This window comes from Rhizobium sp. 21-4511-3d (assembly GCF_053522545.1).
In genome coordinates this window covers 437,256-492,978 of the sequence record NZ_JBNWCF010000001.1, presented here as the reverse complement: position 1 = coordinate 492,978, position 55,723 = coordinate 437,256, and the positions used below count along the sequence as shown (strand labels likewise).

At 62.2% G+C, this 55,723-nt stretch carries 56 protein-coding genes (2 of these 56 only partly in view); 35 read left to right on the top strand and 21 right to left on the bottom strand.

Annotation, left to right across the window (positions count from 1 at the left end; translation table 11 throughout):
- Window positions 1-448 carry the 3' portion of a hypothetical protein gene (locus tag ACQZ5H_RS02625; protein ID WP_203429158.1) on the top strand. Its footprint begins 62 nt before the window's first position, so only the last 448 of its 510 coding nucleotides appear in the window; its start codon lies off the left edge, out of view; its stop codon occupies window positions 446-448.
- A gap of 238 nt (window positions 449-686) precedes the next feature.
- On the opposite strand, the gene ndk is transcribed toward ACQZ5H_RS02625, so the two are convergent.
- Both ndk and ACQZ5H_RS02615 read right to left on the bottom strand, forming a co-directional pair.
- Complete coding sequence (ndk, locus tag ACQZ5H_RS02620) at window positions 687-1,109, bottom strand: nucleoside-diphosphate kinase (protein ID WP_016553456.1); 423 nt, start codon at window positions 1,107-1,109, stop codon at window positions 687-689.
- 83 nt (window positions 1,110-1,192) lie between these two features.
- Entirely contained in the window at window positions 1,193-1,882 is a 690-nt protein-coding gene (locus ACQZ5H_RS02615) for a glutathione S-transferase family protein (protein WP_449096661.1), read from the bottom strand.
- Window positions 1,883-2,124: 242 nt separating this feature from the next.
- Here ACQZ5H_RS02615 and ACQZ5H_RS02610 point away from each other — a divergent pair, with 242 nt between their 5' ends.
- A complete protein-coding gene (locus ACQZ5H_RS02610) occupies window positions 2,125-3,168 on the top strand; it encodes a GGDEF domain-containing protein (RefSeq protein WP_449096660.1) in 1,044 nt (347 codons plus the stop codon).
- A gap of 4 nt (window positions 3,169-3,172) precedes the next feature.
- On the opposite strand, the gene ACQZ5H_RS02605 is transcribed toward ACQZ5H_RS02610, so the two are convergent.
- Both ACQZ5H_RS02605 and ACQZ5H_RS02600 read right to left on the bottom strand, forming a co-directional pair.
- Window positions 3,173-4,771 carry a methyl-accepting chemotaxis protein gene (locus ACQZ5H_RS02605; RefSeq protein WP_449096659.1) on the bottom strand — a complete coding sequence of 533 codons (1,599 nt, stop codon included), beginning with the start codon at window positions 4,769-4,771 and terminating at the stop codon, window positions 3,173-3,175.
- On the bottom strand, window positions 4,772-5,161 hold the full coding sequence (locus ACQZ5H_RS02600; protein ID WP_449096658.1) for a hypothetical protein: 390 nt from the start codon (window positions 5,159-5,161) through the stop codon (window positions 4,772-4,774).
- Between the two features lie 151 nt (window positions 5,162-5,312).
- On the opposite strand from ACQZ5H_RS02600, the gene ACQZ5H_RS02595 reads away from it, so the two are divergent.
- The 4 genes from ACQZ5H_RS02595 to ACQZ5H_RS02580 all read left to right on the top strand — a co-directional run bounded on the left by ACQZ5H_RS02595 (window position 5,313) and on the right by ACQZ5H_RS02580 (window position 9,440).
- On the top strand, window positions 5,313-7,196 hold the full coding sequence (locus ACQZ5H_RS02595) for an ABC-F family ATP-binding cassette domain-containing protein (protein ID WP_112718811.1): 1,884 nt from the start codon (window positions 5,313-5,315) through the stop codon (window positions 7,194-7,196).
- Between the two features lie 130 nt (window positions 7,197-7,326).
- Entirely contained in the window at window positions 7,327-8,145 is an 819-nt protein-coding gene (locus ACQZ5H_RS02590) for a polysaccharide deacetylase family protein (RefSeq protein ID WP_449096657.1), read from the top strand.
- A 92-nt stretch (window positions 8,146-8,237) separates the two neighbouring features.
- Window positions 8,238-9,164, top strand: coding sequence for a Gfo/Idh/MocA family protein (locus tag ACQZ5H_RS02585; RefSeq protein ID WP_449096656.1), 927 nt, complete (start codon window positions 8,238-8,240; stop codon window positions 9,162-9,164).
- A 57-nt stretch (window positions 9,165-9,221) separates the two neighbouring features.
- A complete protein-coding gene (locus tag ACQZ5H_RS02580; RefSeq protein WP_112718814.1) occupies window positions 9,222-9,440 on the top strand; it encodes a hypothetical protein in 219 nt (72 codons plus the stop codon).
- Window positions 9,441-9,459: 19 nt separating this feature from the next.
- Here ACQZ5H_RS02580 and ACQZ5H_RS02575 read toward each other — a convergent pair whose 3' ends face one another.
- Both ACQZ5H_RS02575 and ACQZ5H_RS02570 read right to left on the bottom strand, forming a co-directional pair.
- Window positions 9,460-9,909: a DNA polymerase III subunit chi gene (locus tag ACQZ5H_RS02575; protein WP_112718815.1), complete on the bottom strand. Its 450-nt coding sequence runs from the start codon at window positions 9,907-9,909 to the stop codon at window positions 9,460-9,462.
- Between the two features lie 20 nt (window positions 9,910-9,929).
- On the bottom strand, window positions 9,930-11,423 hold the full coding sequence (locus tag ACQZ5H_RS02570; protein ID WP_112718816.1) for a leucyl aminopeptidase: 1,494 nt from the start codon (window positions 11,421-11,423) through the stop codon (window positions 9,930-9,932).
- A gap of 186 nt (window positions 11,424-11,609) precedes the next feature.
- Between ACQZ5H_RS02570 and ACQZ5H_RS02565 the strand changes: the two genes are divergently transcribed.
- The 7 genes from ACQZ5H_RS02565 to rsmA all read left to right on the top strand — a co-directional run bounded on the left by ACQZ5H_RS02565 (window position 11,610) and on the right by rsmA (window position 20,058).
- Window positions 11,610-12,359, top strand: a complete 750-nt coding sequence (locus tag ACQZ5H_RS02565; protein ID WP_449097014.1) for a phosphatase PAP2 family protein — start codon at window positions 11,610-11,612, stop codon at window positions 12,357-12,359.
- A 97-nt stretch (window positions 12,360-12,456) separates the two neighbouring features.
- A complete protein-coding gene (locus ACQZ5H_RS02560) occupies window positions 12,457-13,632 on the top strand; it encodes an LptF/LptG family permease (protein ID WP_449096655.1) in 1,176 nt (391 codons plus the stop codon).
- A complete protein-coding gene (lptG, locus tag ACQZ5H_RS02555) occupies window positions 13,629-14,717 on the top strand; it encodes an LPS export ABC transporter permease LptG (protein ID WP_449096654.1) in 1,089 nt (362 codons plus the stop codon). The genes ACQZ5H_RS02560 and lptG overlap by 4 nt, the downstream gene beginning before the upstream one ends.
- Complete coding sequence (locus tag ACQZ5H_RS02550) at window positions 14,717-17,080, top strand: LPS-assembly protein LptD (protein ID WP_449096653.1); 2,364 nt, start codon at window positions 14,717-14,719, stop codon at window positions 17,078-17,080. Before lptG ends, ACQZ5H_RS02550 begins: the two co-directional genes overlap by 1 nt.
- Window positions 17,081-17,261: 181 nt before the next feature.
- On the top strand, window positions 17,262-18,200 hold the full coding sequence (locus ACQZ5H_RS02545) for a SurA N-terminal domain-containing protein (RefSeq protein ID WP_112718821.1): 939 nt from the start codon (window positions 17,262-17,264) through the stop codon (window positions 18,198-18,200).
- A 5-nt stretch (window positions 18,201-18,205) separates the two neighbouring features.
- Window positions 18,206-19,231, top strand: coding sequence for a 4-hydroxythreonine-4-phosphate dehydrogenase PdxA (gene pdxA, locus ACQZ5H_RS02540; protein WP_449096652.1), 1,026 nt, complete (start codon window positions 18,206-18,208; stop codon window positions 19,229-19,231).
- A complete protein-coding gene (gene rsmA, locus ACQZ5H_RS02535) occupies window positions 19,231-20,058 on the top strand; it encodes a 16S rRNA (adenine(1518)-N(6)/adenine(1519)-N(6))-dimethyltransferase RsmA (protein WP_449096651.1) in 828 nt (275 codons plus the stop codon). Before pdxA ends, rsmA begins: the two co-directional genes overlap by 1 nt.
- A 149-nt stretch (window positions 20,059-20,207) precedes the next feature.
- Here rsmA and gmk read toward each other — a convergent pair whose 3' ends face one another.
- From gmk to fabD, 7 genes are all read right to left on the bottom strand, one after another.
- On the bottom strand, window positions 20,208-20,870 hold the full coding sequence (gmk, locus tag ACQZ5H_RS02530) for a guanylate kinase (RefSeq protein ID WP_112719525.1): 663 nt from the start codon (window positions 20,868-20,870) through the stop codon (window positions 20,208-20,210).
- A gap of 3 nt (window positions 20,871-20,873) precedes the next feature.
- A complete protein-coding gene (locus ACQZ5H_RS02525) occupies window positions 20,874-21,761 on the bottom strand; it encodes a YicC/YloC family endoribonuclease (RefSeq protein ID WP_112719526.1) in 888 nt (295 codons plus the stop codon).
- A 14-nt stretch (window positions 21,762-21,775) separates the two neighbouring features.
- Window positions 21,776-22,996, bottom strand: a complete 1,221-nt coding sequence (gene mltG, locus ACQZ5H_RS02520) for an endolytic transglycosylase MltG (RefSeq protein WP_199628839.1) — start codon at window positions 22,994-22,996, stop codon at window positions 21,776-21,778.
- A gap of 129 nt (window positions 22,997-23,125) precedes the next feature.
- Entirely contained in the window at window positions 23,126-24,388 is a 1,263-nt protein-coding gene (gene fabF, locus ACQZ5H_RS02515; RefSeq protein ID WP_112719528.1) for a beta-ketoacyl-ACP synthase II, read from the bottom strand.
- Window positions 24,389-24,480: 92 nt separating this feature from the next.
- Entirely contained in the window at window positions 24,481-24,717 is a 237-nt protein-coding gene (locus tag ACQZ5H_RS02510; protein WP_003502080.1) for an acyl carrier protein, read from the bottom strand.
- Between the two features lie 287 nt (window positions 24,718-25,004).
- The gene (fabG, locus tag ACQZ5H_RS02505; RefSeq protein WP_130282812.1) at window positions 25,005-25,742 is read right to left on the bottom strand and encodes a 3-oxoacyl-[acyl-carrier-protein] reductase; all 738 of its coding nucleotides are present in this window, start codon (window positions 25,740-25,742) and stop codon (window positions 25,005-25,007) included.
- Between the two features lie 30 nt (window positions 25,743-25,772).
- Window positions 25,773-26,717: an ACP S-malonyltransferase gene (gene fabD / locus ACQZ5H_RS02500; RefSeq protein WP_449096650.1), complete on the bottom strand. Its 945-nt coding sequence runs from the start codon at window positions 26,715-26,717 to the stop codon at window positions 25,773-25,775.
- Window positions 26,718-26,921: 204 nt separating this feature from the next.
- Between fabD and ACQZ5H_RS02495 the strand changes: the two genes are divergently transcribed.
- Window positions 26,922-27,965, top strand: coding sequence for an aldo/keto reductase (locus tag ACQZ5H_RS02495; RefSeq protein WP_449096649.1), 1,044 nt, complete (start codon window positions 26,922-26,924; stop codon window positions 27,963-27,965).
- Between the two features lie 13 nt (window positions 27,966-27,978).
- Here ACQZ5H_RS02495 and ACQZ5H_RS02490 read toward each other — a convergent pair whose 3' ends face one another.
- Window positions 27,979-28,155 (bottom strand): hypothetical protein, encoded by a 177-nt coding sequence (locus ACQZ5H_RS02490; protein WP_449096648.1) that lies wholly within the window; start codon window positions 28,153-28,155, stop codon window positions 27,979-27,981.
- A 306-nt stretch (window positions 28,156-28,461) separates the two neighbouring features.
- Here ACQZ5H_RS02490 and rpsF point away from each other — a divergent pair, with 306 nt between their 5' ends.
- The 4 genes from rpsF (at window position 28,462) to rplI (ending at window position 30,915) form a co-directional block, all read left to right on the top strand.
- A complete protein-coding gene (gene rpsF / locus ACQZ5H_RS02485) occupies window positions 28,462-28,920 on the top strand; it encodes a 30S ribosomal protein S6 (RefSeq protein WP_112719533.1) in 459 nt (152 codons plus the stop codon).
- A gap of 12 nt (window positions 28,921-28,932) precedes the next feature.
- Entirely contained in the window at window positions 28,933-29,181 is a 249-nt protein-coding gene (gene rpsR / locus ACQZ5H_RS02480) for a 30S ribosomal protein S18 (protein WP_004680498.1), read from the top strand.
- Window positions 29,182-29,337: 156 nt separating this feature from the next.
- Window positions 29,338-30,321 carry a DUF2232 domain-containing protein gene (locus ACQZ5H_RS02475; RefSeq protein WP_112719534.1) on the top strand — a complete coding sequence of 328 codons (984 nt, stop codon included), beginning with the start codon at window positions 29,338-29,340 and terminating at the stop codon, window positions 30,319-30,321.
- Window positions 30,322-30,336: 15 nt separating this feature from the next.
- Window positions 30,337-30,915, top strand: a complete 579-nt coding sequence (gene rplI, locus ACQZ5H_RS02470) for a 50S ribosomal protein L9 (RefSeq protein ID WP_449096647.1) — start codon at window positions 30,337-30,339, stop codon at window positions 30,913-30,915.
- Between the two features lie 63 nt (window positions 30,916-30,978).
- Here rplI and ACQZ5H_RS02465 read toward each other — a convergent pair whose 3' ends face one another.
- Genes ACQZ5H_RS02465 through ACQZ5H_RS02455 form a run of 3 tightly spaced genes read right to left on the bottom strand, consistent with a single transcriptional unit; the run spans window position 30,979 to window position 34,189 of the window.
- Window positions 30,979-32,046 (bottom strand): HlyD family secretion protein, encoded by a 1,068-nt coding sequence (locus tag ACQZ5H_RS02465; RefSeq protein ID WP_449096646.1) that lies wholly within the window; start codon window positions 32,044-32,046, stop codon window positions 30,979-30,981.
- Window positions 32,047-32,064: 18 nt separating this feature from the next.
- On the bottom strand, window positions 32,065-33,735 hold the full coding sequence (locus ACQZ5H_RS02460; protein WP_449096645.1) for an MFS transporter: 1,671 nt from the start codon (window positions 33,733-33,735) through the stop codon (window positions 32,065-32,067).
- Between the two features lie 10 nt (window positions 33,736-33,745).
- Entirely contained in the window at window positions 33,746-34,189 is a 444-nt protein-coding gene (locus ACQZ5H_RS02455; RefSeq protein ID WP_449096644.1) for a MarR family winged helix-turn-helix transcriptional regulator, read from the bottom strand.
- Between the two features lie 321 nt (window positions 34,190-34,510).
- On the opposite strand from ACQZ5H_RS02455, the gene ACQZ5H_RS02450 reads away from it, so the two are divergent.
- Together ACQZ5H_RS02450 and alr are read left to right on the top strand one after the other, a co-directional pair.
- On the top strand, window positions 34,511-36,004 hold the full coding sequence (locus ACQZ5H_RS02450; RefSeq protein ID WP_112719675.1) for a replicative DNA helicase: 1,494 nt from the start codon (window positions 34,511-34,513) through the stop codon (window positions 36,002-36,004).
- A 98-nt stretch (window positions 36,005-36,102) separates the two neighbouring features.
- Window positions 36,103-37,266 carry an alanine racemase gene (gene alr, locus ACQZ5H_RS02445; protein WP_449096643.1) on the top strand — a complete coding sequence of 388 codons (1,164 nt, stop codon included), beginning with the start codon at window positions 36,103-36,105 and terminating at the stop codon, window positions 37,264-37,266.
- Window positions 37,267-37,269: 3 nt separating this feature from the next.
- Here alr and ACQZ5H_RS02440 read toward each other — a convergent pair whose 3' ends face one another.
- Both ACQZ5H_RS02440 and ACQZ5H_RS02435 read right to left on the bottom strand, forming a co-directional pair.
- Window positions 37,270-37,905, bottom strand: a complete 636-nt coding sequence (locus tag ACQZ5H_RS02440; RefSeq protein WP_449096642.1) for a LysE family translocator — start codon at window positions 37,903-37,905, stop codon at window positions 37,270-37,272.
- Between the two features lie 132 nt (window positions 37,906-38,037).
- Entirely contained in the window at window positions 38,038-38,721 is a 684-nt protein-coding gene (locus tag ACQZ5H_RS02435; protein ID WP_449096641.1) for a PDZ domain-containing protein, read from the bottom strand.
- Between the two features lie 246 nt (window positions 38,722-38,967).
- Here ACQZ5H_RS02435 and radA point away from each other — a divergent pair, with 246 nt between their 5' ends.
- The 6 genes from radA (at window position 38,968) to mazF (ending at window position 44,539) form a co-directional block, all read left to right on the top strand.
- Window positions 38,968-40,371: a DNA repair protein RadA gene (gene radA, locus ACQZ5H_RS02430; protein ID WP_112719543.1), complete on the top strand. Its 1,404-nt coding sequence runs from the start codon at window positions 38,968-38,970 to the stop codon at window positions 40,369-40,371.
- A gap of 94 nt (window positions 40,372-40,465) precedes the next feature.
- Window positions 40,466-41,095: a CvpA family protein gene (locus ACQZ5H_RS02425; RefSeq protein WP_112719544.1), complete on the top strand. Its 630-nt coding sequence runs from the start codon at window positions 40,466-40,468 to the stop codon at window positions 41,093-41,095.
- A gap of 172 nt (window positions 41,096-41,267) precedes the next feature.
- Entirely contained in the window at window positions 41,268-42,758 is a 1,491-nt protein-coding gene (purF, locus tag ACQZ5H_RS02420; RefSeq protein WP_112719545.1) for an amidophosphoribosyltransferase, read from the top strand.
- A 342-nt stretch (window positions 42,759-43,100) separates the two neighbouring features.
- On the top strand, window positions 43,101-43,841 hold the full coding sequence (locus ACQZ5H_RS02415) for an SDR family NAD(P)-dependent oxidoreductase (RefSeq protein WP_199628849.1): 741 nt from the start codon (window positions 43,101-43,103) through the stop codon (window positions 43,839-43,841).
- 63 nt (window positions 43,842-43,904) lie between these two features.
- Window positions 43,905-44,168 carry a type II toxin-antitoxin system antitoxin MazE gene (mazE, locus tag ACQZ5H_RS02410; RefSeq protein WP_112719547.1) on the top strand — a complete coding sequence of 88 codons (264 nt, stop codon included), beginning with the start codon at window positions 43,905-43,907 and terminating at the stop codon, window positions 44,166-44,168.
- Complete coding sequence (mazF, locus tag ACQZ5H_RS02405; RefSeq protein WP_449096640.1) at window positions 44,168-44,539, top strand: type II toxin-antitoxin system toxin MazF; 372 nt, start codon at window positions 44,168-44,170, stop codon at window positions 44,537-44,539. The genes mazE and mazF overlap by 1 nt, the downstream gene beginning before the upstream one ends.
- Here the strand turns inward: mazF and ACQZ5H_RS02400 are convergent.
- Entirely contained in the window at window positions 44,536-45,270 is a 735-nt protein-coding gene (locus ACQZ5H_RS02400) for a glycoside hydrolase family 25 protein (RefSeq protein WP_449096639.1), read from the bottom strand. The two genes, mazF and ACQZ5H_RS02400, sit on opposite strands and share 4 nt — an antisense overlap.
- A gap of 340 nt (window positions 45,271-45,610) precedes the next feature.
- Here ACQZ5H_RS02400 and cysS point away from each other — a divergent pair, with 340 nt between their 5' ends.
- The 7 genes from cysS (at window position 45,611) to rarD (ending at window position 52,469) form a co-directional block, all read left to right on the top strand.
- Window positions 45,611-46,987 carry a cysteine--tRNA ligase gene (gene cysS, locus ACQZ5H_RS02395; RefSeq protein WP_449096638.1) on the top strand — a complete coding sequence of 459 codons (1,377 nt, stop codon included), beginning with the start codon at window positions 45,611-45,613 and terminating at the stop codon, window positions 46,985-46,987.
- 205 nt (window positions 46,988-47,192) lie between these two features.
- Window positions 47,193-47,669 (top strand): GFA family protein, encoded by a 477-nt coding sequence (locus ACQZ5H_RS02390; protein WP_449096637.1) that lies wholly within the window; start codon window positions 47,193-47,195, stop codon window positions 47,667-47,669.
- The gene (locus ACQZ5H_RS02385) at window positions 47,666-48,154 is read left to right on the top strand and encodes a GFA family protein (RefSeq protein WP_449096636.1); all 489 of its coding nucleotides are present in this window, start codon (window positions 47,666-47,668) and stop codon (window positions 48,152-48,154) included. The genes ACQZ5H_RS02390 and ACQZ5H_RS02385 overlap by 4 nt, the downstream gene beginning before the upstream one ends.
- Complete coding sequence (locus ACQZ5H_RS02380; RefSeq protein ID WP_203429183.1) at window positions 48,151-48,627, top strand: GFA family protein; 477 nt, start codon at window positions 48,151-48,153, stop codon at window positions 48,625-48,627. The genes ACQZ5H_RS02385 and ACQZ5H_RS02380 overlap by 4 nt, the downstream gene beginning before the upstream one ends.
- On the top strand, window positions 48,624-49,583 hold the full coding sequence (gene pip / locus ACQZ5H_RS02375; RefSeq protein ID WP_449096635.1) for a prolyl aminopeptidase: 960 nt from the start codon (window positions 48,624-48,626) through the stop codon (window positions 49,581-49,583). The genes ACQZ5H_RS02380 and pip overlap by 4 nt, the downstream gene beginning before the upstream one ends.
- Before the next feature lie 231 nt (window positions 49,584-49,814).
- The gene (cimA, locus tag ACQZ5H_RS02370; protein ID WP_449096634.1) at window positions 49,815-51,428 is read left to right on the top strand and encodes a citramalate synthase; all 1,614 of its coding nucleotides are present in this window, start codon (window positions 49,815-49,817) and stop codon (window positions 51,426-51,428) included.
- A gap of 126 nt (window positions 51,429-51,554) precedes the next feature.
- Window positions 51,555-52,469: an EamA family transporter RarD gene (gene rarD, locus ACQZ5H_RS02365; RefSeq protein WP_449096633.1), complete on the top strand. Its 915-nt coding sequence runs from the start codon at window positions 51,555-51,557 to the stop codon at window positions 52,467-52,469.
- 17 nt (window positions 52,470-52,486) lie between these two features.
- Here the strand turns inward: rarD and ACQZ5H_RS02360 are convergent, their stop codons facing one another.
- Window positions 52,487-53,110, bottom strand: coding sequence for an LOG family protein (locus tag ACQZ5H_RS02360; protein ID WP_449096632.1), 624 nt, complete (start codon window positions 53,108-53,110; stop codon window positions 52,487-52,489).
- A gap of 155 nt (window positions 53,111-53,265) precedes the next feature.
- On the opposite strand from ACQZ5H_RS02360, the gene ACQZ5H_RS02355 reads away from it, so the two are divergent.
- Window positions 53,266-55,338, top strand: coding sequence for a LysM peptidoglycan-binding domain-containing protein (locus tag ACQZ5H_RS02355; protein WP_449096631.1), 2,073 nt, complete (start codon window positions 53,266-53,268; stop codon window positions 55,336-55,338).
- 209 nt (window positions 55,339-55,547) lie between these two features.
- On the top strand, window positions 55,548-55,723 hold the beginning of the coding sequence (locus tag ACQZ5H_RS02350) for an ABCB family ABC transporter ATP-binding protein/permease (RefSeq protein WP_449096630.1). The gene runs 1,699 nt beyond the window's last position; only the first 176 of its 1,875 coding nucleotides appear in the window; the start codon lies at window positions 55,548-55,550; its stop codon lies off the right edge, out of view.

Here is a 55,723-nt window from a genome sequence, read left to right as displayed (position 1 = left end):
CGAAATGGAAAAGATGGTCGAAGTCACCGGCCACATGTTCGTCTTCAACTACCGCGTGGCGACCGCCACCTATCTGGTGACACTGCGCAAGACCTCGCCGATCCCCGATGGCGCCGTGGCGATCGCCGAGTTCGAAAACCCGGCGGGCGGCGATCCGATCACCCTGCAGGAGAAAATCTTCCCCGCCTGGGACAAGATCACCCTGCAGAGCCCGGCGATCCACTGCGTGCGCAAGGACAAGCCCTATAGCGCCAAGATCAAGCTGGTCTCCGCCGACGGCAAGACGCTGCAGGAATTGCAGACCCAATTCGTCTCCGACGTCGACCAGGCGGCGATGCTGCCGAGCAAGCCGCTGGTGGTCGGGCCGTTCTACAATAAGAATCCCGAGGTGTTTAAGGCTGACGGGACGGTGGATTATTCGAATACCGACAAGTGTCCGGCGGTTTGAGCGGTTCGCGCCCGGAGCCCCCTCATCCGCCCTTCGGGCACCTTCTCCCCGCTGGGGAGAAGGGAACAAGCCGCAACCTCTCCGCCCCTTCTCCCCTCGGGGAGAAGGTGGCCCGATAGGGCCGGATGAGGGGGCCGCACACGCCAACGCCTAACAGCGCCCAAACAAAAAGCCGGAGCAAAAGCCCCGGCTTTGAGAGTCATTTCAATCACTTCAGCCCTCAGGCTGAAATTCCGATTCAGCCGACGATTTCTGTGTCGGAGAACCAGTACTTGATTTCCTGGGCAGCGGTTTCAGGAGCGTCAGAGCCGTGAACCGAGTTTTCGCCGATCGAGAGAGCGTGAACCTTACGGATCGTGCCTTCGTCAGCGTTTGCCGGGTTGGTTGCGCCCATGATTTCGCGGTTCTTCAGGATGGCGCCTTCGCCTTCCAGAACCTGAACGATGGTCGGGCCCGAGGTCATGCCTTCAACGAGTTCGCCGAAGAAGGGGCGTTCCTTGTGAACGGCGTAGAAGCCTTCAGCTTCGCGCTTGCTCATCCAGACGCGCTTGGATGCGACGACGCGCAGGCCGGCGTCTTCGAGCATCTTGGTGATAGCGCCCGTGAGGTTGCGCTTCGTTGCATCAGGCTTGATCATCGAAAAGGTGCGTTCAATCGCCATTGGGTCAAATCCTCTGGTTTAGCGGGAAAAGTGGGCGGTCTTTACCCGCCCGCCGCCCCGAAAACAAGGGGGATGAGGCAATTTCACGCCGCTGTCACAGTGCGCCCCCGGCTTTCGTGAAGATCGAGGCAGCGATCGAGCCATGCGACAACCGGATCGTCCGGCGCCAGCATCGAGAGCCCTGCGGTGACCCGGAGCCATTGCAGCGCGCCGAAGACGATGTAGTCGGCGAAGAGCGGGCTCTCGCCGCCGATGAACGGCTGGAACTTCAGCATGTGGCGCATCGGCTCCAGCTTGGCGGCGAAGGCTGCCTCTTCGGCGGCGCGGTTCGCCACCACATCCTCCAGCTTCCGGCCGAGCCGCTGCTCGCGGCTTTCACGGAAATAGGCCTTGTCGCCCTCGTCGAGCGCGCCATGGATATCCATCAGCGCCATGCGCATGATCGCCGTGTGGATCACCATCTGCGAATAGCCCTCGACCATGCGCGACAGCGCCTTGCCGCCCTCGCCGCGGAATAGCGAGGGGCGATCGGGATAGGCTTCTTCCAGATAGAGGGCGATCGCGAAGCTGTCGGTGACGAGGTGGCCGTTATCGTCGAGCACCGGCAGGGTCGGCGAGAAGCCGCCGCCGATCTTGGCGATACCGGCATAGGTCGTCGGGATCTCCTCGAAGGCCAGGCCCTTATGCGCCAGCGCCATCACCGCCTTCCAGCAATGCGGAGAAAAGAAGTGCTGCGGGTTGGCGCCGCAGAGCGAATAGAGCGCAAGCGTCATGGCGATCCTTTCATGAATGACAGGCGCATTTCACGGCAAAGCGGCGCCGCAATCAAATGACGAAATCTGATGGGCGCCATCGGCTTTGGTGAGCGCCGCTTCAAGGTTGCATTAACCGCATTTGCGCCTTTCAGGCCGCGCCAAGGCGGAGATACTGAAAATTCAAGCTATTTTAAAATCTGCAGCGCATAGCGGGAAGATAAGCCGCGGCTAAAGCAGTGCCGAAGGTGCGAGGAACGGTGATGCAGAACACAACCAGGAATGCAGCACAGCGCGAGGGCGCCCGCCCTGCCCCGCAGAACGACGCCCAGAAGATCGCCGAGCATATGGCACGGCTGAACATTGCGGGCCTGCCGCGGAATTACGAGCTGCTGCACGAAGCCGTCTGCGGCCGCAACACGGCGCTCGCCACCGACATCTCCGCGCTCGGCAGTCATCCGGCGCAGGCCCGGCTCGATGAGCTCGGCCTCAAATACCGGCTCGTCAGCCATTGCGGCCTTGCCGCCGAAACGGCCGGCACCGAGGCCAGCAAGCTGCTGCGCGAGGCGGCCGATCGCCTCTCGGACGGGCTGAAGCAGAAATATGCCTTCGCCCGCGCGGCCGAAACGCTGCTGCAGTCGCTTTCCGGCAATTCCGAACAGGGCCTCGACGCCTTCATGAGCGAGATGGAATATCTCGCCTCGTCGCTGGCATCGGTGCTCGCCGCCGAGACCGAGCTCGAGGCCAAGCTCCTTTCCGATGTCGAGCGGATGGAGACCCTGGAGCGCGGCGTCGCCGCCGCCCAGGCCGCTTCCGTCACCGACCCGCTGACCGGGCTGCCGAACCGCATCGCGCTCGCCAAGACGATCGGCGATCTCTACGAGGGCGAGGATGCCGCGGGCAGCGCGCTTCTCATGGTCGATATCGACGACTTCCGCCAGCTGAATGCCAAATACGGCGTGCAGGCCGGCAACAAGCTGATGAAGAAGCTCGGCAACCTGTTCCGCAAGTCGATCAAGAAGAACGACTTCGTCTCGCGCGTCGAAGGCGACGAATTCGCCTTCCTGTTTGCCAATGTCGGCATGCGCGATGCGATCGCCATCGCCGACCGCCTGCGCCAGTCGGTCGAAGAGAACATGGTCTTCGCGACCTCGGACAAATCGGATCCCGGCAAGCTGACGATCTCGATCGGCATCGCGCTCAGCGGCGATGCGGCGACCGGCACGCAGCTGCAGGCCAATGCCCGCGTGGCATTGCTCGCCGCCCAATCCAACCGCCGCCAGCCGATCCAGGCTTTCGGCCGCTGAGGCCTTAGGCGACCTTCAGCGACGCGCCCGCCCTCCAGCTCGCGCCGCCGGTGCGGAAGCCGGACATCAACTGCTCAAGCGTGTCGGCTTCGCGGGAAAGTGCTGCCGTCGCTGCGGAGGTCTCCTCGACCATTGCCGAATTCTGCTGCGTGCTGCTGTCGATCTGCGCGATGGCGGAGCTGATGTCGCGCAGGCCGGTCGCCTGTTCACGGGCGCCGGTGACGATCGTGGTGACATGTGAGCTGATCTCGGTGACCTCGGCAGCGATCTTGTTCAGTGCCTCGCCCGCCTGATCGACGAGCGTGACGCCGCTGCGGACGTGGCCGCTCGAGGCGGTGATGAGCTGCTTGATCTCCTTGGCGGCAGTCGCAGAGCGCTGGGCGAGCTCGCGCACTTCCTGCGCCACCACCGCAAAGCCCTTGCCTGCCTCGCCGGCACGCGCAGCCTCGACCCCAGCATTCAGCGCCAGGAGATTGGTCTGGAAGGCGATTTCGTCGATGACGCCGATGATCTGGTTGATCTCGCGGGCGCTGTTTTCGATCCGGCCCATGGCATCGACGGCACTGGTGACGATCTCGCCGGAGTGCTCCGCACCGCTGCGGGCGCGGGAAACGAGAACGCCCACCCGATCGGCCGTCGCGCTCGAATGGCGCACCGCATTCTCGACGTTCTCCAGCGCCGTGACGGTTTCCTGGATGGCCACCGCCTGCCGCTCCGTGCGGACGGAAAGGTCGCGTGCCGCATCACTGATCTGGCCGGCGCCGCTGCGCACGGTCGCCGTCGCATCTGTTGCCTGGGCGACGGCGTTCTGCAGGTTTTCGACCGACTGGTTGAAATGGGCGCGCAGATTGTCGAGATCGCCGGCCAGCCGCTCGCCGATGCGAACCTGCAGGTTGCCGGAGGAAAGCTCGCTCAGCGCACCATGCAAGGTCTTGACGGCGAAGTCGATCGCGGCGCGCTCGTGCTGTTTTTCGGCCTCGCGCTGATGGCGCTCCTGATCGGCCATCCGGTCTGCCTCGCGCGCCTTGGCGCTCATGTCACGCTCGGCGGTCTGGGCGGCCTGAGCCGCAGCGATACCGGCATCGGCGGAAGAGAAGGAAAGCGTCACAGCCCGCGTCAGGCCGATCAATGCACCGGCCTGAAGCACGAGAACGACGGCGTGGAGGATGACGCGATCGAAACCGGAGGCGCCCGGAAAGACGGCGAGCGGCGCCAGGACATAGAGCAGCACGTGATGCAGCGCGACGACGCCGGCGTAGGCAACGACCGCCTTCCAATCGATCCAGGCCGCGCAGATCGCCAGCGACGCGAAGAAATACATGTGAATGTCGATCTGCAGCCCCGAGCCTTCGAAGGCATAGACGAGGATCGAGACGCTGACGGCATGGGCGATCGAACTGATGATCCGGGTATTGGCGCCGGTACGGTCCTTCGCCCAGTTGGCGGTCGCCAGTGCCGCGACGAGGAACTGCGCGATCACAGGCGTCGCCTGGAATTGCTCGGCGGCGACGATCTGGTGCAGCGCCGTCAGAAGCGCGTTCACCCATAGCAGGCCGACGACATAGGGGCCGACCATATTGCGCAATTTCTCAAGCGAATTCATTCAACTCTCCTTTTGCAGGCAACCCACCGCCAGAGCATGGTTGAGAACGAACAGCGCACCGGAACGTCTCAGGCGCGCGGGGAAATTATCGGCATCGGAATAGGCAACGGCGATCCAGGAAAATGCGCCCGGAGCGACGAAGGAGCCACCGGCCGTGCCGATGACATCGATGACATGGCCGGCGGGCTCGCCGGGTTCGGTGACCACGACGACGAAACGCCCCGATGGCATGGCAGCCACGGAAAGGAAAAGGCAGAAAAATATGATGAAATAGATCAATATCTTTCCGCCGCTTATCTCTGCGTGATCAGAATGCATAGCAGCTTCAAACGTCATGAATTCAATATTCGGAATATATACATTCGGATTTAAGCATTTGTTACCGAACATGTTCTTGCGATCACGCAGAGACTATTAGAAAATACTCTTCAGAAGTTGCAGGCGCGGCGATTTCGGCGAACGACTGCAACTTCTGCCCGAGCATTTGCGAAAGCGCGCGACGGCCTTGCCTTGATCCGCCGTTTCGGCCAAAACGCCGGGCATGATCACGATTACCGAAATCTCTGCCCGCATTGCCGGGCGCCTTCTCCTCGACCATGCCAGCGTGACGCTTCCGGCGGGCACCAAGGCAGGCCTTGTCGGGCGCAATGGCGCGGGCAAGTCGACGCTTTTCCGCATCATCACCGGCGATCTCGGCGCCGAGACCGGCAGCGTGTCGATCCCGAAGAACGCGCGCATCGGCCAGGTGGCGCAGGAAGCGCCGGCGACGGAGCAGTCGCTGATCGAGATCGTGCTTTCGGCCGACAAGGAGCGCGCCGCTCTCCTCAAGGAGGCGGAGACGGCGACCGATGCGCATCGCATCGCCGAAATCCAGACGCGGCTCGTCGATATCGACGCGCATTCGGCCGAAGCGCGCGCCGCCAGCATTCTCGCCGGCCTCGGCTTCAGCCAGGAAGCCCAGCTACGGCCTGCCTCCTCCTTCTCGGGTGGCTGGCGCATGCGCGTGGCGCTCGCCTCGGTGCTGTTTGCCGAGCCTGATCTCCTGCTGCTCGACGAGCCGACCAACTATCTCGACCTCGAAGGCACGATGTGGCTCGAGGATTACGTGCGCCGCTACCCGCATACGGTCATCGTCATCAGCCACGACCGCGACATGCTCAACAACGCAGTCAATTCGATCGTCCATCTCGACCAGAAGAAGCTGACCTTCTATCGCGGCGGCTACGACCAGTTCGAGCGCCAGAAGGCCGAAGCCGACGAATTGCAGATGAAGGCGAAGGCGAAGAACGATGCGGCGCGCAAGCACCTGCAGAGCTTCATCGACCGCTTCAAGGCCAAGGCCTCCAAGGCCCGCCAGGCGCAGTCGCGCGTCAAGGCGCTGGAGCGCATGGGAACGGTTGCCGCCGTGATCGAGGACCACGTCCAGCCGATCACATTCCCCGAGCCCGAAAAGCAGCCGGCCTCGCCGATCGTCGCCATCCAGGGCGGCGCCGTCGGCTATGAGCCGGGCAAGCCGATCCTGAAGAACATCACGCTGCGCATCGACAATGACGACCGCATCGCCCTCCTCGGCTCCAACGGCAACGGCAAGTCGACCTTCGCGAAGTTCATCGCCGGGCGCCTGAACGCCGAAAGCGGCGACCTCCGGGTCGCCTCCAATCTGAAGATCGGCTTCTTCGCGCAGCATCAGCTCGACGATCTCGTGCCGAACGAGACGCCGGTGGAGCATGTGCGCCGCCTGATGCCGACCGAACCCGAGGCCAAGGTGCGCGCCCGCGTCGCTCAGATGGGCCTTGCGACCGAAAAGATGGCGACGGCCGCCAAGGACCTTTCCGGTGGCGAGAAGGCACGCCTGCTGATGGGCCTTGCCGCCTTCCATGCGCCGAACCTCCTGATCCTCGACGAACCGACCAACCATCTTGATATCGACAGCCGCCGGGCGCTGATCGAGGCGCTGAACGACTATGACGGCGCGGTCATCCTGATCTCGCACGACCGCCACCTGATCGAGGCGACCGTCGACCGGCTCTGGCTGGTCAATAACGGCACCGTCTCCAATTTCGACGGCGACATGGACGAGTATCGCGACCTGATCGTCTCTTCCGGCAGGAAGAAGGACGAGAAGGTACAGAGTGCCGACGACCCGGCGAGCAAGGCCGAGCAACGCAAGCTGAATGCCGACAAGCGCGCCTCGCTGGCGCCGCTCAAGAAAAAGATCAACGAAATCGAATCGTTGACGGGCAAGCTGGAGAAACAGATTCAGGCGCTTGATGCGGAACTTGCAGATCCGGTTCTCTACGAGAAGGCGCCCGCCAAGGCGGCCGAGAAGGCCAAGCAGCGCGGCGAAGCGGCAGCAAAACTTTCCGCTGCCGAAGAGCAATGGCTGGAGCTTTCGGCCGAATACGAAGAGGCTATGGCAGGATAGCCACAAGCGCCCGGAAAAGGCTGCGGCAGAAGGGCACAAGTTAACGGCCGGACATCCGATTTAAACCGATCGTTAACCATAATTCGAAAGGTTGTCTCAACATTCATTACTGATTTGTTGAGCCCCTTTCATGTCCCGTATCGCCCTTCTTTCGAGTGTCGTTCTCGCGCTTGCCCTTTGCGGCTGCCAGACAACCAATCAGCCTGCCCCCGACGAGACGATCAAGACGTCTTCGATCAAGACCGAGGAGAGCACCACGGGCTTTCCCAAGCCCGCCAATCTCGCTTTCGGCGAGACGCATCATCTTGCCGGCCGGGTGCTGACCGTTTCATCGCTCAAGGATTTGAAGCTGGAGCCGAAGGAAGTCGTGCTCTCCTTCGACGACGGCCCGATCCCCGGCCGCACCGACCGCGTGCTCGCAACGCTCGACCGCTTCGGCGTCAAGGGCGCGTTCATGATGGTCGGCGAAATGGCGGCGCTGCATCCGGAACTGGCGCGTCGCGTCGCCATGGAAGGCAACACGATCGGCAGCCATACCTACAAGCACCCGAACCTGAACACCCTGTCCTTCGACATGGCGATAGCGGAGATCGCCCGCGGCGAAGCTGCCGTGACCAAGGCGACCGGCACCGACGTCAACTTCTTCCGCTTCCCCTACCTCGCCGACAGCCGCAAGCTGCGCTCGGCCGTCGCGGCGCGCGAGATGATCGTCATGGATGTCGATGTCGATACCAAGGACTATTTCAACTCCACGCCGGACCAGGTGGCCGATCGCGCCATGAACCGGCTGCGCCAGCGCGGCCGTGGCATCATCCTGATGCATGACATCCACAAGCGCACCGCCGCCATGCTGCCCGCCCTCCTCGCCCGCCTCGAAGCCGCGGGCTACAAGGTGGTGACGCTGAAGTTCAAAAAGGACGCCAAAGCCGTCGAAATGGCCTCACTCTGAAGGTGACATGACGGCTTGCCCGGCTGTAGAGTTCTGTTAAAACAGGCGCCCAATAAATCATACTTTTGAGCACACCGGAGCGAACACCCGTCATGTCCCCTATCAACCTCGCCATCGTCGGCGTCGGCAAGATCGTCCGCGACCAGCATCTTCCTTCCATCGACAAGAATGCCGATTACAAGCTCGTGGCAACCGCGAGCCGCCACGGCACGGTGGAGGGCATCCAGAGCTTCACGACGATCGAGGCGATGCTCGAAGCTGTTCCCGAGATCGACGCCGTTTCGCTCTGCATGCCGCCGCAATACCGCTATGAAGCCGCCTACAAGGCGCTTTCGGCTGGCAAGCACGTGTTTCTCGAAAAGCCGCCGGGTGCGACGCTGAGCGAAGTGGCCGATCTCGAAGCGCTGGCCGCCGCCAAGGGCGTCTCGCTGTTTGCCAGCTGGCATTCGCGCTATGCCGCGGCCGTCGAGGCAGCCAGGGATTTCCTTTCGAAGACCGAGATCAAGAAGGTTCACGTCATCTGGAAGGAAGACGTGCGTCACTGGCATCCGAACCAGGACTGGATCTGGCAGGCCGGCGGCCTTGGTGTCTTCGATCCCGGCATCAACGCCCTGTCGATCGTCACCCACATCCTGCCCCGCGCCATCTTCCTGACGGGTGCCACGCTTGAATTCCCGGAGAACCGCGACGCGCCGATCGCGGCCGACCTGCATTTCCGCGATGCCGGCGCAATGACCGTCCATGGCGAATTCGACTGGCGCCAGACCGGCAAGCAGAGCTGGGACATCATCGCCGAGACGGCGGCTGGCACGATGGAACTGGCCGAAGGCGGCTCCAAGCTTTCTGTCAACGGCGAGCTGAAATTCTCGGCACCGGAAGAAGAATATCCGTCGCTCTACCGCCGCTTTGCCGAGATCATCAAGGCCGGCGAGTCCGACGTCGACCTGGCGCCGCTGCGCCACGCCGCCGATGCCTTCATGCTCGGCAAGCGCAAGTTCGTGGAAGCCTTCCACGATTGATCACAAGGACGATGCGGCGCCTTCGCGCCGCATCCCCAACCTGAAGCGAGGGCGGAGATGGCCGAAGAAAAACCGGAACTGACCGCCCTCCTCAAGGAAGTCGCCGAGACCCCGAAGCGCGACAACAGCGCCTACCACGCCGCCATGGCCGAAGCCCGCCAGGCCTTCGAAAAGGCCGAAGCCGTCCTCGGCGGCCCGGTACGACTGAAGACCAAGACGAAACTCAAGCGCAACGGCGACTATGTCGTGAAGTGGACGTTCAAGCGAGATGGCTGAACGTGCCTAGTTTGAAGGCTTAGGCCTTCTTCTCCCAGCGCCCCTCGGGCGTCTGCTGCCAATAGGTGAGATTATGCCCCTCGCCTTTCAGCTTCTTCCATTGCGCACGGGCGCCTTCCAGCTGTTCCGGATCGTAACCGTCGAACATGAAGACGATGCGCTCATAGGCATCGGCTTGCGGTGGTTCGGCGCCATCGACGATGAAGCGGACGGTCGCCTGGTTGGCGTTATCGCCGGTGACGGTGAGCAGAACCGGCTGGTTTCCGGCCAGTTCGCTCTCATCGGTGCCGTGCGGCAGAAAACTGTCGTCCCGATAGGTCCAGAGATGCGTGTCGAGCGCATCCCGTCTTGCCGGCTCCTTCATCTGGATGGCAACGCGCCAGCCGCGTTCGACGCTCTTGTCGACGAGCGGCGGCAGCGCGTCCTCCAGCTTGGATTCCGTCAGATGGTAGAAAAGGACTTCGGTCATGCCTGCATTCCAGCCTGTGATCAGGCCTCGTAATGGTCGCGCACGAGCTGATCAAGCAGGCGCACGCCGAAACCGGAGCCCCAGGACTGGTTGATCTCGTCCTGCGGCGAGCCGAGCGCGGTGCCGGCGATATCGAGATGCGCCCAGGGCGTTTCCTGCACGAAGCGCTTCAGGAAGTGTGCCGCGGTGATCGAACCGGCATAGCGGCCGCCGGTGTTCTTCATGTCGGCGAACTTCGAGTCGATCATCTTGTCGTAGTCACGGCCGAGCGGCATGCGCCAGAGCTTCTCGTTGGTCGCGAGACCCGCCGAAGTCAGCTGCGCCGAGAGCGTGTCGTCGTTCGAGAACAGGCCGGCGTGGACATTGCCAAGCGCGACCATGATGGCGCCCGTCAGCGTTGCCAGGTTGATCATGAAGCGCGGCTTGAAGCGGTCGTTGCAATACCAGAGCGCATCGCAGAGCACGAGGCGGCCTTCGGCATCGGTGTTGATGATCTCGATCGTCTGGCCGGACATCGAGGTGACGATGTCGCCGGGGCGTTGCGCATTGCCATCGGGCATATTTTCCACCAGGCCGATGATGCCGACGGCATTGACCTCCGCCTTGCGGGCGGCGAGCACATGCATGAGGCCGGTGACGGCTGCGGCGCCGCCCATGTCACCCTTCATGTCTTCCATGCCGGCAGCCGGCTTGATCGAGATGCCGCCGGTATCGAAGACGACGCCCTTGCCGATGAAGGCGATCGGCCGGTCCTTCGCCTTGCCGCCCTTCCAATGCATGATCGCCAGACGCGGCGGACGGACGGAACCCTGGGCCACACCGAGCAGCGCACCCATGCCGAGACGCTTCATTTCGCGTTCCGTCAGAATTTCCACTTCGACGCCGAGCTTCTCAAGCTCCTTTGCCTTGGCGGCAAATTCGACCGGGCCAAGCACATTCGGCGGCTCGTTGACGAGATCGCGGGCGAGATTGACGCCCTCGGCGACGGCCTCAGCATCGGCCAGCGCCTTCTTGGCGCCGGAGGCATCGGCAGTGACGATCGTCACCTTGGCCGACTTGCCATTCGCCTTGTCGTCCTCGTCGGATTTCTTGGTCTTGTAATTATCGAAAGCGTAGGCGCGCATCAGCATGCCGAGCGCAAAGCCGGAGGCAGCCTTGGCGTCGATCGCCGCACCCGGCGCATCGATGAAGATCGTCGCCTTGTCGGCGCCCTTGATCTTGCCGGCAGCGATACCGCCGAGCTTCAGCCAGTCATGCGCCACCAGATCCTGCGGCTTGCCGAGACCGATGACGAAGAGGCGGTCCGCGGGGGAGCCTTCGGGGGCGACGAGATCGAGCGCCGACATCGCCTTGGCGGAAAACTTGGCGATCTTGGATGCCTTGGCAATGACGCCCGCGGGGTCGGCAATTTCTGCGCCAGCCGCAAGCTCGCCGTCGCCGGCCTTCAAGAGAACGGTAAGGCCGCCGCTAATCTTGGCGGATTTAGCGAATGAAATATCAAATTTAACAGACATGTCTTCTCCTTGGGATTCGCAGCGGAATCCTCTCCGGCGGCGATCATTCCGGGTTTCATGTCCGAAAACAAGACGTGATCGCCGGGCCATGGACAAATCCGCGCCGCCGGGGCAGAAAGCCAGCGCGCCGCGGGAAGGCCAGGCCAACGGAAGACATCGACAGTGATTGCAGCCCTCAAGACCTATATTTCCGGCTGGAGAATCAGCTTTCCGCCGACCGCTGCCGATATTTTCGTCGGGCTCTTCTGCCTGTGGTGGCTGCTGCTCGTCATCTTCTACGCCTTTCCCGGGATCGATCTGGCGACCTCGCACTACTTTTTCACGCCCGCGACTTGCGACGCTACGGCGCTTGCCGCCGATGTCTGCGGCTCCTTCAGGCTGGCCGGCAACTGGTTTCTCAAAAATCTCCGCGTCATCTTCTTCCGGCTGCCCTACGTGGTCGCGATCGTTCAGCTCGGCTTCCTGATCGCCTGCTACACGCAGCATGGAGCGACGTTCAACGCGGTCCGGGCACGCAATCTTAAGGTCGCGCTCGGTTCGCTGCTGATCGGCCCCGGCCTGATCGTCAATCTGATCCTGAAGGAACATTGGGGCCGCCCTCGCCCGGTTTCCGTCACCGAATTCGGCGGCATGATGGACTTCGTCCAGGCCGGATCCTTCGCGGGCAAATGCGTCAGCAACTGTTCGTTCATCTCGGGCGAAGCGGCGAGTGCCGGCTGGCTTCTCTGTCTGCTGGTATTCATTCCGCAGCCGGCGAGAACCGGGCTTTTCCTGCCAGTTGTCGCGGTGTCTCTGCTGACACCCATGATGCGGCTCGCTTTCGGCGGCCATTTCCTTTCCGACATCATCCTTGGCTGGCTGCTCGCGGTCGTCGTCTTTGCCGGCCTCTACGCGTTCACAGATTCGTCACACCGCCCAAAAAATTCTGAAATTTGAATGAATTTTTGAGCCGGACCGGTCGCAAAAGCGAAACAAACATCGTAGATGGAATCCGCTGCGGGGCGTTTGCCCAGCGGATCGTTCAAGGGCAGGCATGAAACTTCTCGAGATCTACATATTGCGGCGCGTCGGCCAGATGTTTTTCGTAGCGCTGCTGCCAGTGCTTGCGATCATCTGGACGACTCAGGTGCTGCAGCGCGTCAATCTCGTGACCGACAGCGGGCAATCCGTCGGATCGTTCGCGATGCTGGCGACACTGATCCTGCCGTCGATCATTCCGATCGTCCTGCCCTTCGCTCTCGTCATCGGCATCACTCAGACGCTGACGACGATGAACAACGATTCCGAACTGACAGTCATCGACGCTGCCGGGGCCAAGCGCAGCATCCTGGTGCGCCCGATCCTGCTGCTTGCGGCCGTCATCAGCGTCTTTTCCTTCTTCGTCGACAACGTCGTCGAGCCGAAGGCCAAGACCGGCGTCCGCCAGATGGTGGCTGAGACCTATGCTGACCTGCTCTCGACGGTCATCGAGGAAAAGAACTTCCGCAAGATCGACGACGGCCTGTTTGTGCAGATTTCCGAACGTCTCGCGGGCCGCGTCCTGCGTGGGCTCTTCGTCGTCGACGAGCGCGATCCGGCCTTCGACATGATCTATTATGCGCACGAAGGCGCCGTCGACCAGAGCGGCACGTCGCTGCTCATGAAGGATGGCGAAGTCCAGAGAAAGACCCGCGACGGCAACGTCTCGATCATCCGCTTCGATTCCTATTCGTTCGACCTGTCGGACCTGACGGAAAACCGTGGCGAGGCGACGCTGCGCGCCAGCGACCGCGATCTGGCGTTCCTTTTGAACCCCGACCCGACGGATAAGGATTACATTGCGAAACCAGGTAGTTATACTGCCGAGCTGCATCGGCGCATGACGGACTGGACGCTGCCTTTCGTCTTTGCTCTGATCTCGCTGGTGATTGCCGGCGACGCACGCTCGCATCGCGAAGCGCGCCTCCATCCGATGATCTCGGCGCTCGGGATCGCCTTTGCTCTTCGCTGGGCATCTTTCTACGCTGCAAACGAGATCGATACGCGCCCAGCCTACACCGTGATCCTTTACGGCATCCCTGTTGTCGCTTCGCTGATTGCGATCGTCCTTCTCAATTTCCATAGGCGACTCGTTCCGACGGCCATCGGCAATCGCCTTTCGGCGATTTCGCGTCTTGTGAGCGGCTATCTAGGCCCGCGTAAGAACGGAAAATCGGGAGGTGCCGCATGATTTTCGGCACGCTTGGGCGTTATTTCTTCCGCCGCTACATGGTGACGACCGTCTGGTTTTTCCTGGGAATCATCAGCATCGTCTTCCTGATCGACTTCAGCGAGACCGCGACCCGAATGTCCGGCCTTCCCGGCTACACGGTTGCGAGCGGCCTGTTGATGACGGCGGTTCGTCTGCCGCTGCTTTTGCAGCAGACTATTCCATTCATCGCCCTCTTCGTCGGCATGACCGTGCTGATCGGGCTCAACCGGAAATACGAACTGGTCGTCACTCGCGCGGCAGGCATTTCCGTCTGGCAGTTCATGACGCCCTTCGTTGTCGGCGCCTTGCTGCTTGGCGTCTTGACGGTCACGGTCATCAACCCGATTGCCGCTTGGGGCCAGCGCCAGGCCGCGCTCGTCGAGACCGATTGGCGCGGGCAGGACAAGCTTGCCAACAAGGCATCGCAGATCCCGTGGATTCGTCAGATCAGCGGCCAGGACGACGTTATCATCGGCGCGCAGACGATCCTCGAGAACGGCACGCTGCTGACCGACGCGGTGCTTATCCACTTCGATTCGGATGGCCGGGTGATCCTGCGCCAGGATGCGAAGTCGGCAAAGTTGGAAGATGGTTACTGGCTTCTTAAGGATGTGACGGAGCGCCGCCCCGGCGAAATCGTCCAGCGTAAGGATACGGTACAACTGCGTACCAATTTGAAGCAGGATTTCGTCAGGGAGCGCCTGACTCCACCTGAAACCATTGCTTTTTTTGATCTTTCTAATCGAATTGAAATTGCGAAATCCTTCGGTGTTCCGACCAAGGCGCTGGAGACGCAATTCCACTCACTGCTGTCGCAGCCGCTGCTTCTCGTAGCGATGACTCTCATTGCTGCAACAGTGTCCCTGAAATTTAGCCGGTTCAACCAATCGAGGTCCGTGATTCTGGGTGGCATCCTCTCAGGCTTCGTGCTTTATGTGCTGACCGTGCTTGTAAAAGCATTTGGAAGCAGCGGAGTTGTGCCGCCTTTCGTGGCGGCCTGGATTCCGGTAGTCGTCGCGCTGGCACTCGGCGCAACGATTCTGCTTCATCAGGAGGATGGCTAGTGGCGGCAGGCGACCGCAAGACTTTTAGTAAACAGTTGGTTGCCCTGCTCGCAGGTGCGACTCTGCTCAGCTATTCCGGCAGCATTCCAGAAGTCTTTGCACAGGAAAATCCAGCTATCCAGAAGCTGCAGCCGAAGGTCCAAGAGGGCCAGAAGCTGGTGCTTTCGGCAAACGAACTGGTCTATAACAAGGACCAGCAGATCGTTTCCGTCACGGGTGGCGTTCAGATCAATTACGCCGGCTACAAGCTGGTAGCGCAGCGTGTTGAATACAACCAAAAGACGGGGCGCATGATGGCGCTCGGCAACATCGAGATGATCAGTCCCGATGGCAACCGGATGTATTCCGACAAGCTTGACGTTACCGATGATTTTGCGAACGGCTTCGTCAACGCGCTCCGTATCGAGACTGCGGACAATACGCGCATCGTCGCCGAAAGCGGTGAGCGCGTCGGCGGCACGCAGATGATCCTGAACAGGGGCGTCTATACGGCCTGCTTGCCCTGCGCTGAAAACCCTGAAAAGCCGCCATTTTGGCAGGTCAAGGCTGAACGCGTCATCCAGAACGGCGAGAAGCATACCATTCGCCTAGAGAAGGCTCGCTTCGAGCTGCTCGGCACTCCGATCGCTTACATTCCGTGGATCGAAGTCCCAGATAACACCGTGAAGCGCAAGTCGGGTTTCCTGTTCCCGACGATGAGCACGTCGCAGAATCTCGGATTCGGGCTCTCCATTCCGTATTACTACGTGTTCTCGCCGAGCATGGACGCAACGGTGACGGGTACCGGTTATACCGAGCAGGGCTTCCTGCTTGACGGCGAGTTCCGTCAGCGTTTCGAGAACGGCACACATACGCTTCGGATGGCGGGTATCAACCAGCTCAATCCGGAGAACTTTACGAGCGATACGAGCGATCAGCGCGAAAACCGCGGCATGATCGCCTCGCAGGCCGAGTTCAAGATCAATCCGCGCTGGACCTTCGGCTGGGACGTCATGTATCAGTCCGACAACAACTTCTCGCGGACTTACAATCTTAAAGACTACAACCAGACAACGCATACCAACCAGATTTACCTGACGGGCCTCGGCAAGCGGAATTACTTCGATCTGCGCTCATTCTATTTCGACGTCCAGGATGCGGATCCGACGAGCGAAGCCGAAAAGCAGCAGGCGATCGTCTATCCGACGATGGACTATCACTATGTCGCGCCGCAGCCGCTGGCAGGTGGTGAACTGTCGCTCGACGTCAATCTGACGAATATCTCGCGGACGCATGACAGCTTCTTCGACAACCCGCTTGGCGACGACAGGTTCTCGCTCAAGGGGCAAACTGCGCGCCTCGGCGGCGAGTTGGAATGGAAGCGGACCTTTGTGACGCCAGCAGGCGTCCTGATCACGCCGCTGCTTGCTGCGCGCGGCGATGCGTTCTCGCTCAATGTCGACGACCCGAACTCGATCAGCGGCACCTCCGTCTACAATGGCGACTTCGACAACGGCGATGCGGCGACCCGCGGCATGCTGACTGCCGGTCTCGAAGTCCGTTATCCGTTCCTGATCACGACCTCCAACAGCTCGCATGTGATCGAACCGATCGCGCAGGTTTATGCGCGCCCGGACGAGCCGCTTGCAGGCGCCCTGCCGAACGAAGATGCGCAGAGCTTTGTCTTCGATGCGACCAACCTGTTCGATCGTGACAAGTTCTCGGGTTATGACCGTATCGAGGGTGGCACGCGCGCCAATATCGGCTTCCAGTACACGGGCACATTCGACAGCGGCTACAAGCTGCACGGTATCTTCGGCCAGTCCTTCCAGCTCGCCGGTGACAACTCGTTCGCCAGCCCCGATCTGGTCAATGCAGGCGCCGAATCCGGCCTCGAAACATCGCGCTCCGACTATGTCGGTCTTGGCGGCATCGAGACGCCTCAGGGTCTGGCTCTCGCAGCATCCTACCGTCTCGACGAGAAGGACTTGTCGTTCCGTCGTGGTGATTTCACTGCAGGCTTCCAGAACGACACGTTCCAGAGCCAGTTGATCTATACCCATATCACCAAGCAGCCGGACTACGGCCTCCTCGAGGATGCGGACGAATTGCAGACGAAGGCGTCGGTCAAGTTCAAGGATTACTGGTCCATCTTCGGCGGCATCGCCTGGGATCTGAACAACGACGTCATCGCCCGCAAGAGCATCGGCCTCTCCTACGAAGATGAGTGCACGATCTTCACGATCGCCTATACCGACAAGCGCGACCTGAGCGACGAGTCCGCAAGCGACTGGACGATCGGCGCCAAGCTGACGTTCCGCACGCTGGGCGACATCAACGTCGGCAACTTCGACGATCCGGACAAGAAGATCTACAACAACTAAGCGTACAAAGCGGCGGCGAAAGAAAGAGAGCCTTTCTTTCGCCGCAAGACTTTTGCAGGACATTGCCGTCAGCAATTATCTGAGGCATAGGAAAGCATCATTTCGCTGGAAATGACGTCCTGTAGTCTCGATGGAAGGAAATAGGCGCGCATAGACTGTGTCGTCTAGGAAGGGTCGATAGATGATTGGCGCCAGAAGAACGGTTACGGCAATCCTTGCAGGCGCTGCGATGTGCATCGCGGCTGCCGCGTTTCAGCCGGCCTTTGCCGCAAGCGAGGTCAAGGCCGTTGTCAACGGCACGGCGATCACCTCCGGTGACGTTGCCAAGCGTGTGGCCTTCCTGAAGCTGCAGCATCAGAAGGCAGATGCGAAGAGCGCCCAGGAATCGTTGGTCGACGAAGCGCTGAAGCGCCAGGAAGTCGCCCGCGTGCGCATGTCTGTCTCCAAGGACGACGTCGATGCCTCCTTCGCCCGCTTCGCGCAGGGTAACAAGCTGACCGTTGCGCAATTGACCGACATTCTGACCCGCGCCGGCGTTGGCGCCGACCATTTCAAGCAGTTCATCGCGGTGCAGATGAGCTGGCCGCGCGTCGTCAATGCGCGCTTCGGCTCCGCCGGCCGCATGTCGAGCAGCGATCTCGTCTCGCGCATGATGGAGAACAACAAGCAGAAGCCCGAAACCACCGAGTATATGCTGCAACAGGTCATCTTCGTGGTGCCGCAGTCGAAGAAGGGCATCACCGCCAAGCGCAAAAGCGAAGCGGAAGCATCCCGCTCGAAGTATCCGGGCTGCGATCAGGCGAAGGTCTTTGCCGCGACCATGCGTGACGTTTCCATCCGTGACCTCGGCCGCATGCTTGCGCCGCAGCTGCCGGCAGACTGGAAGCCGCTGGTCGAGCAGGCCAAGGGCAACACAACAGCAACCCGCGTGACTGACAAGGGCGTCGAATATCTGGCGATCTGCAGCCAGCGTCAGGTTTCCGACGACACGGCCGCCGAGATGGTGTTCCGCCAGGAAGACCTCGACAAGGCGAAGGCCAACAAGGAAGCGCCGACCGACGAGAATTCCAAGAAGTACCTCGACGAACTGCGCTCCAAGGCGCAGATCATCTATCGCTGATCGCCATGGCAGTCCCCTTCTCGCGGCCACTGGCGCTAACGCAGGGTGACCCGGCAGGGGTCGGCCCGGATATCACGCTGACGGCGTGGCTGCGCCGCCGTGAGCTCGGTCTCGCGCCGTTCTTCTTCATCGGCGATCCCGATGTGCTGGCCGTGCGTGCCCGTCAGCTCGATGTTACCGTGCCGATCCGCCACGCGGATGCCAACACGGCCAGCGAGATCTTTGCCGAAGCTCTGCCGGTCCTGCCGATAGCGGCCGGCGTTGAAGTCGCCGCTGGTGAACCGCATGTGGCGACGGCCGCCGGAACGATCGCCGCGATCGAGACCGCGGTCGCGCTGACCCACAAGGGCGAAGCGCTTGCGGTCGTGACGAACCCGATCGCGAAGTCGGTGCTTTACGAGGCGGGCTTCAAATTCCCTGGACATACCGAGTTTCTTGCCGATCTCGCAGCACGCGCGACGGGTAAGGCCATGACGCCGGTCATGATGCTTGCCGGGCCGAAGCTGCGAGCCATTCCCGTCACCATCCATATCCCGATCAGGGACGTGCCGCAGGCGCTGACCGGTGCCCTGATCGTCGAGACCTGCCGTATTGCCAATGCCGACCTGATCGAGCGCTTCGGGATCGCCCAGCCGCGCCTTGCGGTGGCCGGTCTCAACCCGCATGCGGGCGAGAGCGGCACGATGGGCCGCGAGGACGAGGACATCATCCATCCGGCGGTGCAGCAGTTGCGCTCCGAAGGCATTGATGCCATCGGCCCCCTGCCCGCCGATACGATGTTCCATGACGAGGCCCGCGCCCGCTACGACGTCGCCGTCTGCATGTATCACGACCAGGCGCTGATCCCGGCGAAGGCGCTCGGCTTCGACGATTCCGTCAATGTGACGCTTGGCCTGCCCTTCGTGCGAACCTCGCCTGATCACGGCACGGCCTTCGGCATTGCCGGCAAGGGCATTGCCCGCGAGCACAGCCTCGTCGCCGCGCTGAAGCTGGGCGCCCAGCTGGGCCGCAACGCCGAGAGCCGCCGCTGATGGCTGCACTCGATGGCCTGCCGCCGCTGCGCGACGTCATCCAGCGTCACGGGCTCGACGCCCGCAAGGCGCTCGGACAGAACTTCCTCCTGGACCTCAACCTGACGCAGAAGGTTGCCCGCACTGCCGGCAATCTTGAGAACGCCACGGTCTTCGAGGTTGGCCCAGGTCCCGGCGGCCTGACGCGTGCAATCCTGGCGCTCGGCGCCAAGAAGGTGATTGCCGTCGAGCGCGATCCGCGCTGCCTGCCGGCGCTTGCCGAGATTGCCGATCACTATCCGGGCCGTCTCGAGGTCATCGAAGGTGACGCGCTGAAGACCGATTTCGAGGCTATGGCGCCTGCGGGTCCGGTCAAGATCATCGCCAACCTGCCCTATAATGTCGGCACGCAGCTTCTGGTGAACTGGCTGCTGCCGAAGCAGTGGCCGCCCTTCTGGGAGTCGCTGACGCTGATGTTCCAGAAGGAAGTCGGCGAGCGGATCGTCGCCGAACAGGACGACGATCACTACGGCCGCCTCGGCGTGCTCGCGGGCTGGCGCACTCAAGCGCATATGGCCTTCGACATTTCCCCGCAGGCCTTCACGCCGCCGCCGAAGGTGACGTCGACGGTTGTGCACCTGACGCCGCGTGAAAACCCGATCCCCTGCTCCGTGGCCAACCTGGAGCGGGTCACGCATGCCGCCTTCGGCCAGCGCCGCAAGATGCTGCGCCAGAGCCTGAAGCCGATCGGCGGCGAGGCGCTGCTTCATAAGGCGGGAATCGATCCGCAACGGCGAGCCGAGACGCTTTCGGTGGATGAGTTTTGCTTGCTCGCGAATAGCCTCTAGGGGACTTCCTACACCACCCTCGTCCCTGTGTCCTTGTGGCTGCGCCCGCGAGATGTCACAGGAATCCGGCGGCGCCCCAGTCTTGGGGCGCGGGAGACACTTCTTCAAATCGGAAATGAGGGGCGCTCGCCGAGCCCCCCGCCTGGCCCTCAGAGAACCGGCGTCTCTTCCAGCAGCTTGGTGACGAAGTCGAAGACGCCGTGGCCGCGATCTCGGCGGAGACGCTCGGCCTTGACGATCGACTGAACGGAGTCGAAGGCTTTCTCGAGATCGTCGTTGACGATGACATAGTCGTATTCGCGCCAGTGGCCGATTTCGGCGCGGGAATTGGCCAGCCGCTGGGCGATGACTTCTTCGGAGTCTTCGGCGCGGCGGTGCAGGCGCGATTGCAGCTCGGTCATGGTCGGGGGCAGCACGAAGATCGAGACGACGTCTGCCGACATCTTTTCCTGCAGCTGCTGGGCGCCCTGCCAGTCGATGTCGAACAGCATGTCGCGGCCTTCGCTCATCGCCTGTTCGACGGGAGCGCGCGGCGTTCCGTAGAAATTGCCGTGAACCTCGGCCCACTCAAGAAGCGAATCGGAATCGCGCAGCACCTCGAATTCGCGGATGCTGACGAAGCGATAGTGGATGCCCTCGACCTCGCTCGGGCGGCGCTGGCGCGTTGTGACACTGACCGACAGACCGATCTGGCTATCCTGCGCCAGAAGCGTGCGGGCAATCGTCGATTTTCCGGCACCCGACGGCGATGAGATGACAAGCATCAGGCCGCGGCGCGCGATCTGAATGGGCGACGTTTTCGTCGGTTGCATGGATCACTCCAGATTCTGGACCTGTTCGCGGAACTGGTCGATGACGACTTTCAGTTCAATGCCGGCGGCAGTCACGGCCGAGGCATTCGATTTCGAACAGATGGTATTCGATTCCCGGTTAAATTCCTGTGCAAGGAAATCCAGCTTGCGGCCGACAGGGCCGCCTTTTGCCAGCAATTCGCGGGCAGCGGCGACATGCGCCTTCAGCCGGTCGATTTCCTCGCGAAGATCAGCCTTGGTGGCAAGCAGTGCCGCCTCGGCATGAAGGCGATCGCGATCGAGCGCTGCGGTGCCATCGAGCAGCATCGCCACCTGCGTCTTCAGGCGCTCGGCGATCTCCTGCGGCGAGCGCGAAGGGTCGCGCTCGATGGTCTGCGTCAGTGTTTCGATCGTCGAGACGTGGTCGAGGAGTACGCGCGACAGAGCCGCCCCCTCCTGCTCGCGCATCAGCTTCAGATCGGCAAGCGCGCCGACGAGGCCGCTGACGACATCGGCATCACGGGCAGCGAGTGCGTCTTCGCTGTCTTCGCTCTCGCGGAACTCCACGAGGCCGCGGATCGACAACAGCGTGTCGAGCTTCAGCGGCTCCGGATCGATGATGCCTGCCAGCTGGTCGCGCAGGGCAAGAACGGTCGCCAGCGCATCCTGATTGAGAACTGTTTCGAAGCGGTTCTCGCCGGCCGAAACCGAGAGGTTCGCCTGCATGTTGCCGCGGCTGAAGGTTTCGCCCGCCATGCGGCGCACGTCCACTTCCATCCGCTCCAGGCCGGGCGGCAGGCGCAGGCGCAGGTCGAGACCCTTGCCGTTGACCGAGCGCAGCTCCCATGCCCAACGCCAACGGCCGCTCGTTCCCTCACGCCGTGCAAAACCGGTCATGGACTGCAAAGCCATGCGAGCCTCCGAAATCAGTTGGTCTTCTTTTTCTTCTGGGCGGCAGGCGCATCCGCCTGTGCTTCGGGCTGGCCGTCCACCGCGATATTCGGGTCGGCGCCCTTGTCGGCTTCCAGCTTGCGCCAGCGCCTGACATTGGCATTGTGGTCGTCGAGCGTGGCCGCAAAGACGTGACCACCGGTGCCGTCGGCTACGAAATAGAGGTCTTCGGTCTTCCAGGGATTGGCCACGGCTTCCAGCGCGTCACGGCCCGGATTGGCAATCGGCGTCGGCGGCAGGCCCTTGATGATATAGGTGTTGAAGGGCGTGTCCTTCTTCAGGTCCGACTGGTAGATCGGCCGGTCGGCCGGCTTGCCGTCGCCACCGAACAGACCGTAGATGATCGTCGGATCCGACTGCAGGCGCATGCCCTTGCCGAGGCGGTTGAGGAAGACGGACGCGACATGGGCGCGCTCGTCCGGCACGCCGGTTTCCTTCTCGACGATCGAGGCGAGCGCCACCAGCTCTTCCTTCGACTTCAGCTGAAGCGCCGGATCGCGCTTGTCCCAGATCTGCTCGACGAGCTTGGTCTGGGCGGCTGCCATCTGATCGACGATCTCGCCGCGCTTGGTACCGCGCGAGAACTTGTAGGTATCCGGCCGCAGGCTGCCTTCAGCAGGAAGTACGGTCGGCAGCTCGCCTTCCAGAACCTGGTCATCGTTCATCCGGTTGAACATCTGGCGGACGGTCAGCCCTTCCGGGAAGGAGATCGAATAGAGGATCGACTTGCCCGACTTCAGCAGCTCCATGATGTCGTTCATGGAAGCCTTGGCCTTGATCTCGTATTCGCCGGCCTTCAGGCTTTCGCCTTCGTTCAGATGGGTGGCCGTCAGATAGCGGAAGATGCGGGCGTCGGAAATGATGTTGTTGCGCTCGAGATTGCTCGAAATTTCGGAGAGACCAGCGCCGCTGCGAACGATGAAGTTGGTGTTCGTCTCGAGCGGGCCTGGATCCTGATAGCTCGAGATCGCGTAGTAGAAGGCAAAGACCGCCGCGGCGCAGCCGAGCACCACCAGCGTCATCACGAAATTGAGGAAGATCACGACCTGGCTGCGCGCCTTCTTGGAGCGCTTCGGCGGCTCCGGAACGCGTTCCGGGCGCAGCGCTTCAGTCGGCGATTTCGGAATGATCCGGCCGTTCTGTGCCTGCTGCTCGCCCTGACCCGGCGTTTCGTTGCTCTGGTTCGTGTCGCTCACCCGGCATTCCTCTATATTTGGCCCCGTCTGCTTTTTAAGAAGCAATACGGCAAAAAACAGGTGGGCCGCCGCCACGAGGTGCCGGCCCTGCCTTCGTGCTCTGCCAAAATGCGCCGTGGCGCCCGCCTGTTAGGCGGCGTAGCGGCGCAGAACCAGCGATGCGTTGGTACCGCCGAATCCGAAGGAATTCGACAGTGCCACATTGATTTCCCGCTGACGAGCCTTGTGCGGAACGAGATCGATGGCCGTTTCGCGCTCGGGGTTGTCGAGGTTCAGCGTCGGCGGGGCGACGTTGTCGCGGATCGCCAGCGTCGTGAAGATCGCTTCGATAGCGCCTGCGGCACCGAGAAGGTGACCCGTTGCCGACTTGGTGGACGACATCGAGATCTTCGAAGCGGCATTGCCGACGAGGCGCTCGACGGCGCCGAGCTCGATCGTGTCGGCCATGGTCGAGGTGCCGTGGGCGTTGATGTAGTCGATATCGGCAGGCGTCAGGCCGGCGCGCTTCAGCGCCATCGCCATGCAGCGCTGTGCGCCTTCGCCGTCTTCCGACGGTGCGGTGATGTGATAGGCGTCGCCCGACAGACCATAGCCGACGACTTCGGCATAGATCTTGGCGCCGCGCGCCAGCGCATGTTCCAGCTCTTCGAGAACGACGATGCCGGCGCCCTCGCCCATGACGAAGCCGTCACGGTCCTTGTCGTAGGGACGCGAAGCCTTGGTCGGGTCGTCGTTGTGCTGGGTCGACAGCGCCTTACAGGCGGCAAAGCCTGCGAGCGAAATGCGGCTGACCGGGGATTCGGTACCGCCGGCAACCATGACATCGGCATCGCCGAGTGCGATCAGACGGGCAGCATCGCCGATGGCGTGCGCGCCGGTCGAGCAGGCGGTGACGACGGAGTGGTTCGGGCCGCGCAGCTTGTGGCGGATCGACACCTGGCCGGAGACCAGGTTGATCAGGCGGCCGGGAATGAAGAACGGCGAGATGCGGCGTGGGCCCTTGTCGCGCAGCGTATAGCCCGCCTCGACGATGCCCTCGATGCCGCCGATGCCGGAACCGATCAGCACGCCGGTGGCGATCTGGTCCTCGTCGGTCTGCGGATGCCAGTTTGCATCCTTCAGCGCCATGTCGGCGGCAGCCATGCCGTAGATGATGAAGGGATCGACCTTGCGCTGTTCCTTGGGCTCCATCCAGTCATCGGGATTGAAGGTGCCTTCGGTGCCGTCACCGACGGGAATGCGGCAGGCGATCTTGGCGGGAAGATCTTCGACTTCGAACTCGGTTACGAGGCGGGCACCGTTCTTGCCTTCGAGCAGACGCTTCCAGGTGATTTCAGTTCCGCATCCCAAGGGTGATACCATACCGGTACCGGTGATAACGACCCGTCTCATCGAGTGTCCCCGCCTATAGTCTTCTTGAAATTGGGCTTAGCCCCAAATGAAAAGGGCGGACTCGTGGCCCGCCCTTTGAAAATCGCTCAGGATTAAGCCTGGGCCTTTTCGATGAACTTGACTGCGTCGCCGACGGTCAGGATCGAGTCAGCTGCGTCGTCAGGAATTTCAACGCCGAATTCTTCTTCGAACGCCATGACCAGTTCGACGGTGTCGAGCGAGTCTGCGCCCAGATCGTCGATAAAGCTTGCGCCTTCGACAACCTTGTCGGCATCGACGCCAAGATGATCAATAACAATTTTCTTTACGCGTTCTGCGATATCGCTCATGTCGGTTTCCTCGACCTTATGTCCTGATCAGAGTGCCTTCTGGCACCCCTACCCTGTTTCAGCCTACGGCGCCCTCTCGACGCCTTCAGCAAACTCGTTGGCCCGGCTTCCAGGTGTACCAGGCTGGCTCAAAGCCTGCCGGTTCGCCTTGTTTCTCGGGACGACTGTTCACAGTCATTGGCCCGCTTAACACGGTTTATGTCTGCCGCAAAGCCAGAAAATCAACCCCGCCAGATTGGTCAACACGCTATTGACGTGAAAAACGGTGACGGGGCCGGTTTCCTGTTTCAGATCATGGCCATGCCGCCGTTTACGTGCAGCGTCTGGCCCGTCATGTAGGCTGCTTCGTTGGAAGCGAGATAGGCAACGGCAGACGCAACTTCGGCGCCCGTGCCCATGCGCTTCATCGGGATCGCGCCCATGATCGCGTCCTTCTGCTTGTCGTTCAGCTTGCCGGTCATGGCAGACTCGATGAAGCCGGGGGCGACGCAGTTGACAGTGACGTTGCGGGTGGCGATCTCCTGCGCCAGCGACTTGGTGAAGCCGATCATGCCGGCCTTGGAGGCACAGTAGTTTGCCTGGCCCGGATTGCCGGTGACGCCGACGATCGACGTGATGTTGATGATGCGGCCGAAGCGGCGGCGCATCATCGGGTGCGTCAGCTCGCGGGTCAGCAGGAACATCGAGGTCAGGTTGACTTCGATGACGCTGTCCCAGTCCTCGTCGCTCATGCGAACGAAGAGGCCATCCTTGGTGATGCCGGCATTGTTGACGAGAATGTCGACGCCGCCGAGCTCTTCTTCGGCCTTGGCGCCGAGCGCCTTGACTTCGTCACGGTTCGACAGGTTCGCCGGGAAGATCTTGACGCGGTCGCCGAGATCGGCGGCCAGCGCTTCGAGCTTTTCGACGCGCGTGCCGTGCAGGCCGACGATGGCGCCCTGCTTGTGGAGGATACGGGCGATTTCCTCGCCGATGCCGCCGGATGCGCCTGTGACGAGAGCCTTGCGGCCGGTAAGATCGAGCATGGATGCGTTCCTTATGTCTGGTGGGGCCGATCAGGCCATGAGGGCGGCGACGGCTGCGTCGATATCGGCGGCCGTATTGACTGCAATGCCATTGACCGTCTTGTCGATGCGGCGCGCGAGGCCCGTCAGCACCTTGCCGGAGCCGAGCTCGTAGAGCGTCGTGACGTTATTTGCGGCGAACCATTCGACCGTCTCGCGCCAGCGGACCTGGCCGGTGACCTGCTCGACGAGAAGCTTGGCAATCTCGTCTGCATCGCTGACCGGTGCAGCGCGGACGTTGGCGATGACGGGAACGATCGGATTGGACTTGGCAACGCCGGCGAGCGCTTCGCGCATCGCGTCTGCCGCAGGCGCCATCAGCGTCGAATGGAAGGGCGCGGAGACCGGCAGCAGGATAGCGCGCTTGGCGCCCTTGTCGGTCGCGAGCGCTGCAGCCTTTTCGACGGCTGCCTTCTCACCGGAAATGACCAGCTGGCCGCCGCCGTTGTCGTTGGCGATCTGGACCGAACCGAGAGCGGATGCCTCTTCGCAGACGGCGATGACGTCAACCTGTTCCAGGCCGATGATGGCAGCCATGGCGCCGACGCCAACCGGAACGGCTGCCTGCATGGCATTGCCGCGGATGCGCAGGAGACGGGCGGTATCGGCAAGCGAGAATGTGCCGGCGGCGCAGAGTGCCGAATATTCGCCGAGCGAATGGCCGGCGACATAGGAAACCTTGGACTTGAGATCGAGGCCCTTGGCCTGCAGGACGCGGATGACGGCCATGGAGACGGCCATCAGCGCCGGCTGGGCATTCGCCGTCAGCGTCAGCGTCTCTTCGGGACCTTCGAACATGATGGAGGACAGCTTTTCGCCGAGCGCCTCGTCGACTTCATCGAATACCGCGCGGGCTTCAGCAAAGTTTTCGGCAAGCTCCTTGCCCATGCCAACAGCCTGACTGCCTTGGCCCGGAAATGTAAAAGCGACCGTCATTTCTATATCCCTATTATGTCATTTGGGCGATTTCGCCTCCAATTGACGTTCTTTCCTGAGGAGTCAATAGCCCGTTCGCGGTCTCCAGAGCCTTTTGCAGGTGCGAAAAACCGGGCTTTTTGCACTTGCGCTTGCCGAATTCGCACTTAAATTTGCGCCGCCCCAGCGCGGGTTCCGCCGCACACTTGCTTTCAAGGTTTTCCAATGAAGTTCAACAAATTAGGCCGTACAGACATATCGGTTTCGCAAATCTGCCTCGGCACCATGACCTGGGGCTCGCAAAACAGCGAGGCAGAAGCCCACGCGCAGATGGATTACGCCGTCGAAAAGGGCGTGAACTTCTTCGACACCGCCGAACTCTATCCGACGACGCCGCTTTCCTCGGAAACCTACGGCCACACCGAAGAGTTCATCGGCAGCTGGTTCGCAAAGACCGGCAAGCGCAAGGACATCGTGCTGGCGACCAAGGTAGCCGGCCACGGGCGCTCCTACATCCGCGGCGGCGAAGGCGCCGATGCCAAGAACATCAAGCTTGCCGTCGAAGCCAGCCTCAAGCGCCTGAAGACCGACTATATCGACCTCTACCAGATCCACTGGCCGAACCGCGGCCATTTCCATTTCCGCCAGAACTGGCACTACGACCCCTTCAAGCAGGACCGCGCCAAGGCCGTCGCCAACATTCTCGATATTCTCGAGGCGACGGATATCCTGGTGAAGGAAGGCAAGGTGCGCGCGCTCGGTCTCTCCAACGAGACGACCTGGGGCATCCAGAAATACCTGACGCTCTCGGAGCAGAAAGGCCTGCCGCGCGTCGCCAGCGTCCAGAACGAGTATAACCTTCTCTACCGTCACTTCGATCTGGATCTCGCCGAACTCTCGCATCACGAAGATGTCGGCCTGCTCGCTTATTCGCCGCTCGCCGCCGGCATTCTCTCCGGCAAGTATCAGAGTGGCGTGAAGCCTGAGGGATCGCGCGCCTCGATCAACGGAGACCTCGGCGGCCGCCTGCAGCCGCTGCAGGAAGCACCGACCAAGGCCTATCTCGAGATTGCCGCCAACCACGGCCTCGACCCCTCGGCCATGGCACTCGCTTTCTGCCTCAACCGCCGCTTCATGGCCTCGGTGATCATCGGCGCGACGACGATGGAACAGCTGACGACCGATCTCAGCTCGGTCGATGTGAAGCTGTCGGGCGACGTGCTTGCCGAGATCGAGAAGGTCCACCGGCAGTATCCGATGCCGCTGTAAAACACACGCTAGGTTATCGCAGATCGATCCCCTTATGAGGCTTTCTGTGTTCTGCGATAACCTGCTCAAGGTCGATATCGTCCTCGTCAGGATTTGCAAGGCGCCTACAAAACTGCTCGGCGGGCTCGCGCTGAGGCATGTCATCACCGTGATTGCTTTTGCCGTCTTCGGAATACTTCGTCTCTTTCAAGAGTGCTCCCCTCGGTGATGCGGTTCAGATAGATATAGCACAGCCTGTCCGCCAGCCCCTTGCCTTCTGTCGAAAAATCCGTATAAGCGCCCCTGTTCGAAACCCGGTCTTCTGGCTGGTGGCTGAACGGAGGGCCGGTTTCCTTTAGGGGAATCGTTCGGAACGGAAGCGTTCCAGCCTCCCGTGTCTCCGCTCTCGACCGTCTCGGAAACGCTTTTCTTGCCTGGGTCCGCCCAATCAGGAGCAGTCGTTGAGGCTTAGCCGCCGAATACCGGGTTGACCAAACGCAAGAAAGGCAAAGCTGTCATGGCTCTTTATGAACATGTATTCCTTGCCCGGCAGGATATTTCCGCTCAGCAGGTCGACGCCCTCGTAGAACAGTACAAGGGTGTGATCGAAGCTAACGGCGGTAAGGTCGGGCGCGTCGAAAACTGGGGCCTCAAGTCCCTCACGTACCGCATCAAGAAGAACCGCAAGGCACATTACGTCCTCGTGGACATCGATGCACCGGCAGCTGCGATCCAGGAAATGGAACGTCAGATGCGCATCAGCGAAGACGTCCTGCGCTACATGACGATCGCTGTTGAAAAGCACGAAGAAGGCCCGTCTGCCATGATGCAGAAGCGCGACCGCGACGACCGCGGCCCGCGCGAAGGTGGCGACCGTGGCCCGCGCCGCGAGTTCGGTGACCGTCCGCCGCGCCGTGACGGCGACTTCCAGCGTGGCCCGCGTCCTGATCGCGCTCCCCGCGAAGACCGTGCATAAGGAGATATAAGAATGTCTGAAGCTTCCTCCGCTCCGGTCCGCCGCCCGTTCCATCGCCGCCGCAAGACTTGCCCCTTCTCTGGTGCAAACGCTCCGCGCATCGACTACAAGGACGTTCGTCTCCTGCAGCGCTACATTTCCGAGCGCGGCAAGATCGTTCCGTCCCGTATCACGGCTGTTTCGCAGAAGAAGCAGCGCGAACTCGCTCAGGCGATCAAGCGCGCCCGCTTCCTCGGCCTGCTGCCGTACGTCGTCGCCTAATCGGCTGACGAGACCAAATCGAGGGAAGGCAGAGATGCCTTCCCTTCTCCCTTTCGCGATGGGCGCGGATCGGAACTCTTAAAACCCATGTTGAGGCCTTTCTGAAACTGATTCAGAAAACGCCCTCTAACTGCTTTATGAAGCAGGACAGCGACCGTGAACAAACTGGACTTTAAAACGCTTTTGACCGGCGCCCTTGCCGGCATTACCGCCGCACTGCTGGTGCTCGGCGCGAGCGTTCAATTGTCGTTCAGCGCCGTCCTTTACGCGGCTTCCGCGCTTCCCATTCTTCTCGTCGGCCTCGGCTGGGGCAATGCTGCCGCCATCTCCGCCGTCGTCACTGCCGCCGTGCTCGGCGCCATCGCCATCTCGCCGACCTTCGCGCTGATGATGACGCTGGTGACGCTGCTGCCGGCCGGCTGGCTCAGCCATCTCGCCAATCTGGCGCGCCCCGCCTCCGAGCTCGGCGGTCCCGATCATCTGATGGCCTGGTATCCGCTGTCCGATATCCTGCTGCATCTCTGCGCACTCGTGACGCTCGCCGTCATCGTCACCGGCTTCATGATCGGCTACGGCCCGGATCTCGTCAGCCAGATGGTCGATGCGCTGTTCACGTCCTTTGCCCAGCAGCAGCCGGAAGTGAGCCTCGATCCGGCTGCGACGGCGCAGACCAAGTCGCTGCTGCTGCTGATGCTGCCAGCCATCCAGGGCGCCATGTGGGTGGTGCTCTTGTTTGCTGCCTATTACATCGCGACCCGCATCGTGAACGCTTCGGGCCGGGCGCTGCGTCCGCGCGAAGACATTCCGTCCGCGCTTCGGATGAACCGCAATTCGATTTTCGTCTTCCTCGCCGGTCTGGCCGCCACCTTCTTCGGCGGCGTTCCGGCGATGATCGGAGCAACCGTCGTCGGCACGTTCGGCGCCGGCTTCCTGCTTTCCGGCTTCGCCTCGCTGCATTTCCGCACGCGCGGCAAGGACTGGCGCCTGCCGGCGCTGATCCTTCTCTACCTGGCATCGCTCATCCTGATGCTGCCAGCCTTTTTCATCCTGGTCGTCGGCCTGTCCGATACGCGCAAAGCGATCGCACTGACCCCCAACAAGGATGCGGATGCCCCCAAACAAACAGATTCGAACATCTAAGAAAGGAACTCTAACATGGACGTCATTCTCCTCGAACGTATCTCCAAGCTCGGCCAGATGGGCGAAACCGTAAAGGTTCGCGACGGCTTTGCTCGTAACTACCTCCTGCCGCTCGGCAAGGCTCTGCGCGCCAACGAAGCCAACAAGAAGCGCTTCGAAGCCGAGCGTGCAACGCTCGAAGCCCGTAACCTCGAGCGCAAGTCGGAAGCCCAGAAGGTTGCCGACGTTCTCGACGGCAAGGCCTTCATCGTCGTCCGTTCGGCTGGCGAAACCGGCCAGATGTACGGCTCGGTCGCGGCTCGCGACGTCGTCGACATCCTCGGCGCAGAAGGCTTCAACATCGGCCGCAACCAGGTTCACCTGAACACGCCGATCAAGGCAATCGGCCTGCACAAGGTTGAAATCCAGCTGCATTCGGAAGTCGAAATCCACGTTGAGCTCAACGTTGCACGTTCGGCTGAAGAAGCTGAGCGCCAGGCCAAGGGCGAGACCCTGACCTCGGTTGACGCGATCTACGGCGTTGACGAAGACGCTCTGCGTCCGGAAGACTTCTTCGATCCGGAAGCTGACGGCCTCGACGAAGACGAAGCATAAGCTTCTCTCCGATACCGCATACGGAAAGCCCGGCCTCGTGCCGGGCTTTTTCGTTTCAGGGGCCTACTGGTTGTCGGCAACACTCTTCAGAGGTGCTGCGCTCTTGTCGATCCGCACCACGACCGAGAGGCCGGGCGACAGGTCCTTGGCCAGATCCTGGCCGGGATCGATGCTGATGCGCACGCCGACGCGCTGGGCGACCTTGGTGAAATTGCCGGTGGCGTTATCGGGCTTGATGACGGCGAATTCCGAACCGGCGGCCGGCGAGAAGCGCTCGACGCGGCCGGTCAGCCGGTGATGGCCGAGCGCATCGACGGAGACCGAGACCGGCTGGCCGACCTGCATTCCATCGAGCTGGGTTTCCTTGAAATTGGCGATCACCCAGACGTCCTCGGGAACCACCGCCATCATCTGCGTGCCCAATGTGACGTATTGCCCGATCCGCACGCCGATCTCCCCGAGATGGCCGTCGCGGGGTGCCACGACCGACGTGTTCTGTAGGTCGATTTCGGCGAGCTGGACCGCCGCCTCGGCACCGGCGACATTGGCTTCCAGAGAGGCACGATTGACGATGATCGTCGCCAGGCTCTGCCTGGAGACTTCGAGGGCGGCCTGCGCCTGATTGAGCGCCGCCTTCGCCTGCTCGAGCGTCGCCTGGGCGGCTTCGGATTCGCTGGCCGAGGCGATGCCGCGGTTGCTCAGATTATCGACGCGGTCCCAGGCAAGCTGGGCACGCTTCAGCGCCGCGGTGGCGCTGTCGATCTGCGCCTGGCTGGAGGCGATGTTGGCTTGTGCCGAGAGCTCCTGCTGGTGCGAATTGGCGAGCGACGCCTTCTGACCATCGAGCGCGGCGCGCGACTGCGCCAGCTTCTGCGCATAGATGCGGTCGTCGATCTTGGCGAGTACCTGCCCCTGCTTCACATGCTCGTAGTCCTTGACCGGAACGTCGACGACATAGCCGCTGACCTGTGGGCTCATCAGCGTGACATAGCCGCGGACATAGGCATTGTCCGTCGTTTCCACCGAGGTGACGAAGGGCGGCAGGCGCCAGGCATAGAGCACCAGCAGGATGCCGGCGGCACCGGCGATCAGCACGATCAGAGAGGTGGGCGAGCGGAGGGATTTGAACATGCGGATGGGGCCTCTGGCTCAGGATTGCGCAAGGACGGCCTCCGGCCCGTTCTGCCAGGGCCGGCGCTTCCATGCGAGATGGAGAAGAAGGACGACGAGACCTGCCAGGCAGGACAGGAAGATGACGTAGAAGGCATCGTTATAGGCGAGCACATAGGCTTCCCGCGCCACCTGCTGGCTGAGCAGCGAGAGGCCCTCGGCATTCAGCAGCGTCTTGTCGGTGATGACCTTGCCGTAGGCGGCCGAAAGCTGCGAGACGCGCTGGGCGACGATCGGGTCCGTCAGCAGGATATGTTCGACGAGAACGTTGGAATGAAACTTCTCGCGGATGACGACGAAAGTGCCGAGTACCGAGGAGGCAAAGAGCGAGCCGATCGACTGGGTGAACAGGAAGATTACCAGGAAATTGACGATATAGGGCATACCCTTGGCGAGGACGGCCGCAAAGCCCTTGGACATGACCGGCGGCAGGAACATCGCCGCACCCGCCGCGACCATCGCCTGGCTCAGATACATTTCCGGCGGCCGCGTCAGGCTGGTGGACTGGCTGTCGATATAGGCGCCCGCCGCGATCAGGATCAGCGCCAGCACATGCGCGGTCTCGACATAGCGCGTCATCATCAGATAGGCGCAGAACAGGCCGCCCGCGAGCGACGAGAGCAGGATGATCGCATAGAGATGGATCGTCTGGTCGTTGAGCAGGCCGAGCTGCTGATAGAAATTCGCCGCCGTCGTCGACTGCTCCGAGGAGACGAAGCGGAACAGTAGCAGGAGACCGGCCATGCGCATGTTCGCGCCCGAGAAGACGAAGCGCAGGTCGATCATCGGATTGGCGCGCGGCAGCTCGATCAGGAACATCAGCGTCAGCGCGCCGATCGAGACGGCAAGTACGATGCCGAGCCAGGATACTTCGAACCACCAGTAGAGCCGCCCGAGCGTCAGGACGACGGCCAGGCAGCCGAAGCTGATGGCGAGCAGCAGGTAGCTCAGGATATCGAGCCGCTGGATGACCTTGGCGCGCGGCGGCGCCGTGAGCGGCAGCAGGTAGATGACCGGCAGGGCAATCAGCGCCAGCCCCATCTCGAAAGTGTAAAGGGCACTGTAACCGCCGAGATCCAGCAGCGACGGCGAGATGATCCGGGCGATCGGCGCGGCAAACAGCGTGTTCATCAGCGCCAGGCTGAGGCCCACCGAGAGCTTCTTTTCCGGCGGGAAGGCTTCCAGCATGTAGAGGAAGCCGAGCGTCGAGAGTGGGGCGGCGGCCATGCCGCTCAAGGCGCGTACGACGATTGCCGAATGCAGATCGGTGATCAGCAGGTTCATCATCGAGGCGAAGAGGAAGCAGATGATGCTGAACTCGGCAAAGCGGCGCAGGCCATATTGCGTGCGGATCTTGAAGAGCGCGATGGCAAGGCTGGCATAGGGCGCCATATAGGCGGCGGACAGCCAGGACACCTCGATCGTGGTCGCCGAGAACGAGCCCTGCAGCTGGTAGATATTGGCGGTGATCAGGTTCATCCCCAACCCCTGGGTCAGGAAGAACAAGACCGAGGAGGCCATGTAGAGCGGCACCTTCCAGCGCGCCAGCGGTACCGGCAAGGGCGGCGCTGCGGGCGGCGGCGTGACGGCCTCTTCCTCGCCCTTGCGGGCGGCTACAGCATTGTCATTTGCTGTCTCGGCGAGGCTCATTCACGCGTCCTCATTGTCCGCGAACGGCCGCCAGGTTCGCCTGCATCGTGCGGATAACATTCAAGGTAGTCCTGAGATCGCTTTCGGGAATACCGGCGATGATCTGGCCGCGTACTTCCTCCGCAAGACCCTCGACTTCGGCGGCGACCACCCTGCCCGCATCGGTCATGTAGATCTCCTTGGCGCGGCGGTCGGAGCCGGCGACACGGCGCTCGACATAGCCCTGCCCTTCCATCGCATCGAGGATGCGCACGAGCGTCGGGGTTTCGAGCTCGAGGCGGTCGGCGAGCTCGCGCTGGTTGATGCCGTCCTTCTTGTTGAGATTGAAGAACACCCGGGCGCGCGGCAGCGTCATGTTGCGTTCCCTGACCCTGGCATCGAAAGTCGCTCTCAGCTTGCGGGTGAAGGCAGCAATGTCTTCGATCAATTCGCGGCCGAGCAGCTTATTCGCCATAGATTCCAGTCCAATTCGTTAGTGTGCTAATTATATTATTACTATCTAAAGCAGATTTGGCATTTTTTCAAGTGCTAACTCGGATGGCTTACGAGTAAAATAGCCATCAGCAAAAATGCAGGCTGAGTCGCAGCCAGGCCCGTGTCCCCAAGGTGACACGATAGCATTTTTTGTCCACAGGCTTTGAAGCGCTGTGGACAAGTCGAACAACGTGCAAAGCGCAGTGGATTTTGAAGACCGGCAGGCGCTGTTGCCGCCATGCACTTGCATTTGCAGGTGGCAGTCTTCAAATCCGGGATAGAAACGACAGAACGGATGACGATGAACGACGCCGCGCGAAAGATTGCCGCCGTTGCTCCTGCCGAGCAGCATTACCGCGAAGCACCCAACAATATCGAAGCGGAGCAGGCGCTTCTGGGTGCTATCCTGATGAACAACGACGCCTATTACCGGGTGTCGGACTTCCTCAAGCCGATCCATCTCTATGAGCCGCTGCACCGGAAGATCTTCGAGGTCGCCGGCGATATCATCCGCATGGGCAAGATCGCCAATCCGGTGACGATCAAGACCTTCCTGAAGGCCGACGAGAAGGTCGGCGACATGACGGTGTCGGAATATCTCGCCCGCCTCGCCCGCGAGGCCGTCACCATCATCAATGCCGAGGACTATGGCCGCGCGATCTACGATCTGGCGCTGCGCCGCGCGCTGATCACCATCGGCGAGGACGTCGTCAACATCGCCTATGACGCGCCGCTCGACATGCCGCCGCAGGCGCAGATCGAAGACACCGAGCGCCGCCTGTTCGAGCTGGCCGAAAACGGCCGCTACGACGGCGGATTCCAGTCGTTCAACGACGCCGTGGCGCTGGCGATCGACATGGCTGCCGTCGCCAAGGAGCGTGATGGCGGTCTCTCCGGCATCTCCACCGGCATCCATTCGCTCGACGGCAAGATGGGCGGCCTGCAGCGCTCCGACTTGATCGTGCTCGCCGGACGTCCGGGTATGGGCAAGACCTCGCTCGCCACCAACATCGCCTATAACATCGCCGCCGCCTATGAAGGCGAAGTGCAGGCGGACGGAAGTTTCAAGGCGAAGCAGGGCGGCGTCGTCGGCTTCTACTCGCTCGAAATGTCGTCCGAACAGCTCGCAACCCGTATCATCTCCGAGCAGACGGAAGTCTCCTCCTCGAAGATCCGCCGCGGCGACATCAACGATGCCGATTTCGAAAAGCTGGTCGCCTGCTCGATGATGATGCAGAAGGTGCCGCTTTATATCGACCAGACCGGTGGTATCTCGATCGCGCAGCTTTCGGCGCGCGCCCGCCGCCTGAAGCGCCAGCGCGGCCTCGATTGCCTGGTGGTGGACTATATCCAGCTGATGACCGGCGCCGGCAAGGGCGACAACCGCGTTCAGGAAATCACCCAGATCACCACCGGCCTGAAGGCGCTCGGCAAGGAACTCAACGTTCCCATCATCGCCCTTTCGCAGCTGTCGCGTCAGGTCGAAAGCCGCGACGACAAGCGCCCGCAGCTCTCCGACCTTCGTGAATCGGGCTCGATCGAGCAGGACGCGGACGTCGTGCTCTTCGTGTTCCGCGAGGAATATTACGTCAAGAACCTCGAGCCGCGCGATCCCGCCGATCCGAAATATGCGGAATGGGAAGCACTGTTCGAAAAGGTCAAGGGCACGGCCGACGTCATCATCGCCAAGCAGCGCCACGGACCGACCGGCACCGTCAAGCTCGCCTTCCAGTCGGAGTTCACCCGCTTCGCCGACCTCGCCGAGCCGTCGTTTACGCAGTACGAAGAACACTGATCAGCATTGCTGCAATGCAGCGACGGGCTTCCCCTCGCAGGTCATGAGCTTTAGACTGGCCGGAGACTCCTCTCCGGCCTTTATTTTTGATGTGTGCGATGACCGATATTTCCGACGCCTTCGAAGACGATCATTTTGAATCCGCGGGACTGCGGCTGACGGTGGATCTTTCCGCCCTCGCCCAGAACTGGCAGGACATGGCGCGGCGTTCTGGAAAGGCGCGCGCCTCGGCCGTCGTCAAGGCGGATGCCTATGGCATGGGGATCGAGGATTCCGGCGAGGCGCTCTATATGGCGGGCGCACGCGACTTTTTCGTCGCGACCGTCGACGAGGGCGTGACGCTGCGGCTCTATGCGCCCGACGCCCGCATCTTCGTGCTGTCGGGCATCTGGCCCGGAACCGAGCGGCGCTTCTTCGAGAATGATCTGGTGCCGGTCATTTCGTCCGAAGAGCAGCTCGCCTTCTGGATGGCGGTGCTTTCGGACTACGGCGACTACCCCTGTGCGCTGCATGTCGATACCGGCTTCAACCGGCTCGGTCTTCACATCGACGAGGCACTCGCACTCGCCGACGACGTCTCGCGCCCGGCAAGCTTTGCGCCTGTACTCGTCATGAGCCATCTTGCCTGCGGCGACGACCAGCTGTCGCCGATGAACAAGCAGCAGCTTGAATCATTCCGCAGGGTTACCGCCGCCTATGAAGGTATCGAATCAAGCCTTGCGGCCTCCGCCGGTGTGTTTCTCGGCGAAAATTATCATTTCGACCTGACGCGTCCGGGCATCGCCATCTATGGCGCCGAGGCCGTCCACGGCATGAAGAACCCGATGCGCCCTGTCGCCACCGCCGAAGCGCGGGTGATCCAGGTCAAGACGGTGCGCGCCGGGGAATCCGTCAGCTACGGGCGGGCGCTGAAGCTGACGCGCGACAGCCGCTTGGCGATCGTTGCCGCCGGTTATGCCGATGGCTACATGCGCAGCCAGTCGAGCGGCGGGGTGCCGCTGCGCAATGCGCTGCCGCAGGGCGGTCAGGGCTTCTTCGAGGGATATCACGTTCCGGTCGCCGGCCGCATCACCATGGACCTGACGATCTTCGACGTCACCGACCTGCCCGAAAACCTGATCCGCGCCAGCGATTACATCGAGCTCTTCGGCAAGAATATCCTCGTCGACGATGCGGCACGCGCCGCAGGCACGATCGGCTACGAGATGCTGACGAGCATCGGGCTGCGCCACGAGCGGAAATACGTGGTCGACGAGGAATAGGTCTCAGCGCGTCGTCAGCGCCAGGCGAACGCCGAGCGCAACGAGCAGCGCGCCGAGACCGCGATCGAGCCAAAGGCCGATCTTGCGGTTGCCCTTGACGAGTTCGGCGAGCCTGCCGCCCGCCAAGATCAGCGGCGGCTCGATGAAGACGGCGACGACGACGATCAGCAGGCCGTGCACGGCAAGCTGCAGCCAGACCGGGCCTGCACCCTCGACGACGAATTGCGGCAGGAAGGCCAGAAAGAAGATCGCCACCTTCGGATTGAGCAGCGACACCAGCACGCCCTGCCGGTAGATGCGCTGCCAGCTCATGGTCTCTGCCGCAGCCTTGACAAAACCGCCCTCACCGCCCGAGCGCAGCGCCTGGATGCCGAGCCAGACGAGATAGGCGGCACCCACCCACTTCACCGCCGAGAAAGCGAAGGCAGAGGCGGCCAGCACTGCCGACAGGCCGAAGGCTGCGAAGAGCACATGCAGGCAGGCGCCCGTCCACACGCCGAAGACCGCGGAAAAGCCGGCGCGCGTGCCGCTCTTGATCGTATGGCCGAGAATGAACGCCATATCCGGACCCGGCGACAGGTTCAGAAGCACGGCGGCGGTCAGGAAGGTGATCCAGTGGGCAAGCGAATAATCGAGCATGGGCAATGTTCCTATGAATATACAACGCAGCCTGCCACTGCGGCTGATGATAGGAAAATCACTAGTTTTGATTGATGCGCCCAGGCGCAATGGACGGGCGGCCACTCTTGGCGAGCGGCCACCCCAATTCGGCTACTCCTCGTCGGAGCCGCCGTCGTCACCGTCGCCGTCATCAGCGCTATCGTCGCTGTCGTCGGCTTCATCGGCGCTGGTTTCCTCGTCCGTCGCCGATTCTTCCTGCGTCATCGCTTCCTCGACAGTGGTCTCTTCGCTCTCGTAGGACGACTCGATGGTCTCCGTTTCCTCGGACACATATTCCGAATAGGAGAACGAGGCATCCGACGTGTCGCTTTCCCACGTCGCCACCTCGGTCACCGAGACGGCTTCGCTGTAGGATTCCATCGTGATGACGGCGGCAACGGCCACAGGCGTACCGTCCCGCTGAAGGGAAAGCGCAATATCCGAATGACCGGCCTTCAGGTCGCGTCTGACCGCGACATCGACGTCGACAGGCTTATGAACCTTATGGCCATGAACCTCGGAGAGAACGTCGCCCGGCTTGATCCCTTGCTTGTCGGCAACACCACCCGGCTTGACGGAAAGAACCAGCACACCATGCTCTCCCTTGGCGAGCTTGAACTTCTTGGCGACGGCCTTGTTGACCGGCAGCAGAAGCGCATCCAGAGCCTTGGAAATGGAAGGTGCCGGCATTCCGTCTGCAGGGGGCGTTGCAGCGGCTGCGGGATATATTGCGAGCGGCGAAGCGATGTTCGCGGCAATCACCAGCGCGCGAACAGCAAGGTAGGTATTTCTCAAGTCAATCTCCACCGTAGATGCGAGCCGGCCGATGCCGTCTCCGCGTGTCATAAATGGCCCTCTCTCATTAAGAATTTGCCAATAAATCAGCAGATCATGAAACTAAAGTCGCATGCGCGTGTGCTGCTTGCGCCGTGTGCCTATCCCCTGTTGCGTCGGCGCCCGAACGGACCGACATATGGATGAAAGAGCGAATCACCCGCGACCGGATGATGCCGCCAACTCCAGCATCGAAAGTCCAACCTGATGGCGAAGGCCAGAACTCAATTCACCTGCCAGAACTGCGGCACGGTTCATAACCGCTGGGCCGGGAAGTGCGAAGGCTGCGGCGAGTGGAACACCATCGTCGAGGAAGATCCGATGGGCGGCATCGGCGGCGGACCGGCCAAGACGCCGAAGAAGGGACGTCCCGTTGCCCTGACCGCGCTCTCGGGCGAGATCGAGGAAGCGCCGCGCATCCATACCGGCATTTCCGAGCTCGACCGGGCGCTCGGCGGCGGCTTCGTGCGCGGCTCTGCCGTGCTCGTCGGCGGCGATCCCGGCATCGGCAAGTCGACGCTCTTGATGCAGGCCGCCGCCGCGCTCTCGCGCCGCGGCCACAAGATCATCTATGTCTCGGGCGAAGAGGCCGTTGCCCAGGTGCGCCTGCGCGCGCAGCGGCTGAGTGCGGCCGATACCGACGTGATGCTGGCTGCCGAAACCAATGTCGAGGACATCCTCGCGACGCTTGCCGAGGGAAAACGCCCCGATCTCGTCATCATCGATTCCATCCAGACGCTGTGGAGCGATCTGGCGGAATCGGCGCCGGGTACCGTCACCCAGGTCAGGACCGGCGTGCAGGCGATGATCCGTTTTGCCAAGCAGACGGGTGCTGCCATGGTGCTCGTGGGCCACGTCACCAAGGACGGCCAGATCGCCGGTCCGCGCGTCGTCGAGCACATGGTCGATGCCGTGCTCTATTTCGAAGGCGACCGCGGCCACCACTATCGCATCCTGCGCACCGTCAAGAACCGCTTCGGACCGACCGACGAGATCGGCGTCTTCGAAATGTCCGACAAGGGGCTGCGCGAAGTCGCCAATCCCTCCGAGCTGTTCCTCGGCGAGCGCAACGAGAAATCCCCGGGTGCGGCGGTGTTCGCCGGCATGGAGGGCACGCGGCCGATCCTCGTCGAAGTGCAGGCGCTGGTGGCGCCGACTTCGCTCGGCACGCCGCGGCGCGCCATCGTCGGCTGGGACTCGGCACGGCTTTCGATGATCCTTGCCGTGCTCGAAGCCCATTGCGGCGTGAAGCTCGGCCAACACGACGTCTATCTCAACATCGCCGGCGGCTACCGGATCTCCGAGCCGGCAGCCGATCTGGCCGTCGCTTCGGCCCTTGTTTCCTCGCTTGCCGGTATTGCTCTCCCGGCCGATTGCGTCTATTTCGGCGAAGTCAGCCTGTCGGGGGCCGTCCGACCGGTTGCGCACACCGCCCAGCGCCTCAAAGAAGCCGAGAAGCTGGGATTTTCTGCAGCGCTGCTTCCAACAGCGACCGCCGATCTGCCGAAGGGCACCGGGGGACGCTGGAACGAGATAGAGAGCCTGCCGGACCTGGTGGCGCGCATCGCCGGATCGAAGGGTGCGCTACGACGTGTGGAAGACGACGGTTGATCCTTTCATTGCCGTAAACGGTAGTGATATAGGATGCACACGAATGAGGCGCGGCCCGCTTGCGGAAACGCAGCAGCCCTGGAGTTGAATTTATATGCCCATTACGATTTTCGACGGTATTGTCATCGGCGTCGTGCTCTTCTCCGCCGTATTGGCGATGGTCCGCGGCTTTTCCCGTGAGGTCCTGTCGATCGCAAGCTGGGGCGGTTCGGCTGCCGCAGCCTACTACCTCTACCACTACCTGGTGCCCTACGCGAAGAAGTACACCGACGACGACCGCATCGCGATCGTCGGCTCGGCCGCCGTCGTCTTCCTGATCGCGCTGATCGTCATCTCCTTCATCACCATGAAGATCGCCGATTTCATCATCGACAGCCGCATCGGCGCGCTCGACCGTACGCTCGGCTTCCTGTTCGGTGCCGCGCGCGGCATTCTTCTGCTGGTCGTGGCCGTCGCCTTCTGGAACTGGCTGGTCGATGCCGATCACCGTCCGGCATGGGTCAACAACGCCAAATCCAAGCCGTTCCTCGACTCGATGGTCGTGAAACTGCAGTCGGTTCTGCCGGAAGAGTTCGCCCAAATGATCCGCACCAGCGTGATGGACAAAATTCAGCCGCAGGGCGAGAATACGGGCAATGCCAATGCGCCGGCAGCAGACCAGGCGCCGGCAGACGATGCAGCACCGGCCGCCCCTGCAGGCGGCGCGCAACCGCAGTCGAATTGACACAGTGTTCAACAGCTTGACCTGCACGATGGCAATTGCCATTTGAGCGGGACGTACAGTAAAGGTCCGGCCGGGCATCCGCTCTGCCGGGCCTCAGCCGTTTAAAACGCATGATGACGGCGTCATGCTATGGAAAGCCGATCCATTCTTGTGAGAGCAAAGGCCCGCATCGATGAACCAGTCCTATTCCCTGACGCTCAATGACGAACTCGATGGGGATACGCTCCACGAAGAGTGCGGCGTCTTCGGTATTCTCGGCCACGACGATGCGGCAACGCTGACGGCGCTCGGGCTTCACGCCCTGCAGCACCGCGGTCAGGAAGCCGCCGGTATCGTCTCCTTCGACGGATCGCGCTTCCATTCCGAGCGCCATATGGGCCTGGTCGGCGACCACTATACCAACCCGACGACGCTGGCCCGCCTGCCCGGCAATATCTCGATCGGTCACAACCGCTATTCGACGACCGGCGAAGTGGCGTTGCGCAACGTTCAGCCGCTGTTTGCCGAACTTGAAGTCGGCGGCATCGCCATCGCCCACAACGGCAACTTCACCAACGGCCTGACCCTTCGCCGCCAGCTGATCGCCGGTGGCGCCATCTGTCAGTCGACGTCGGATACCGAAGTCGTCCTCCACCTGATCGCCCGCTCGCGTTATGCGTCAACCGCCGATCGCTTCATCGACGCCATCCGCCAGATGGAAGGCGGCTACTCGATGGTGGCAATCACCCGCACCAAGCTGATCGCCGCCCGCGACCCCACCGGCATCCGGCCGCTGGTCATGGGCGAGCTCGACGGCAAGCCGATCTTCGCATCCGAAACCTGCGCGCTCGACATCATCGGCGCCAAGTTCATCCGCGATGTCGAAAACGGCGAAGTCATCATCTGCGAAATCCAGTCCGACGGCTCGATCACCATCGACGCGCGCAAGGCCGGCAATGGCCAGCCGGAACGCCTCTGCCTGTTCGAATATGTCTATTTCGCCCGTCCCGATTCCGTCGTCGGCGGCCGCAGCGTTTACGTTGCCCGCAAGAACATGGGCATCAACCTTGCCAAGGAAGCGCCCGTCGAAGCCGATGTCGTCGTTCCTGTTCCCGATGGCGGCACGCCGGCAGCTCTCGGCTATGCGCAGGAAAGCGGCATCCCGTTCGAATACGGCATCATCCGCAACCATTATGTAGGCCGTACATTCATCGAGCCGACGCAGCAGATCCGCGCCTTCGGCGTGAAGCTCAAGCATTCGGCCAACCGGGCGATGATCGAAGGCAAGCGCGTTGTGCTGGTCGACGATTCCGTCGTGCGCGGCACCACATCGCTGAAGATCGTGCAGATGATCCGCGATGCCGGCGCCAAGGAAGTGCACCTGCGCGTCGCCAGCCCGATGATCTACTATCCTGATTTCTACGGCATCGACACGCCTGATCGTGAAAAGCTGCTCGCCAACCAGTACGAAAGCCTGGAAGCAATGTGCAAGTATATCGGCGCGGATTCGCTCGAATTCCTGTCGATCAACGGCCTCTACCGCGCCGTCGGCGGCGAAGACCGCAACGACGCCCGCCCGCAGTTCACCGACCACTATTTCACCGGCGACTACCCGACCCGCCTCCTCGACAAGGACGGCGAGAAGATGGGCCGCAAGGTCTCGCTGCTGGCAACGAACGGGTAAGGCTTGCCTTCGGGGCGTTTAGCCGGACGGTGTTCACCCGGAGCCCCCTCACCCTGCCCTCTCCCCCAAGGGAGAGGGGATGTTGGCGCAAGCGGGTACCGCAGTCATCCCTTCTCCCCTCGGGGAGAAGGTGCCCGAAGGGCGGATGAGGGGGCCGCAATCGCAGACCTCTCCCTTTTGCATCACGAAAGACTCTCCTGCGCGCAAAGACTTGCGCGCGCTGGATCCCTGTGACAAGCACAGGGATGAGGGAGGCGAGGTTGGCGGCTCGCCAAAAGCGACCATTCAATCGTTCCCACAAAGAACTCAAAGACCAGCCCGGCGCGGCATCAGGACGGCAGTATGAACATCAATCTTGAAGGCAAGATCGCGCTCGTGACCGGCGCTTCCCGCGGCATCGGCTATTTCACCGCGCTCGAACTCGCAAAGGCCGGCGCGCACGTCATCGCCTGCGCCCGCACCGTCGGCGGTCTCGAAGACCTCGATGATGCGATCAAGGCGGTCGGCGGCAGCGCCACGCTGGTTCCCTTCGATCTCGCCGACATGGAAGCCATCGACCGTCTCGGCGGCTCGATTTTCGAACGCTGGGGCAAGCTCGACATTCTCGTCGCCAATGCCGGCGTACTCGGCGTCATCTCGCCGATCGGCCATGTCGAGGCGAAGACCTTCGAGAAGGTGATGAACATCAACGTCAACGCCACCTGGCGGCTGATCCGCTCGGTCGATCCGCTGCTGACCCGCGCCGAAGCCGGCCGCGCCGTCATTCTCTCGTCGGCTGCCGCGCACAAATGCCGCCCGTTCTGGGGCCCCTACTCCGCCTCCAAGGCCGCCGTCGAGGCGCTGGCCCGCACCTGGGCCGGCGAAAGCCAGTCGACGCCGCTGCGCATCACCAGCGTCGATCCGGGCGCCACCCGCACCGCGATGCGCGCCCAGGCCGTCCCCGGCGAAGACCCGGCGACGCTGCCGCACCCGTCCGAAGTCGCCAAGGCGATCCTCCCGCTCCTCGGCCCCGGCGTTACCGAAACCGGCAAGCTGTTCATCGTGCGCGAAAACAAGCTGGTGGATTACCACCTGCCGGCGTGAGCTAGCTTCCCTTGATGACCACCGAAATTGTGCTACATATGTAGCACTCTCGGGAGCGTACGAATGTCCATTACCACCAAGATCAGACGCCAGGGCGGAGCTGCGATCGTCACGCTGCCGCCTGCCGTTCTGAAGATGATGCAGGTCGAGGTCGGCGATCAGCTGTCACTCGATGTCGCCAATGGCGAATTGATCGGCCGGGCGACACGCCCTGCAAAGAAGCGTTACTCGCTCAGCGAATTGCTGGAGGGAGCCGACGAAATCCGCGCACTCAACGCCGAAGTCGCCGATGCGCAGGATGGCGATCCGGTGGGCCGCGAAATCTGATGATGGTCCGCAGCAACGTTCCGAAGCGTGGCGATGTCTATTGGATCGATCCGAACCCCGTCGCCGGGCGCGAGATGAAGAACCGGCATCGTTTCGTCGTCATTACGCCGCGCGAAATCAATGCTCTCGGCGTGAGCATGACCGTGCCGATCACCAGCGGCGGCGCCTTCACCCGTGATGTCGGCCTGGCTGTTGCGATTTCCGGGCATGACACGACGGGCGTTGCCGTCTGCAATCAGGTCCGCAGCTTCGACATTGCCGCGCGCATCCAGCAGAAGACCGCCCAGTATATCGAAACGCTCGACGAGGCGACGATGAGCGAGATCGTCGCGCGCGTCGTCAGCGCCATCGATCCGGCGCCGGAAGGCTAGCTCACCGGCCGCACGAAATACGGCTCGAGCGCGCTTCCCGGGCAGAGCGCGTTGAGATCGACCGCACCCTTGATCCCCTCCACCTTGCCGTCGTCGGCGAATTGCCAGAGCGACCAGTTCTGGCAATCCGGGCGGTGAGCGATGCTGCGGATCCAGAGGGTGTGGGGCGGGAAGCGGGTTTCGTTGCCCTTGAAATATTGCTCGAAGAAGGCCTCGTTCATGTAGAAGACCGGCTGGCCGGGATAGCGGCCGTTCAGCCGAGCATAGAAGGCTGCGATTTCGGCGCTGAGCTCATCCAGCGTCGGCACCTTGCCGCAATTGCCGGTGAATTCGAGATCGAGCGCCAGCGGCAGGGCGTCGGCTTCGGCGGGTATGGTGGCGATGACGTTATCGGCCTGCTCGGCGCCGGGGCGGCAGAAGGTGAAGAAGTGATAGGCGCCGCGGACGATCCCGGCCTGCTTTGCCGCTTGCCAGTTTTCGGCGAATTTTCGGTCGCGGTGATCGCCGCCTTCGGTCGCCTTCATGATGGCGAAGCGGATGTTCGGTTGATCCTTCAGCCGCGCCCAGTCGATGTCGCCCTGGTGATGGCTGATGTCTATGCCCTGGATCGGATAGTCTGCGAGGGATGGCGGAGAGAACTGCGTCATGGCGCGATCGTATGCCAGATAGGCGCCGCAGGCGACAGCCGTCAGGATGATCGCGGTGATGAGCAGGAGGAAGACGCGGCGCACGGGTTGATCTCATCTGTTGCGGCTGTGGTGATAGCATGGAAATACCGTAACTTAGACGCCCGGCCCTTCGCTTTCGCTTCGGGCGTTCGGTCCTGCAATCGATTCGCTGGATCGATTGCTGCGGCTTTGCCGCATCGGGCCTCACCCCCACTTGACCGATGGCCGTTCCCGCGCCATAAAACGCGCCATGAAAACGGTTATCTGCATTAACTGCCGGAAGATTATTCGCTAGCGCGCTCGCTGGCCTGGCCGTTTTCGTCTCCCAAATACGCAAAGATGAGAAACGCCCCGGCCCGCCGGTGGCAGCATTTTTCGGATCATTGCATTGGGAGAACATGACATGGCCGGCCCGGCTGAACTCAAGCTTTACAACACGCTGACGCGCGAAAAGACGGCTTTCGAACCGATCGATCGCGACAATGTCCGCATGTATGTCTGCGGCCCGACCGTTTACGATTTCGCCCATATCGGCAATGCCCGCCCGGTCATCGTCTTCGACGTGCTGTTCCGGCTGCTTCGCCATGTCTATGGCGCAGAGAAGGTCACCTATGCGCGCAACATCACCGACGTCGACGACAAGATCAACGCGCGGGCGCTGCGCGACTATCCCGGCCTGCCGCTGAACGAGGCCATCCGCCGCGTCACCGAGAAGACCGAGACGCAGTTTCTCGATGACGCCAAGTCGCTCGGCTGCCTGGAGCCGACGCACCAGCCGCGGGCGACCGAGAACATCGCCGGGATGATCGAGATCATCGAGAAGCTGCTCGATAACGGCCATGCCTATCAGGCCGAAGGCGAAGTGCTGTTCGACACGCGCTCGATGGCCGATTACGGCCAGCTCTCGAAGCGCAACCTCGATGAGCAGCAGGCGGGTGCGCGCATCGCCGTCGATGCGCACAAAAAGAACCCCGGCGATTTCGTGCTCTGGAAGCTGTCTTCCGAGAGTGAACCCGGCTGGGACAGCCCCTGGGGCCGCGGCCGTCCGGGCTGGCATATCGAGTGCTCGGCGATGAGCCAGCGCTATGTCGGCGAGGTCTTCGACATTCATGGCGGCGGGCTGGACCTGATCTTCCCGCACCACGAAAACGAGATCGCCCAGTCGCGCTGCGCCCACGGCACCGAGGTGATGGCGAATGTCTGGATGCATAACGGCTTCCTGCAGGTCGAAGGCCGCAAGATGTCGAAGTCCGAAGGCAATTTCGTCACCATCTACGAGTTGCTGCACACCGAGAAATTCGGCGGCCGGAAATGGCCGGGCGAAGTGCTGCGTCTGGCGATGCTGATGACGCATTACCGCGAGCCGATCGATTTCTCGATAAAGCGGCTGGAAGAAGCAGAACGCCTGCTCGCCAAGTGGCCAGCAGCCGATGCCGGCGATGCGGCGCCGGATGCCGCGGTCCTTGCAGCACTGGCAGACGACCTCAACACGGTCGCCGCGGTGCAGGCGCTGCATGCGCTGGCGCAGTCCGGCGATGCCGCAGTGTTTGCGGCAAGCGCTGCGCTGCTCGGCGTGCTGCCGGAGAAGACGGAAGTCGATGAAGCCGTGGCGCTTGAGATCGACCGTCGCGTTGCGGCGCGGCTTGAATTGCTGAAGGCGAAGAACTTTGCCGAGGCGGACAAGCTGCGTGATGAGCTGCTTTCCGAAGGCGTGCAGCTGAAGGACGGCAAGGATGCGGCGACCGGAGAACGCGTGACGACCTGGGAGTTGAAGCGGTGAGCCTACGGGTCTTGACCAAGTCCCCTCCCCAACCCCTCCCCACAAGGGGGAGGGGCTTAGCGGCCGCCTTGCCTGCTTTGGACCTTGCAGTTTGCGCCGACGCGCCGACAGTGTCGGCAAGCGGTACTACGGGTAAGCCCTCCCCCTTGTGGGGAGGGTTGGGAGGGGTCTTTCTGCAAGACCCGGGATCACGGAGGAAGGTCCAATGACTGTTTACACCGGCGGATGCCAGTGCGGTGCCGTTCGCTTCCGGGTGGAAGGCGAGCTGACGCATTCGTCGATCTGTCATTGCCGGATGTGCCAGAAGGCGTCTGGCGGATACTATGCGCCGCTGGTGTCCGTCCGCGGTGCGGAGCTTGCGTGGACGCGCGGCGAGCGCAAGCGTTTCAAGTCCTCGAACTTCGCCTTCCGCGGCTTCTGTGGCGATTGCGGTACGCCGCTGACCTATGAGGCGCCGGATGGGCTGGCGATCGCCGCTGGTGCCTTCGATGATCCCGCGGCGCTGCCGCCGACGATCCAGTATGGCATCGAGGCGAAGCTGCCCTTTACCGACCGGCTGCATGCGCTCCCGGGCATCCGCACCGAGGACGATGTCGAGGCGGCCGAGTTCATCAACGAGATCGTCTCCTACCAGCACCCCGATCACGACACCGCGGTATGGCCGCCGGAGGACAAGGCGTGAGCGCGAGCGCGGATAGAAGCGGCGGTTGCCAGTGCGGCGCGGTGCGTTACCGGGCCTCGGGCAAGCTCGGCTATCCGCATCTCTGCCATTGCCGCATGTGCCAGAAAGCGGCCGGCAATTACTTCCTGCCGCTTGCCGGTGTAGCGCGCGCCGATTTTGCGCTGACGCGCGGCGAGCCGAAATGGTTCAGCTCTTCCGAGCTCGTGCGCCGCGGCTTCTGCGCCGAATGCGGCACGCCGCTCTTTTACGATATCCCGGAAGCCGATTTCATCAATATCACGCTCGGCTCGCTCGACGATCCGCAATCCGTCAAGCCGGTTGCGCAGTCTAACATGGGCACCCGCATGCGCTGGTTCCATGATCTCGACGCCCTGCCCGTCGAGCCGGAGCCCGAAAGCAGCGAGCGCGAGGACACGATCGCCTCCAGCAATCACCAGCATCCCGATCACGATACCATTCAGTGGCCCCATGGAGCAGCAAGATGAGTGAACCCATTCGAACAGGCGGCTGCCAGTGCGGCGCGATCCGCTTCCGTATCTCGGGAAAGATCGGCCGCCCGTCGATCTGCCATTGCCGGATGTGCCAGAAGCAGTTCGGCGGTTTCTTCTCGGCGCTGGTGACGGCGCCTGAAGACGGCATGGAATGGACGCGCGGCGAGCTCAGCTATTTCCAGTCGTCGATCAATATCGACCGCGGCTTCTGCAGCAATTGCGGCACGCCGATGACCTACCGGCATCCCGGCGGACTGGAGCTGGCGATCGGCACCTTCGACGAGCGCAGCGATCTGCAGCCGCAGATCCAGGTGAACCATGAAGCGCGCCTGCCCTGGGTCGAGAAGATCTTCGACGCGCCTGTGCATACCGACCCTGATTTCTATTCGCGCCAGGAAGCGATCATCTCCTTCCAGCATCCCGATCACGATACCGAAACATGGCCCGCGAAAGGCTTCAAGGCATGACCGAAGTGTTGCGCACGCTCTATCCCGAAATCGAGGCCTATGCCTCCGGCCACCTCGATGTCGGTGACGGCCACAAGATCTATTGGGAGCGCTCGGGCACGCCGGGCGCCAAGCCGGCAGTCTTCCTGCATGGCGGACCGGGCGGCGGCTTCTCGCCGGTTCATCGCCGGCTCTTCGATCCCAAGCTTTACGACGTCATGCTGTTCGACCAGCGCGGCTGCGGCAAGTCCACGCCGCATGCCAGTCTCGAAGCCAACACGACCTGGGATCTGGTTGCCGATATCGAGCGGCTGCGCGAGATGGCGGGCGTCGAAAAGTGGCAGGTCTTCGGCGGCTCCTGGGGCTCGACGCTGGCGCTCGCCTATGCCGAAAAGCATCCGGAGCGGGTTTCCGAACTGATCGTGCGCGGCATCTACACGCTGACCAAGGCCGAGCTCGACTGGTACTATCAGTTCGGCGTCTCCGAGATGTTCCCGGACAAGTGGGAGCGCTTCATCGCCCCCATCCCGCCAGAAGAGCGCCACGAGATGATGCAGGCTTATAACCGCCGGCTGACCGGCGCCGACCGCGCCGTGGCGCTCGAGGCCGCACACGCCTGGAGCATCTGGGAAGGCGAGACGATCACGCTGCTGCCGGAGAAATCCACCAGCGGCAAGTTCGAGGAAGCCGAGTTCGCCTATGCCTTCGCCCGCATCGAGAACCATTTCTTCGTCAATGCCGGCTGGATGGATGAAGGGCAGCTGCTGCGCGATGCGCACAAGCTGAAAGACATCCCCGGCGTCATCGTCCACGGCCGCTACGACATGCCCTGCCCCGCCAAATATGCCTGGCAGCTGCACAAGGCCTGGCCGAAGGCGGAGTTCCATCTGATCGAGGGCGCAGGGCATGCGTTTTCGGAGCCGGGGATACTGGATCAGCTGATCCGGGCTACGGACAAGTTTGCGGGGAAAATATAACTCGGAGGGTGGAGCCCCCTCACCCTAGCCCTCTCCCCGAGGGGAGAGGGGAAAAGCAGCCGATGCGGTCTCCTTCCCTTCTCCCCTCGGGGAGAAGGTGCCCGAAGGGCGGATGAGGGGGCCGCAAGCGCGAATGTCCAGCCCTCATGGTGAGGAGGCCCGCAAGGGCCGTCTCGAACCACGAGGGCGGGTGAGAAACACACAACACCCGCACAGCCGGGAGGAACGACAATGAGAGAACGCATCTACCTCTTCGACACGACGCTCCGGGACGGGCAGCAGACGCCCGGGATCGATTTTTCGGTCGAGGACAAGATTGCGATTGCAGCGATGCTGGATGATTTCGGTCTCGATTATGTCGAGGGCGGCTATCCCGGCGCCAACCCGACCGATACCGCCTTCTTCAGCGAGAAGCGCACGAAGGCCGCCCGTTTCGTTGCCTTCGGCATGACCAAGCGGCCGGGGATCTCGACCTCCAACGATCCGGGCCTCGCCACGCTGCTGCAGGCCAAGAGCGACGCGATCTGTTTCGTCGCCAAGAGCTGGGACTACCATGTGAAGGTGGCGCTCGGCTGCACCAACGAGGAAAATCTCGAATCCATCTCCGAAAGCGTCAAGGCCGCGGTTGCTGCCGGCAAGGAGGCGATGGTCGATTGCGAGCATTTCTTCGATGGCTACAAGGCCAATCCGGAATATGCCACCGCCTGCGCCAAGGCCGCCTATGATGCCGGCGCGCGCTGGGTGGTGCTCTGCGACACCAATGGCGGCACGCAGCCGCCCGAAATCCGGGCGATCGTCGAGGCGCTGATTTCGGCCGGCGTTCCCGGAGACTGTCTCGGCATCCATGCCCATAACGACACCGGCCAGGCGGTCGCCAATTCGCTCGCCGCCGTCGAGGCCGGCGTGCGGCAGATCCAGGGTACGTTGAACGGCATCGGCGAGCGCTGCGGCAATGCCAATCTGGTGACGCTGATCCCGACGCTGGCGCTGAAGGATGCCTATTCGACCCGCTTCGAGACGGCGATCGACGAGGAGCGGCTCGTCAATCTGACGCGCCTGTCGCATGCCTTCGACGAGCTGCTCAACCGCTCGCCCGATCACCAGATGCCCTATGTCGGCGCCTCTGCCTTTGCGACGAAAGCCGGCATCCATGCCTCGGCGCTGCTCAAGGACCCGCGCACCTATGAGCATGTACAGCCGGAGAGCGTCGGCAATTTCCGCAAGATCATGGTCTCTGACCAGGGCGGCAAGGCGAATTTCATCAATGCCTTGAAGCGCCGCGGCATCGAGGTCGGCAAGGACGACCCGAAGCTCGATCTCCTGATCTCCATCGTCAAGGGGCGCGAGGCGTCCGGCTATGCCTATGAGGGCGCCGATGCCAGCTTCGAACTGCTTGCCCGCCGCACGCTCGGCACCATCCCGGAATTCTTCGGCATCGACGGTTTCCGGGTGATGATCGAGCGCCGCTTCGACAGCCTCGGTCGCGTCAAGATCGTCTCGGAAGCGGTGGTGAAGATCACCATCGACGGCCAGACGCTGATGTCGGTCGCCGAAGCAGAAGGGCCGGTCAACGCGCTCGACCTCGCGCTGCGCAAGGATTTCGGCAAGTACCAGCACGAGATCGACGACCTCGTGCTCGCCGACTTCAAGGTGCGTATCCTCAACGGCGGCACCGAGGCCATCACCCGCGTCCTGATCGAATCCATCGATTCCAGCGGCGTGCGCTGGTGGACGGTCGGGGTTTCCGAAAACATCATCGACGCCTCGTTCCAGGCGCTGATGGATTCGGTCATCTACAAGCTGATGAAGAACCGGCAGCTGGCGGGCAAGATCGCGGCGGAGTGAGCGGATGTGGAATTCCACATCTGGCAAATCAAAAGTCCTTCACATCCATTCACGGAAATGAATTGGCCTATTCATATGCGTTAGGTTAGAGCGGGTTCCATAAACATAAAATATGGAAACGCCCCCATGTCCGTCGATGCGACCGCGCCTGTTATCAAGAACGAGGATAGTCCGCGAGGATTTGCCTTCGCGCTGACCGCCTATCTCTTGTGGGGCTTTCTGCCGATCTACATGAAGGCGCTGGCGCATATCTCGCCGGCAGAGGTTATCGCGCATCGTGTTCTCTGGTCTGTTCCGATCGCGGGGCTCGTGCTTCTGGTGCTCGGCCGCACGCAGGAAATCCGCGATGCGCTGCGTTCGCCGCGGATGATCGCCATGGCGACGCTGACGGCGGCGCTGATCACCGTCAACTGGGGCACCTATGTCTGGGCGATCGGTGCCGGGCATTCGCTCGATGCGGCGATCGGCTATTTCATCAATCCGCTGATCAGCATCTTCATGGGCTCGGTACTGCTCAAGGAAAAGCTGCGGCCGATGCAGATGGCGGCGATCGGGCTGGCGGCAATTGCGGTCATCGTGCTGATCGTCGATGGCGGCGGCATGCCGTGGATCGCGCTGACGCTGGCCTTCAGCTGGGCCTTCTACGCCTTCTTCCGCAAGACGCTGCCGCTCGGGCCGAACCAGGGCTTCCTGCTCGAGGTGCTGATCCTCAGCATTCCCGCGATCCTCTACATTCTCTACCTGGAACTGGTGACCGGCCAAGGCCATTTCATCGAGACCGGCTGGAGCGATACCGCCCTCCTGCTCGGCTGCGGCCTCGTCACCGCCCTGCCGCTGATGATCTATGCCAATGGCGCCAAGCTCCTGAAGCTCTCCACCATCGGCATCATGCAGTATATCGCGCCGACGATGATCTTCCTGATCGCCATCTTCGCCTTCCACGAGCCGCTCGGCACGGCGCGCATGATCGCCTTCCCGCTCATCTGGGCAGGTCTGGTGCTCTATACGCTGTCGATGCTGAAGGCGACGCGCGGGCGCTAAAGCGCCCGCCTCACGTCTTACATCTTGGAGAGAACTTCGTCCTCGCCGCCGCGATCGGCGGCAATTTCGGCTGCCTGCGCCATGATCGCCGGAATGATGCCGGAGACGTCGTCGATGACGAGCGGCTGGACGCGATGGGCGGTGTGGATGAAGCCTTCTTCCGTCATGTGCTTCATCAGCTCCATCATCGGATCCCAGAAGCCGTTGATATTGGCGAAGACCATCGGCTTTTCGTGACGGGCGAGCTGTGCCCAGGTCATGATCTCGACGATCTCTTCCAGCGTGCCGATGCCACCCGGCAGCGCCACGAAAGCGTCCGAACGCTCGAACATCATGTGTTTGCGCGTATGCATGTCAGGCGTTACAATCAGTTCGTTGAGCTGGCCGAGCGAATGGCGCGTCGCTTCCATGTCGATCAGGAATTCCGGGATGATGCCGGTGACCTGGCCGCCCGCCGAAAGCACACCGCTGGCAACCGCCCCCATGATGCCTTTCGTGCCACCACCGTAGATGAGCCTTAACCCGTATTCGGCAATTTCCTTGCCGAGCGTGCGGCCGGCAGTCATGTATGCAGCGTCGCGTCCCGGCCTGGAGCCGCAGTAGACGCAGATGGATTTTATCGAGTGCGATTGATCAGTCATGGGGCCAAACAACTATTCCGGGGCTGGGCAGTCAAGAAAAATGAGGCAAAACCTACGTCTTAAGCGTAGGTGATCGCCTTGGATGCTTGTGAAGAGCGACGGGAATCGCTAGCAATTTCTGATACTACGGCACATTTGCCGCCTGGGGAGAATGAATGATGAGAAACCGCGCCGGCTTGCTGGCCCTCGCAGTGCTTGCAATTGCAATCCTTCTTATGGTCTTCGTGGTCATGCCCCGGATCGGCGGAGACGCGTCCAAGGTCGGCGATGCGATCAACCAGGCAAGCAACGAAGTCAAAAATACCGTCGAAGAAGCAGGCAAGACCGCTCGCAACGCCGTTGCCGATGCTGCCGCCACCACAGAGAAGGTCGGCCGCCTGACGGCTGACGCCGGACAGTCTCTCACCGAACTTAAGGCGCTCTTCGCCGACGGCAAGACCCCGGCTGCAGATGCCCTTTCGGCTGCCAAGACGAAGGCGACCGGCGCGCTGCAGGCGATTGCCGATTTTGCAGTGCCTGACGGCATCGACCCGGCGACCGCTGCGATCATCACCAAGGCCAAGGACGGCGCTTCGAAGGCGCTCGCCACCATCCAGGCGCTTCCTGAAAATGCCGCCGATGCACTGGCCGCGCTCCTCAAGGCAGAATCCGAACTGACCGGCGCACCGGCAGCTCAGCCCGGCACGGCTCCCCAGCCGCAGGCTGACACGACGGCCCAAGCGCCGGCAGCAGCCGATGCCAACGCACCGGCCGCAACGACGCCCGCCGCCGACCAGGCGAATGCCGGTCCGAAGCTCCCGGCCTTCGACGTTCTGCGCGTCGAGCCCGATGGCTCCACCGTCATTGCCGGCTCGGCCGAGCCGAACGGCAAGCTCGAAGTCGTCGATGGCGACAAGGTCGTCACCACGACCGATGTCGGCCCCTCCGGCGACTTTGCAGCCGTGCTCGACAATCCGCTCGGCCCCGGCGATCACCAGCTGGTGCTGAAGGTTACCGGCAAGGACGGCAAGGTTCAGACGTCGGAAGAAGTCGCGACCGTTTCCGTGCCGAAGGACGGCAGCGGTGCCGAGCTCCTCGCCATGGTTTCCAAGCCGGGTGAAGCAAGCCGCATCATCACCGCTCCGAAGGCCGAGCAGCAGACCGCTGCGGCTACGCCTGCCGCGAACGGTGCGACGCCCGCCCTGCCCGCAGCTTCCACCGATATCGCCAATACCGCACCGGCCGTTCCCGCCGCTCCGGCTGAAGTCATGGTCAATGCCGTCGAAATCGAAGGCAACAAGATCTTCGTTGCCGGTACCGCCAAGGCCAATGCCAACGTGCTCGCCTATGCCGACGACAAGCTGATCGGCAAGGCACGCGCCGGTGGCGACGGCCATTTCGTCATCGACGGCGCCATGGATCTGGCCGTCGGCGACCACAAGATCCGCGTCGATGTCGTCGATGGCGCCGGCAAGGTTCTCGTGCGCGCCGCCGTCAACTTCAACCGTCCGGAAGGCGATCAGGTCACCGTCGCTGCACAGACCTCTGCGCCGAGTGCTGCACCGGCAGCGGCAACGCCCTCGATGGTTCCGCTTGAAGAAGGCGAACTCGCCAAGCTGAAGACGGATGCCGGCAAGGCTTTCGCGCTGCTGAAGGGCCTGTTCGTCAACGGCCAGCTTCCCGGCAACGAACAGCTCGCCGCCGCCCGTTCGGCGACCGAGTTTGCGCTGCGCTCGATCTCGGAATTCCGCCCGTCGGTGGATGCCCGCGCCGAGTTCAAGGAAACCGCTGCCAAGTCCTCGCAGTCGGCAGCAAGCGCGCTGACGACGCTGCAGGCGCTGCCGCGTGATGCCAAGTCCGTTGGTGCGGCGATCGACAAGCTCGCCTCGATCATCGACGAGCTGACGACCGTTCCGGCTGCACCCGAGGCACCGGCCACTCCGGCTGCACCCGCACCGGCGACCAACGAAGTCGCATCGGGCAACAGCAGCGAGCCGAAGACGATCGAGCAGGCGCCGCTGACGACGAGCAACAACACCGTGATCATCCGCCGTGGCGATACGCTCTGGCAGATCTCGCGCCGCGTCTATGGCGCCGGTGTCCGTTACACGACGATCTACATGGCCAACGAGGACGAGATCAAAAACCCGGACCGCATCCTGCCGGGCCAGATCTTCGGCGTTCCGAAGGACGCGCTGCCGAACTCGGAAGAGCTGCATCGCAAGCTGAAGGCCGGCGAACACCTCTAGGCTTTGTGTCATTATGACGAAAAGGCCGGGCGAACCTCTCGCCCGGCCTTTTGCTTTGGCGGTTTGCCGTTGCATTCGGGCGCTGCAAATCCTATGTGCCGGGAAACGGCGAGACTGTCTGGCGGAGGCTCCGAAAGAGCCGATCCGCCTTTTGCAATTTGCCGCTATCGAAAACGATCAAAGCCCTGCCCCCGGGCTTGGAGATAGACATGGCAAACAAGACGGTCTCTGATTCCAACCTGATGCGCACGCTGTTCAATCTCTGGCCCTATATGTGGCCAAACGAACGGCCCGACCTGAAGATGCGCGTCGTCTGGGCCTCGGTCTATCTGCTGGTCTCGAAATTCGTGCTGCTGCTCGTCCCCTACTTCTTCAAGTGGTCGAC

Excerpts from the sequence above, each read along its gene's own strand:
- ACQZ5H_RS02425 (WP_112719544.1), top strand. The coding sequence starts at position 40,466 with ATGCCCATTACGATTTTCGACGGTATTGTCATCGGCGTCGTGCTCTTC.
- ACQZ5H_RS02610 (WP_449096660.1), top strand. The coding sequence starts at position 2,125 with ATGCAGAACACAACCAGGAATGCAGCACAGCGCGAGGGCGCCCGCCCT.
- ACQZ5H_RS02605 (WP_449096659.1), bottom strand. The coding sequence starts at position 4,771 with ATGAATTCGCTTGAGAAATTGCGCAATATGGTCGGCCCCTATGTCGTC.
- ACQZ5H_RS02510 (WP_003502080.1), bottom strand. The coding sequence starts at position 24,717 with ATGAGCGATATCGCAGAACGCGTAAAGAAAATTGTTATTGATCATCTT.
- pdxA (WP_449096652.1), top strand. The coding sequence starts at position 18,206 with ATGGCAGTCCCCTTCTCGCGGCCACTGGCGCTAACGCAGGGTGACCCG.
- pip (WP_449096635.1), top strand. The coding sequence starts at position 48,624 with ATGACCGAAGTGTTGCGCACGCTCTATCCCGAAATCGAGGCCTATGCC.
- ACQZ5H_RS02570 (WP_112718816.1), bottom strand. The coding sequence starts at position 11,423 with ATGTCTGTTAAATTTGATATTTCATTCGCTAAATCCGCCAAGATTAGC.
- ACQZ5H_RS02595 (WP_112718811.1), top strand. The coding sequence starts at position 5,313 with ATGATCACGATTACCGAAATCTCTGCCCGCATTGCCGGGCGCCTTCTC.
- rpsF (WP_112719533.1), top strand. The coding sequence starts at position 28,462 with ATGGCTCTTTATGAACATGTATTCCTTGCCCGGCAGGATATTTCCGCT.
- gmk (WP_112719525.1), bottom strand. The coding sequence starts at position 20,870 with ATGCAACCGACGAAAACGTCGCCCATTCAGATCGCGCGCCGCGGCCTG.
- ACQZ5H_RS02380 (WP_203429183.1), top strand. The coding sequence starts at position 48,151 with ATGAGTGAACCCATTCGAACAGGCGGCTGCCAGTGCGGCGCGATCCGC.
- cysS (WP_449096638.1), top strand. The coding sequence starts at position 45,611 with ATGGCCGGCCCGGCTGAACTCAAGCTTTACAACACGCTGACGCGCGAA.
- ACQZ5H_RS02580 (WP_112718814.1), top strand. The coding sequence starts at position 9,222 with ATGGCCGAAGAAAAACCGGAACTGACCGCCCTCCTCAAGGAAGTCGCC.
- fabD (WP_449096650.1), bottom strand. The coding sequence starts at position 26,717 with ATGACGGTCGCTTTTACATTTCCGGGCCAAGGCAGTCAGGCTGTTGGC.
- rsmA (WP_449096651.1), top strand. The coding sequence starts at position 19,231 with ATGGCTGCACTCGATGGCCTGCCGCCGCTGCGCGACGTCATCCAGCGT.
- rarD (WP_449096633.1), top strand. The coding sequence starts at position 51,555 with ATGTCCGTCGATGCGACCGCGCCTGTTATCAAGAACGAGGATAGTCCG.
- mazF (WP_449096640.1), top strand. The coding sequence starts at position 44,168 with ATGATGGTCCGCAGCAACGTTCCGAAGCGTGGCGATGTCTATTGGATC.
- ACQZ5H_RS02590 (WP_449096657.1), top strand. The coding sequence starts at position 7,327 with ATGTCCCGTATCGCCCTTCTTTCGAGTGTCGTTCTCGCGCTTGCCCTT.
- radA (WP_112719543.1), top strand. The coding sequence starts at position 38,968 with ATGGCGAAGGCCAGAACTCAATTCACCTGCCAGAACTGCGGCACGGTT.
- mazE (WP_112719547.1), top strand. The coding sequence starts at position 43,905 with ATGTCCATTACCACCAAGATCAGACGCCAGGGCGGAGCTGCGATCGTC.
- cimA (WP_449096634.1), top strand. The coding sequence starts at position 49,815 with ATGAGAGAACGCATCTACCTCTTCGACACGACGCTCCGGGACGGGCAG.
- rpsR (WP_004680498.1), top strand. The coding sequence starts at position 28,933 with ATGTCTGAAGCTTCCTCCGCTCCGGTCCGCCGCCCGTTCCATCGCCGC.
- ACQZ5H_RS02560 (WP_449096655.1), top strand. The coding sequence starts at position 12,457 with ATGAAACTTCTCGAGATCTACATATTGCGGCGCGTCGGCCAGATGTTT.
- fabG (WP_130282812.1), bottom strand. The coding sequence starts at position 25,742 with ATGCTCGATCTTACCGGCCGCAAGGCTCTCGTCACAGGCGCATCCGGC.
- ACQZ5H_RS02455 (WP_449096644.1), bottom strand. The coding sequence starts at position 34,189 with ATGGCGAATAAGCTGCTCGGCCGCGAATTGATCGAAGACATTGCTGCC.
- ACQZ5H_RS02575 (WP_112718815.1), bottom strand. The coding sequence starts at position 9,909 with ATGACCGAAGTCCTTTTCTACCATCTGACGGAATCCAAGCTGGAGGAC.
- ACQZ5H_RS02615 (WP_449096661.1), bottom strand. The coding sequence starts at position 1,882 with ATGACGCTTGCGCTCTATTCGCTCTGCGGCGCCAACCCGCAGCACTTC.
- ndk (WP_016553456.1), bottom strand. The coding sequence starts at position 1,109 with ATGGCGATTGAACGCACCTTTTCGATGATCAAGCCTGATGCAACGAAG.
- ACQZ5H_RS02545 (WP_112718821.1), top strand. The coding sequence starts at position 17,262 with ATGATTGGCGCCAGAAGAACGGTTACGGCAATCCTTGCAGGCGCTGCG.
- fabF (WP_112719528.1), bottom strand. The coding sequence starts at position 24,388 with ATGAGACGGGTCGTTATCACCGGTACCGGTATGGTATCACCCTTGGGA.
- ACQZ5H_RS02390 (WP_449096637.1), top strand. The coding sequence starts at position 47,193 with ATGACTGTTTACACCGGCGGATGCCAGTGCGGTGCCGTTCGCTTCCGG.
- ACQZ5H_RS02585 (WP_449096656.1), top strand. The coding sequence starts at position 8,238 with ATGTCCCCTATCAACCTCGCCATCGTCGGCGTCGGCAAGATCGTCCGC.
- ACQZ5H_RS02450 (WP_112719675.1), top strand. The coding sequence starts at position 34,511 with ATGAACGACGCCGCGCGAAAGATTGCCGCCGTTGCTCCTGCCGAGCAG.
- alr (WP_449096643.1), top strand. The coding sequence starts at position 36,103 with ATGACCGATATTTCCGACGCCTTCGAAGACGATCATTTTGAATCCGCG.
- ACQZ5H_RS02465 (WP_449096646.1), bottom strand. The coding sequence starts at position 32,046 with ATGTTCAAATCCCTCCGCTCGCCCACCTCTCTGATCGTGCTGATCGCC.
- ACQZ5H_RS02600 (WP_449096658.1), bottom strand. The coding sequence starts at position 5,161 with ATGTTCGGTAACAAATGCTTAAATCCGAATGTATATATTCCGAATATT.
- lptG (WP_449096654.1), top strand. The coding sequence starts at position 13,629 with ATGATTTTCGGCACGCTTGGGCGTTATTTCTTCCGCCGCTACATGGTG.
- ACQZ5H_RS02415 (WP_199628849.1), top strand. The coding sequence starts at position 43,101 with ATGAACATCAATCTTGAAGGCAAGATCGCGCTCGTGACCGGCGCTTCC.
- ACQZ5H_RS02495 (WP_449096649.1), top strand. The coding sequence starts at position 26,922 with ATGAAGTTCAACAAATTAGGCCGTACAGACATATCGGTTTCGCAAATC.
- ACQZ5H_RS02460 (WP_449096645.1), bottom strand. The coding sequence starts at position 33,735 with ATGAGCCTCGCCGAGACAGCAAATGACAATGCTGTAGCCGCCCGCAAG.
- ACQZ5H_RS02440 (WP_449096642.1), bottom strand. The coding sequence starts at position 37,905 with ATGCTCGATTATTCGCTTGCCCACTGGATCACCTTCCTGACCGCCGCC.
- rplI (WP_449096647.1), top strand. The coding sequence starts at position 30,337 with ATGGACGTCATTCTCCTCGAACGTATCTCCAAGCTCGGCCAGATGGGC.
- ACQZ5H_RS02525 (WP_112719526.1), bottom strand. The coding sequence starts at position 21,761 with ATGGCTTTGCAGTCCATGACCGGTTTTGCACGGCGTGAGGGAACGAGC.
- ACQZ5H_RS02360 (WP_449096632.1), bottom strand. The coding sequence starts at position 53,110 with ATGACTGATCAATCGCACTCGATAAAATCCATCTGCGTCTACTGCGGC.
- purF (WP_112719545.1), top strand. The coding sequence starts at position 41,268 with ATGAACCAGTCCTATTCCCTGACGCTCAATGACGAACTCGATGGGGAT.
- ACQZ5H_RS02355 (WP_449096631.1), top strand. The coding sequence starts at position 53,266 with ATGATGAGAAACCGCGCCGGCTTGCTGGCCCTCGCAGTGCTTGCAATT.